This window comes from Acetobacterium fimetarium, from assembly GCF_014284475.1.
Taxonomy (GTDB): domain Bacteria; phylum Bacillota; class Clostridia; order Eubacteriales; family Eubacteriaceae; genus Acetobacterium; species Acetobacterium fimetarium.
The window spans coordinates 1-50,976 of the sequence record NZ_WJBC01000021.1 but is presented as its reverse complement, the minus strand read 5'-3'; the positions used below and the strand labels follow the sequence as shown (position 1 = coordinate 50,976).

The following is a 50,976-nucleotide window of genomic DNA, read 5'->3' as shown; positions in this document are numbered from 1 at the left end:
TTAATATTTTATCTGACCCATTAGCTCAGTTGGTAGAGCATCTGACTTTTAATCAGGGTGTCGGGCGTTCAAGTCGCCCATGGGTCACCATTTTACAAACATAACCGCAGAGATGCGGTTTTTTTTATTAAAAAAAACGCTAAAAAAGCCAGCTATATCTAAGAACTGGCTTTTTAGTGTTAAGTACGATAATAGAATCTATCGATAGTATTTATCAAGGACGAGCATGATCTCGTCAATTTTTGCTTCTCCATCGCCCTTTTCAAAAGCATCTTTGACGCAGGAATTCATATGTTTTTTTAGAATCTCCAGGTTTGTTTTCTTTAGAAGGGCCTGAACCGCGAGAATTTGCTTCGAAACATCAATACAGTACCGATCACTTTCCAGCATTTTAATGATGCCATCTATCTGTCCCCGGGCGGTTTTAAGTAAGTTAAGCTCAGTTGAACGATCTTTGGTTTCCATCGTTTACTCAGTAATTTCAGAGGCAGGGTAACCAGCTTCTGTAAGGGCAGCAGCAACCGCACTAATATCTACATCTTCGGTAGCTGTAAAACTGGCCTGACCTTTTTCCAGCGAAACGGACACGGCAGAGATTCCTTCAAAGCCATTTAAAATGCCATCAACCCGTTTTACACAGTGCTGGCAACTCATGTCGTCAACCTTCATTAATTTTTTCATGATTTTTCCTTCTTTCGTATTATTTTCTATGTTCAAGGGCAATTCTGCCTCAACAACAGGCGCAGTATTTTGATTTCGCGAAACATCAAACAATTTTGTTCTGAATGTTTTCAATGACAAAGCATTCATGACAACCGATACGGAGCTTAGGCTCATGGCGCCGGCGGCAAACATGGGATTCAATTTTAATCCAAACGGAATGTAGAGAATACCTGCAGCCAGGGGGATTCCGATGATATTGTAAATAAAAGCCCAGAAGAGATTCTGTTTGATGTTTCTGAGCGTCGCCTTACTTAATTGTACCGCGGAGACAATGTTCATTAAATCATTCTGCATCAGAATGACGTCGGCGGATTCAATTGCCACATCGGTGCCGTTTCCAATCGCAATGCCAACATCGCTTTGAGCCAGTGCCGGTGCATCATTGATGCCGTCGCCAACCATGACCACCTGATTGCCTTCGGCCTGAAGTTTTTTGATCATCTGCGATTTTTCATGGGGTAGTACGTTGGCAACAACATGATCGATGTTGACCATTTTTCCGATCGCCGCGGCGGTGCGTTCATTATCCCCGGTCAGCATATAGACCTTGATCCCCATTGCTTTTAGCTGTGATACAGCCTGATAACTGTTTTCTTTTATCGTATCCGCAACAGCGATAATTCCCTTTAGAGAGCCATTCCATCCGATCAGTAACGGCGTTTTTCCCATTTCGGACAAGCGCTGATAGTCACTTGCCATCGCTGCTGTGGAAATATCCTCCTGCTCCATCAGTTTTGTGTTTCCAGCCACCAGCTCGATGCCATCGATCTGCCCTTTGATGCCCAGACCTGGAAGCGAATCAAAAGATTCGGGATCAGTCAATTCAAGATTGCTGTCGCGTGCTTTTTTGACGATGGCATCGCTGAGAGGATGTTCGGATTTCTGCTCAATTGATGCGATTATTCGCAGTAATTCCGGTTGAGTGATATGTTCATCGTAGAGGATCACATCCGTCACGGATGGGGCGCCAACAGTCAGTGTGCCGGTTTTATCAAATACGATGGTGTTAGATTTGCCAAGGGTTTCCAGAGCAGGCCCGTTCTTGAACAGGATTCCTTTTTCGGCGCCTTTACCAGTTCCGACCATGATCGCCGTCGGTGTTGCCAGACCCAGAGCGCAGGGACAGGAGATCACCAGGACCGATATCCCGGCAGAAAGCGCAAATGACAGACCGTATCCGACAAGCATCCAGATCAGAAAGGTGAGCAGGGCAATGCCCATGACCGCTGGTACAAAGTAGCGGCTGATCTGATCGGCAATTCTTGCAATCGGGGCCTTAGACGACTGTGCTTCCTCGACTAGCTGAATGATTTTATTTAGGGTTGTATCCTGGCCGATTTTTGTGGCTTTGAATTTGAATGATCCGGTTTTATTGATGCTTCCGGAAATAACATAGTCGCCTTCTTTTTTCTCCACCGGGATGCTTTCACCGGTCAGCAGCGATTCGTCGATACTGGACCGTCCCGAGATTATTTCGCCGTCAACGGGAATGCGTTCGCCGGGACGAATGATCACGATGTCATTCACTTTGACCTCGTCGATGCTGATTTCAATCTCCTGGTCATCTCTTATCACGTTGGCATTTTCAGGCACCAGCGCAATCAGTTTTTCAATGGCTTCGGAAGTTTTTCCTTTGGCTCTTGTTTCAAAATACTTTCCGAGGGTAATCAATACTAAAATGACAGTTGTTGATTCAAAATACAATTCATGTGCGTAATGGTGGACTAATGTCATGTCATCATAAGAAAATCCGTAAGCCAGAATAAAAAGCACGACAACGCCATATAAAAATGAAGCACTGGTGCCGACGGCAACTAACGAGTCCATATTGGGTATCCGCTTTGCAAGCGCTCGGTAACCATTGATATAGAAATATCGGCATAAATAAACTACTGGCAGGGTTAAAAACATCTGGGTCAGGGCATTGAGTAAAAGATTCTCCATACCAGCCAGAAAACCGGGAATGGGCAGTCCAACCATGGGACCCATTGCCAGATAGAACAGTGGCAGTGTGAAAATTAAAGAGAAGACCAGCCGGTTTCTAACCTCATTAATCTGCTTTCGGTATTTTGATTCACTGTCTTTTTTAGGTGCGTTTTCTGACAAACCATCATCGACGAGTGTCGCTCCATAGCCAAGAGCATCAATCGTATCAATGATCAATTGCGGGGTCACGCGTTCTGCATCGTAGGTGACAAGCAGTTTTTCAGTCGAAAAATTGATAACAGCCGACTCAACTCCATCGATTTGTCCGACTTTGCGCTCAATCGTTCCGGCGCAGGCAACACAGGTCATACCAGTGATATTAAAAAATGACTTTTTCATTCGGTATCACATCCTTTCAATAACCGCCCCCATATGGGGAGGGGTATCATTTGCATCCATCATACGACGATAACATAGAAAAGTCAAGGATAAAAATATAATCATTATAAAGTAAACAGCTTAGTCAAAGGAAAGGAGATATTCATGTTACATAGCGAAGATGCTGATATTAACGAGGTGATCAGGGAAATAATCAGTCTTGATAAAAGAGCGATTGGAATAAAAAAAAGGGTTGCTTCGCGGGCTGAGCAAATGATGGAACAAACAAGGAATGATATAAAAGAAAGAGAAAAAGCTGAAATAGATAAAGCACAGAAGCAGGCAAAAAAAATCTATGAAATTGAAATAGAAAAAGCAAAAACCGAACGCCTTGCGATCATCAATTCAATGGATAAAGAGCTGCTGAAAGTGCGCTATCGGTACGATGAAAAAAAAGCGGAAAAAGCGATTGCAGTGCTGGAAAAATTATTCAACACTAAAACTGAAGGTAGTTAGAATTCTATTTTTAATTTATAAGAAAAGTGGGATAGTAAATGTCTGATAGTAAATATGCATGCATCAGTGTAAAAACACTTGCCATGAAGGCTCAAAAAATTAGTGTTCAGGACTATCGTGAGCTGATTAAGGCGAATAATTTGAAAGATGTATTCCTGTTTTTAAGAGAGCATACGTATTATGGCGAATTTTTAAAAAAACTGGATCAGGAGAATCTTCATCGTTCAGAGTTTGAGGTGCGTCTCAATGATTTGAAAGTGCAGGAGACTGAAAAACTCATGCATTATTTATATGGTACCGACAGAGCATTTTTCAAAATGCTCTTAGTTCGGTTGGAGGTGGAATCCTTACGTGTTTTAATCCGTGGCATTGCAAGAAATGGCGATTTGGAATCCTTACGGGGACTTACCGTATATTCTCAGAAATACACAAAAGTGCCTTTTGACCGTCTGTTTCGTGTCAAGGATTGGGAAGAATTCAAGAAGCTGTTGCTTGACACCGACTATTATCGGGTGCTGGAAATATACAAGGATGTCAGCTTGGAGCAGGACCTGGTGATGGTCGAGAAAAGTCTGGACCGCTATTATTATGACTTGCTCAAAAACCGCCTGCTTAAACTCGATCAGAAGGCAAATAAAGATCTGATCGAAGCTCAACAGCGGAATTTTGATCTGCTTAATCTCGTCTGGATTTATCGGGGGAAAAAGTTTTACAATCTTTCCCGTGAAGAGCTGATCGCCTATTCGCTGAGAGGGGGATTTGAAATTACCGACAAGCGCTTATCCAATCTCGTCAATGCCAAAAATGTGGAAGAAATGAAGGAACAATTGTTGAATTCGGACTATGCATTTCTGTTCAACCATACAAAAACCATCGATTTGTATATGGAAAGACGTCGCGAACGCTACCTTTACTATCTGTATTTGCGACTTTTCAAAGAGGGCAGTGCCAGTCTGGGGCGAGCGGTTGCCTATATTCACCTGCTCGATTTTGAAATTGCGGATATCACTTCAATTATCGCGAGCAAGCGTTATAAAATGGATGCGGAAGAGACTAAAAAATATTTAATCAGATCGGTTGATTAGAAGAAACTACCGTTTGCTTCGCTGCCGGTTTACGCGAATCACCAGAAGAAATCGCTGTGCGAATTTCTTCTAGGTCGCGGGCAGTCGCCAACTACAAGTAAGCTTGTGATTGGCTCATTGCCTTCGCGAAATGTGTACACTGTACGGCGGACAGTCTATCGACTGTTCGCCTACACGTTACCAAATTGATTGCGAAAACCGACATCAAAGCGATTTTCGTTTATATTTTGTAAATTTCATAATTATCAGGGCTGATTAGACGAGGAAAGGAGGAGACCATGGCGATTGAAAATGTGATCATGATGGATGTGGTTGGGAAAATTGAAGACGTGGATAAATTTACAAAAGATATGTTTCTTTTCAATGACATCCAAATCGTTGATGCGATGCATGAAATAGAAACCGGCCGGTTCATTCTCCCGATTCGGGAGGAAAACATCAACGAGCTGCTGGGGTTTTCACAGCTCGTATCCGGTGAAATGAAGATGGGCGAAAAGAACTATCTCAAGCTGGTCAACAAGCTGAATGAGCTTTACAAAGGATCCCTGAAGCTGGATATGAGAGCTTTGGCAAAAGGTGAAACGGATCTCGACGAGGCCCTGAAAAAAGTTGATGCTTTTGAAAACAATATCGTGATTGAATACGATGAAATGATGGAAATCAATGCTCAGATCGAAAAACTCAAACAAAGCCGAGTTGCCTATTCCTACATCGACGAAATGGAAGTGCAGATGGGTGAACTGGACAGTCTGGAAAATTATTCCTACAGCATCGGTTCGGTTACCAAGGACAATGCGGTACGCCTGAAAAGTATTTACAACAGTGTGACCTCGATTGTTTTTCATGTCGGGAATCAGGAGGATAATGAAGAAGTCTTTCTGATCATCTCACCGCGGGATTTTGAAATCGAATCGCGGCGCATCCTGAAAGCGCTTAATTACAAACTAATAGAAGACTTCAGTCCGGAATATACGGGATCACCAGGGGAGATTCTCAGACAGATCGACAGGAAGATCAGTGAATTGCAGGCAAGCAGCGGCGAATTGCTTAAGAAGGTGAATGCCCAATTAGAAGAAAGTCGAGCAGATGCATCCGATAGCTTCAATACCCTCAGCTTATATGAGAATCTCAATACGATCAAAAAATACATGGCTTTCAGTAACAAGAACTTTTATTTTTCCGGCTGGATTTCGAAAAAAGACCGGCAGAAAATGGAAGCTGTTTCAGAAAAATACCCGGATCTGATTATGATGTTCTCAGACAGCAGCAGCGGAAGTGCGAAGCCGCCGACGAAACTGAAAAACAACTGGCTTTTTAGCCCGTTTGAAAGCCTGGTGAAAATGTATGGCGTGCCGTCGTTTGATGAGTTGGATCCGACGCCGTTTTTGAGCATCACCTACATGTTCTGCTTTGGCTTCATGTTCGGAGATGTCGGGCAGGGCCTGATTCTCTCACTGATGGGCTTTATCCTTGGAAAAAAGGGCGTTGAACTGGGAAAAGTACTTTTTCGCTTAGGGCTGTGTTCGATATTTTTCGGATTCATGTACGGCAGCATTTTCGGATTTGAAGAGGTGATAAAGCCCGTCTGGATCAGGCCTTTTGATGAGATCAACACCATCCTGCTGACAGCCGTTATAATTGGCATGATGATGCTTTTTGTGGCCTATATTTACAGCATCATCAACAAGTTGAAGAAAAAAGAAATAAAAGAAGGGGTCTTTGGAAAAAACGGGATTTGTGGATTTATTTTATACACGACGCTTTTGGGGCTTTTGGGCGTTAATACCGGTATTCTTCCGCAGGCTGATCGGTTAAATGGCATACTGATTGTTTTAGCGGTTCTGATGGTATTGGTGGTTCTGATCCGGGAGCCGCTGGCAAATTATTTGCTGAAAAATAAACAGCTTTATCAGGAAGCAGCTTCAGAATATTATGTTGAAAGCGGATTCGAACTCTTTGAAATGCTGCTGGGCATGTTAAGCAATACGCTTTCCTTTATTCGAATTGGTGCCTTTGCGCTGACCCATGTCGGTTTGTTCATGGCTTTTCAGACGCTTGCCATGATGGCGCAGAATGGTGTGATCAGTGTGGGAATACTTATTCTGGCGAACTTTTTTATCATTGCCCTGGAAGGCCTGATCGTTTCGATCCAGGCATTGAGATTACAGTTCTATGAATTGTTCAGTAAATATTATAGCGGTGACGGGATTGAGTTTAAGCCGGTTGATCTGGAAATTAATTTATTTTAAGGAGGAAAATAATGAATATGCTTACTTTTATTACAATTGGCGCGACCTTACTTGTATTGGGAACCATTGCCATGGGGGTCTATTTTCTTTACAATGACTGCAGCAGGAACCGGTCAAAAATGAAACGTTTTCTACGGATTAACCTGACGACCTTTATTCCCGTGACTGCCGCGGCTTTAATCATCATGGCACCCAATATGGTTGCGGCGGCAACGACTGCTGCTTCAGGCGGATTTACGGATGCCGGCTTAGGTTATATTGCGGCCGCCCTCTCGACCGGTTTGGCCTGTGCCGGCGCTGGCTACGCGGTTGGTGTGGTCGGTTCGGCGGCCCTGGGGGCAGTTTCGGAAGATCCCAAAATACTTGGCAAAACGCTTATCTATGTCGGGCTTGCCGAAGGGGTTGCTATCTATGGACTGATTATTGCAATTATGATTATTGGCAGTCTGTAATCATGAAATCCTATGTAATCAGTGAGAATCGGGATTCCTATCTGGGAATGAAGCTGGTTGGCATTGACGGGGTTTATCTGCGCACCAAAGAAGAAATCGAAACGGCCTTTAAACAAGCGCTGAAAGATAAGGCGATCGGGATTATTTTTCTCAGCGAACAGGCAGCATTGATGATTGAAGCACTTGTTCTGGAAGCAAAAAAGAAGCACTTTGTGCCGTTGATAACCGTCATTCCGGACCGCTATGGATATCAAAGAGAAGAAGGGCTGATAACACGGTATATTAAAGAATCTGTGGGATTGTGAGGATGTGATCAAAATGATTTCAGTTGAAGAAAAACTCCGCGTTTTTTCCCAGTATCTTTTGAATAAGGAACGGTCATGGGGAAAAGGGATCATCGCTGAGGTAAAGAATAAACAGAAAGAACTGCTGGAGGCCTCAAGACAAAAAATTGCAACAGAAAAAACTGCCATTGAGGAACGCAATAAACAAACCATCTTCAGAGATCGGAATAAAATCATTGCAGAAGGCAAAAACAGGGCCAAAACGATGGAACTTGAAGAAAAAAACCGGATTCTGACAGATTTTAAGCAATTGATTTTGACGCAGGCCCAAGCGTTTCTGACAAAGCCAGTGTACAGCGATTATCTGAGCAGTTGTGTAAGCGCAATTCCAGACCTGTTCGCAGAAAAAAAAGAACTCATTATTTTTGTGAATGAACGGGATTTGCCGGAAGTCACGGGACTTGTTAATGATTTGCTGAAGGGCTATGCAATTGAATATCGAAGCAATACAACCGGTAGCATTGGCGGAATCATTGTTGAGGATGCTGAAAAGCGGATTTACTGTGATTTTTCAGTTGAAAATCTGATCAACACCAATTATAAATTCATCGGAATGACTTTGAATGAATTTATGGAAAAACAGGTGAACTAAATGGCTGAGCAGAACATTAATCGGGAAACGGGTATTATTTATGCGATCAATGGACCTGTTATTAAAGGAAAAAAGATGTCTTCCTTCAAAATGCGGGAGATGGTGACGGTTGGCGCAAAACAGCTCATTGGCGAAGTGATTGTACTGGAAGGTGATATTGGCACCATTCAGGTATATGAGGAAACCGAAGGCCTGAAAGCGGGTGAAGTCATTATATCGACCGGGCAGCCGCTGAGTCTGAAATTGGGACCGGGTCTGCTGAAAAACATGTTTGATGGCATTCAGCGGCCGCTGCAGAAAATACAGGAGCTATCCCCGATTTTTATTCCGGAAGGGATCGGCCTGCTGTCGATCGACGAAAAAAAGCGCTGGGATACGACGATCACGGTGAAACCAGGGGATATTTTATCGGCGGGAAGTATTTTCGGTCTGGTGCAGGAAACTGAAGTCATTGAAAACCGGCTTCTTGTGCCGCCGAATGTGTCGGGAACAATCGTTGAAATTGTCGAAAATGGTTGCTACACCATTGACGATGTGCTGGTGAAAATAAGGGATGAAAAAGACGCGATACACGAACTGAAAATGGCGCAGGTATGGCCGGTGCGAACGCCAAGACCGAATGCCTGGCGGGGTGAAACGCTGGTGCCGCTGGTAACCGGACAGCGGGTTATCGATATTTTTTTTCCCATTGCCAAAGGCGGAACGGCCGCAATTCCTGGCGGTTTTGGAACCGGAAAAACGATGACCCAGCATCAGCTGGCGAAGTGGTCGGATGCGGACATTATTGTCTATATCGGCTGTGGTGAGCGGGGCAATGAAATGACAGAGGTAATTGAGGATTTTCCAAAGCTGATTGATCCGCAGTCGGGAAAATCCATCATGGAGAGAACCGTCCTGATTGCCAATACCTCGAATATGCCGGTGGCAGCCCGTGAAGCGAGCATCTATACCGGGGTTACCATTGCCGAATACTATCGGGATATGGGCTATGCAGTGGCACTGATGGCCGATTCTACCTCCCGCTGGGCCGAAGCCCTGCGAGAAATATCGGGCCGTTTAGAAGAGATGCCGGCAGAAGAAGGATACCCGGCCTACCTGCCATCACGGATTGCCGAATTCTATGAGCGGGCTGGCAGCGTTGAAACGCTGGGCGGCGGCGAGGGGTCGATCACCATTATCGGTGCGGTTTCGCCAGCCGGAGGAGACTTTTCAGAACCGGTAACTGAAAATACGAAACGTTTTGTCAATGTGTTTCTGGCGTTGGACAAGAGCCTTGCCTACGCCAGGCATTATCCGGCGATCAACTGGCTTGAGAGCTACAGCGGGTATATTAAAATTCTTACCGACTGGTATGAGGACAACGTCGCTGAAGACTGTATTGACTTGCGAAATAAAATGCTTGAACTTCTGTTTCAGGAGAACAAGCTGCTGGAAATGGTCATGCTGGTCGGCGAGGATGTTCTTCCTGATGATCAGCGCTGGATTCTTGAAATTGCCAAAATAATCAAAGTCGGTTATTTGCAGCAGAATGCATATAACAAAGAAGACACCTATGTGCCACTGAAAAAGCAATACGCCATGCTGAAGGCGATTGAATATTTGTATGAAAAAGGCCGGGAAGGCTTGAAACTGGGAATACCAACATCCCAGCTCAAGAATGCCGATATTTTCAGCGAATTTATAAAAATGAAATATACCGTACCAAACGATGATCTCAGCGGCATTGACCGGTTGAAGGAAGAAATTGACAGCTTTTATGAGACGCTTTTTGAGCGATATACGAATTGAGGGCATGACAATGAAGAAGGAATATTTGAAAATCGATAAAGTTGTTGGACCGCTTATTCAGGTTTCAGAGGTTGATGATGTTTTTTATGGGGAATCGGTCGATATTTTGGATATCAGTTCAGGAAAGATAAAAAAAGGAAAAGTCATCAAAATAGAAGCTGAAAATGTGGTCATTCAGGTCTTTCAGAACACCACCGGTCTTGCCGCCGGTAACAGCATCATTAAATTTACCGGGGAATCCTTTAAGCTGCCGATGTCGTTGGATTTACAGGGCCGCATTTTCAACGGCATCGGCGAACCCATCGACAATGGCAGTGCTATTTTCAGTGCGATTGAAGCGAACATCAATGGCCGCCCCATTAATCCGATGTCACGCGAATACCCCCGGAATTATATCCAAACCGGCATTTCATCGATTGATACCCTGGCAACGCTGATCCGCGGTCAGAAGTTGCCGATTTTTTCTGGAAATGGTCTGCCGCATAACGAACTGGCGGCTCAGATTGTCAGACAGGCGCAGCTGGGCGACAATACCGGAGAAGAATTTGGAGTGGTTTTTGCGGCCATCGGCGTCAAACACGATGATGAAAAGTTCTTCAGAAAAAGTTTCAGTGAAGCCAATATCATGGATCACGTGGTGATGTTTGTCAACTACGCGGATGATCCCATCGCTGAACGCATCACAACGCCACGCTGCGCCTTAACGGCGGCTGAGTATCTGGCCTTTGAAAAAAACATGCATATCCTGGTCGTGATGACAGACATGACCAGCTACTGCGAAGCGCTCAGAGAAATCTCATCGGCCCGGGAAGAGGTGCCCAGCCGAAAGGGTTATCCCGGATATATGTATTCGGATCTGGCATCGCTTTATGAGCGCGCCGGAATGCTGAAGAACAGCAGCGGTTCCATCACCTTTCTGCCGATTTTAACGATGCCAAATGATGATATTACCCATCCGATTCCTGACCTGACGGGCTACATCACCGAGGGACAAATTGTGCTGGGCAGAGATCTGTTTCAGCAGAGTATTTACCCGCCGGTATCGATTCTGCCGTCGCTGTCGCGATTGATGAAAGATGGCATCGGGGAAGGCTTCACCCGGGAAGACCACGCTGAGGTTACCAATCAGCTCTTCGCCTCCTATTCCAAAGTTCAGGAAGTCCGGGATCTGTCACAGATTATCGGCGAAGAGGAACTGAGCCCGACGGATAAAAAATATATGGCTTTTGGCCGGGCTTTTGAAGCAACATTTTTAAACCAGGGCTTTGATGAAAGTCGAAGTATCATTGAAAGCCTTGATCTGGGATGGCGGCTTCTTGCGATACTGCCGTTAACGGAGCTTGATCGTTTAAGTCCCGAGAACATTGAAAAATATTTTTCGAAGGAATCGTAGGTGGTGTTATGGCCATTAAAATTACCCCCACGAAGGCAAACCTCATAAAAAACAAAGGCCGTCTGGATTTTTCACAAAAAGGCTATGAGCTCCTGGATAAAAAAAGAACCATCCTGATTCAGGAAATCATGCAGCTGGTTAAAGAAGCCGAGCAGATTGAAAAAAAAATTGGCCTGCTGTTTGCTGAGGCGTATGAGGCATTGCAGCAGGCCTGCATCAGCATGGGGCTCAATCATCTGGAGGAATTTGCATTATCGGTTACACCAGAGACACCTTTTGATGTGCGTGCCAGAGGGGTCATGGGCGTCGATATACCGGAAGTGATTTATACTAAGGAATCAGAGCAATTGCTGCCCTATGGTTTTTATGAGAACAATCCGGCGCTGGATGTCGCGCTGCAGAAATTCGCGGATGTCAAGTACTTGTCCTATCAATTAGCGCAGATTGAAACGACCGCTTTCAAGCTGTCGCTGGAAATCAAAAAGACTCAGAAAAGTGCCAATGCACTGGAGAAAATACAAATTCCCCGGTTAAAGGAGGAGATCAAATATATTCAGGATACCATCGAGGAAAAAGAAAGGGAAGAATTTTTCAGACTAAAAAGAGTGAAAAGCAAACGGTAGCACCGCTGCCGGAATCTAAAAAAGAAGCTGAATTCAGCTTCTTTATAAATTGCTTTTTCTGTTATTTCCCGGGCTTCCAGGAGCTTTTCAGCGAAACGATCTGGTTGAATACCGGGGCGCCGGGAGTCGAATGTTTCGGATCGACTGAGAAAAAACCATTTCGAATAAACTGAAATTTTTCATAGGATTTGGCTTTCATGACTTCCGGTTCGGCATAGGCCTTGATGACTTGCAGAGAATTGGGGTTGATGCGTTCCAGGAAGTTATCTTTCGTTAGGCCTTCGTCATTTTCGATGAGGTAGTCGTAGAGGCGGACTTCAATTTCTTCTGCATGGGCGGCTGATACCCAATGGATGGTGCCTTTTACTTTTCGTTCGGCAAAACCGCTTCCGGAACGCGTCGCCGGGTCATAAGTACATTTCAATTCGATGACATTACCGTCTTCGTCTTTGACAACTTCATTGCAGGTGACAAAATAAGCGCCTCTTAAACGCACTTCGTTGCCGGGGAAGAGACGGTAGTATTTTTTGGCAGGAATTTCCATAAAATCAGCTTTTTCCACATAGATTTCACGGCTGAATGGAGTCGAATAGTCTCCCATATCAGGATTCTCCTGGTTAAGTGGGACGTCCATCCATTCGACCTGATCTTCTGGATAGTTCGTGATTGTCACTTTTAATGGATCCAGGATGGTCATCAGACGGGGAGCCTTCAGCTTCAGGTCATCCCGGATAAAGTGTTCAAGCATGGCGATATCGACGGTGCTGTTGGTTTTGGCAACACCAATGGCTTCGCAGAAAGCCTGAATGGATTCCGGGGTATAGCCGCGACGGCGCAGACCGGAAATGGTTGCCAGACGCGGATCGTCCCAGCCGTCGACAATTTTTTCTTCCACGAGCTGTTTCAGGTAACGTTTCCCGACAATTGTTTTGGTCAGGTTGAGTTTGGCAAATTCGATCTGACGCGGAGGTTCTTTCTGAAAGTCGTCGAGATGCGATAAAACCCATTCATAGAAAGGGCGATGATCTTCAAATTCCAGGGTGCAGAGCGAGTGTGTGATGCCTTCGATGGCGTCCTCAATGGGGTGTGCGTAGTCGTACATCGGATAGATGAACCAGTCTTTGTCGCAGGAATGATGATGGGTGTGAAGAATCCGATAAATGGCCGGATCCCGCATGTTCATATTGGGACTGGTCATATCGATTTTAGCGCGCAGAAGATGAGATCCTTCAGGAAATTTACCGGCTTTCATCTGCTCGAAAAGTTCAAGGTTTTCTTCGATACTGCGCTTGCGGTAGGGGCTTTCCTTTCCCGGTTCGGTCAGTGTCCCCCGGTACTGTCGCATTTCCTCCGTCGTCAGATCGTCAACAAACGCCAGACCCTTTTGGATCAATTCGACAGCGTATGCAGCCATTCGATCAAAATAACTGGAAGCAAAAAAGAGACGGTCGTCCCATTTAATACCCAGCCAGGAAAGGTCTTCTTTAATGGAATCAACGTATTCCACATCTTCTTTGATCGGATTGGTGTCGTCAAAACGGAGATTGAATTTTCCCTGATAGAGCTGGGAAATACGATAATTGAGAAGTGAAGCTTTTGCATGACCTATATGTAAGTAACCGTTTGGTTCCGGTGGAAATCGGGTGTGAACACGATCGTTGGTGTAGACTTTGCTATCGATATCGTGATCAATTGCATTGGTAATAAAGTTTGTCTTTTTTTCTGTGGTCTCCATTAAAATCCTCCTATTTTTTCATATCAGCCAATAATATCATAAAGTCGGGGTCATTACAATAAAAAGGCATCAGAAAGAGAACCGGAATTCAGCCCAATTAGTCGTCTTTATAGAAGCATTGAAAGATCAATAATTGAACTGAAATGGTGCATCCGGGATTTTAAATGCATTTATTTTTTCAAAAAAACGCCGTTTTTATAACATAGTTCGCCATCTGCATAAATCTCGCCGTTGTCCTTCATATCGCACAGCATATCCCAATGCAGAAGGGAGTCATTGACAGGTCCACACTCAGGGTAGGAGCTGCCAAGGGCAAGATGGATGGTGCCACCGATTTTCTCATCAAATAGCATGTTTTTGGTAAATTCTTTAATGCCGTAATTGGTGCCGATGGCGAATTCGCCGGCATAATGCGAGCCTTCATCCGTATCGATGAGAGATAAAAGCAGTTCTTCACCGCGTTTGGCAGTCGCATCAACGACCCGGCCGTCTTTGAACGTCAATCTGATATCTTCAATTTCCTGGCCACTGTAGATGCCGGGAAAGGTAAACCGGATGGTACCATTGACGCTTTCTTTGACTGGCGCGGTGAAAACTTCACCACTCGGGAAATTGTGATGACCGTCTGAGTTGATCCAGACGCGGTTTTCGGTGCTTAAGGTTAAGTCGGTGTCGCTGGCAACGATATGAAAATGCTTTCGGGCATTTAAATAGCGGATCATTGACTGCTGTTCATCACGAACTTTTTCCCAGGCTGCAATCGGGTTTGGTGTATCGATGAGACAGGCTTTGAAAACGAAATTTTCGTAGTCTGCCAAAGACATGCTGGCTTCCTGCGCGCCGCTTTCGGTTGGATAAAGACATAACGTCCAGTCCATCTGGCCCTGAGCAATCCGGTCATGATAGATTTTGGTTAGCGGAGCACTTGAACGCCGCTGAAATGAAATTCGCTCACTTGGAATTCCGGTCAGATCTTTCAAATTATGGCCCCCCAGAATGGTGAGTATTTTGTCGGCTTTTGAATAAACCTCCATCATTACCGGTGCGTTGAACTGGAGCTGGTCGTCATTTCCTTCTTTCAGCATGATCTCGGAAATGCCATCCGGGATCAGCATGACAGTGGGGTGGGCACCTGCTTTCAGTACTTCCCGGTAGCATTCTTTAATGAGTGGCATCGCCAGGTCGGAGCCGCGAATAACGACCCATTCATCTTTCTTTACATAAAGGGAATAGTTGATGAGTGTATGTGCGTAGTTGATTAACCGAGTATCTCTCATAATTTGTCTCCTTGAAATTAAAATATATAGTATTAAATATAAACGAAAAAAGAATTTAACTCAATATAAAAATAAAAAAAGAGGTGACAAAATGCCCCGAATACGTTATAATAACACCAGTATAGAAATGATTAGAAGTTCATAAATGGTAAACACTAAAGACAAGTACGTCCATGATCCATTTAAAAAAGAATCAATCAGATCCTGTACATTAAATTAAGTGGAGGTAACTCATGGAAGACAAGACTTTAATTTGTCAAGATTGTGGCGAAGAATTCGTATTCACTGTAGGTGAACAAGAATTTTACCAGGAAAAAGGTTTTGATAATGAACCAAAAAGATGTCGCGAATGTCGTACAAAAAGAAAACAAACTAGAAGACCAAGAAACAGCAATTTCTAGGAACTGTTAATAACAGCAATCAAGATCCCTTTCGGGATCTTTTTTAGTTTATATATAACGTCGTTTTTATTGGTCATTATGAAAATGAAAGCGACAGAGAAAGAAAACAAATGATAGACAAAACTTATGTTTATATCGTAAAATGTAGAGACGAGTCACTGTATACTGGATGGACAAAAGATATCGATTCACGCATTAAGGTTCACAATTCCGGTAACGGGGCAAAATACACGCGTTCCCGTCGACCAGTCGAATTGGTCTACTGGGAGGAGCTGGATGGGAAATCGGAAGCGCTCGTCCGGGAAGCGGCAATAAAAAAAATGACAAAAAAACAGAAGTTGATTTTAATTGATAGTTTCAGATAAACAGAAAGGAGATTTCGATGAATCAGATAATGAATGGATTTCCGGTTCAAGATAACCTGGCCAATGGAAATGCAATTATTATTTTCTATGATTTATTTATATTTTTCCTTTTTCTTTTTGAGTTGTTTCTCTTTTATAATAAGGATCGCTACTTTCAGGAAATAAAACATCGCGAAAATAAAAAAATCAAACCGGTCAGGCGTTTTCTGGTTAAACTGACGATGAGTTATCAATATCAGGGAATTCTGACCGTCACCGGCATTTTGCTGATCATATCGCTTGTGGTGGTTTCGAGCAATCATAAGATATTGCCGCAGGAATTTGCCGGCATTTTACTCAGCTTTGCAGCTTTCATCATCGTTGTCTTTTTTGTGCAGCATCTTTTTCTGAAACTGGATCAGTTTCAGGACAACGTGGTATCCCGTTTTGTCAGTATTATTTATTATCTGATATTGGGGCATTGGTTTGTGCTGTTTGCTGATTTCATTTCACCGCCCGGTTTACCCGTTGGATTGATTGGTTTGGGCTTTGCCCTGATTCTATGTTTTTCTTTAATGATCCGTGCCATCGCCAATCCAAGTCTGCTGCGCAGTTCCGTATCAAAGCGAAGCAAGTATCAGGCTACTGCGAGCATCCTCAAGGGCATGCTGGCTTTGGTTATCAGTGAACTGGTAATTTTGTATCTGATGGTTTATAATTGTTTTAAAATAAATCCGGACTTTTATGCCGCCAGCTTCGGCAGAAACCTGGACGCATTTGACATGTTTTATTATCTCGTTATGACCTTTGCCACCGTGGGATATGGAGACATCAGTCCGGTTCGGGTAGACGGGATGATTTTCAGCGAGCTGGTAGCAATTATAATCGGGCTGGTCAGTATGTTCAGTACTGCCTGCTTTGTCGGCGCAGTCGTTGCCGGCGCAGCGCAAATGAGTTGGAACCAAACAGAAAACACCGATCAGGAAGAAAAGCCGGCCGAAGAAACATCACCCGGCAAGGCAAACATGCTGTCGGTCATCAGAGAAAAACTAAAAAACAAAGATATTTAAAAGAAAGGCTATTCATAATGAAATTTTATTTTGCACTTTGGCTGGCGAAGATAATCGGCGCCGCTATTAATCTTGTCAGCAGGGATCGAGGAACAAATCTTCCGGGAGAAAAAGCGCTGGTCGTTGATCCGAATTTTGTCAAGAATTTTAAAAACATCGACTATTCAAAAGTAGTATTCATAACCGGAACAAACGGGAAATCATCAACGACCAATCTGGTGGCACATATTCTCAAGGAAAACGGAAAAAAAATCATCTCGAATCTTGAAGGTGCCAATCTTTTGAGTGGGATCGCGACGATTCTGGCAAAGGAGTCAACCCTGACTGGAAAGCTCAAGGTGGATTATTATATTTTTGAGACGGATGAGCGGTATCTGCCGCTTGTGTATGAGCAGCTGCCGGCAGAAAATATGCTGATTACGAATCTGCAGAAAGACCAGGTTCAAAGAAACGGAGATCCTGATTTTATTTATCGCAAGTTAAAAGAGGTGATCAATCCTCAAATGACATTGATTTTAAACAACGAGGAACCGCGTTCACGCTCCTTTGAGGAAATAGCCGGTCGTTCTGTCTATTACGGAGTTCAACATCATGACGAGTCCTTCACCAAAGGATCGGACTATCCAACGCAGGCCTGCCCGAAGTGTCATCATGATTTGAGCTTTGATTATTACAATGTGGACAGCATCGGTCCGTTTTACTGCGCTCACTGCGGTTATGCCAGCGAGAAAACGCCGGAATACGTAGTGACCGATATCAATTTCACAGAAAAAACATTCAGGCTCAAAGGGGTCAAGTGCAATATGCCTTATGATCTGCCTTTCATGTTTTACAATTATGCTGGTGCGCTGGCAATCTGTCAGGAGATCTGTGACATTTCTCCGGAACAGGCCGCCCAGGCTTTCAACAATTTCAAAAATATAGGCGGACGATTTGAAGTGCTGAAGTATAAAGCCAAAACGATCAAATACATGCGGATCAAGCAGGAAAATCCGGATACGCTTCAAAGTGCGTTGAATATTATGGCATCAGATCAAGAAGAAAAAATGGTGGCGCTGGGCCTCTATACGCTGGTTGACTTTGTCCCGCACTATGCCAATACCTTCTACGCTTTCGACTGCGATTTCAAACCACTGATCGATTCGAAGGTGGAACGTTACCTTTGCTTTTCCGAGCACGTTTCATACGACACGGCCAACCGGCTTATTTATGAAGGGGTGGCAAAAGCGGATATAACCATAATGGACAGCGACAATATCAAAGAAATATTTGCAGAAATCGACAAGGCAAAAACCAACAACATTTATCTGATCACCTGGATTTCCACTTTCGAAAAAATGAAGAAATTTATCGAAGGAGGACAGAACTAATGGATAAGACATTAAAAATTGGCTGGCTGTTTCCCAATACATTCAGCCTTCATGGCGATCGGGGCAACATTCTGGCAATCAGAGCGGAGGGGGTGCGCCGGGGTTATCGGGTCGAAATCGACCAGATCAATCTGGATACAAAAGAATTCAATCCCCTGGATTATGATTTTATTTTCTGCCCGCCCGGCGAAATCGTGCATTTCGAAGCGGTGATCGCGTTTTTAAAACCGCACCGGGAAGCATTCATCACATTTATCGAGAATCATCCGATGCTAGTCACCGGGACTTCAATCGGTGTTTTTGGCAAAAAAATAAACCGTAACGACAAAACCATCATCAACGGTCTGGGACTCATCGGTCTTGAAGTCAATGAAAACCACGCTGTCTACGGGGATGATCTTTATTACATCTGCGAATACAATGGCAATAAAATGGAAATCATCGGAAACCAGATTCAAATGATGGATGCCGATATTAATGAAGAGTCGCCATTCGGATATCTGAAATACGGCTATGGAAATACCGGCAAGACAAAATTCGAAGGTGCCAAGAGCGGCAAGGCGATTTTCACCAACACGCTGGGTCCGCTGCTGGTCTGCAATCCCTGGCTGACTGAAGAAATCATGAATCTGATCGAAACCAACAAGGAACTGCCGGTTTGGGAAGAAAAACGGGACAACTCACTGGAAGTCAATTCTTTGAAAACAAAAGTGGCCTTGATCGAAAAAAAAGAATCCCGGCTGATCAGCGTCGATGAGCGTTAAGCAAAGAGAAGAACAAAGCGCCAATGATTAAAAAGAAAGTGATAATCGGATTAAGCGGTGGGATCGACAGTGCGGCCTCCGCTTATCAACTGATCAAAGAAGGTTACGAAGTGATTGGCGTAACCTTCGATTTTTTTAATTCGGAAACTACCTTGAAGGCGGCCGGAATGGTTGCTGAAACGCTGGGAATCGAGCACCATGTTGTTCACGCCCAGCATCGGTTCAGTGAAAAGGTCATCGCGCCTTTTATCGATGGTTACAAAAAAGGCCAGACGCCAAACCCCTGTATGCTGTGCAATCGGGAGATGAAGTTCAAACTGCTTGGGCAATTGGCGCAAAAAAATGACAATGCGTTGATCGCTACCGGCCATTATGCTGAAATTGCCAAAGTGGGGAATCAATTCAGACTTCTGGCAAGCCGGAATTCCCGTAAGGATCAGTCCTATTTTCTGTACCATCTGGATCAGGACGTATTAAGCCGGCTGCTTTTTCCGCTTGATCATTTTGAATCGAAAGACGAGGTCAGGCAAACCATCAAAAACTTATTGCCGGATCTGTCAGCTGGCGATGAAAGTCAGGGCATCTGCTTTATTCCCCAAAAGAACCATACCCTGTTTTTGAAAGAGGCCGTGTGGGGCTCGCAACCGACGCCATCCGGAAATTTTGTCGATGCGTCGGGTAAAATACTCGGCAAGCACAGGGGAATTCATGGCTTTACATTGGGTCAAACCCGGGGCCTGGAAATTAAGCAGACCAGCCGGCTGGTGGTGACCGAGATCCTTCCCGAGACCAATACGATCGTTCTTGCTGAGGAGTCGGTTCTATATAAGAAGGAAATAATCATCGGCGATCTGTTTCTGCAGGCCGGTGAAGATTTAACAGAAACCGACTTGTCGTTTAAAACATGCCGCTGGGGTAACGCCTATCTGGGAAGGGTTGAGAAGCTTTCGGAAGGTCAGGCAATCGTGCATTGTAAAGATCCGGTCAGAGCGCCAACACCAGGCCAGGCGCTGGTTTTTTATCGGGGGCGCCAGGTTCTGGGCGGCGGCATCATAAAAAAGAATTTGAATTAATCCGCAGATCGGTTATAATAAGGCCGTTGTTTAAGCTTGTTAACAGGTTAACAAGCTAAACTTGTGAAGAAAACCAAGCAAATTAGGAGATAACATAGATGGGAAAATTATTCGGAACGGACGGGGTTCGTGGTGTTTTTGAAGAAGAGCTGACTCTGGATTTGGCATATCAGCTGGGGCAGGCCGGCGCAACAGTGTTGGGCGCCGGGAGTCATCGGGCCAAAATCGTCATTGGGATGGATACACGTATTTCAGGCACAGCGTTAGAGACAGCCCTGACAAACGGGATTATGTCAGTCGGCGGAGAGGTTGTTCGCGTTGGCGTGCTGCCAACACCGGCAATCGCCGTGATCACAAGAGATTTAGAAGCGGATGCCGGCATTGTAATTTCAGCTTCACACAATCCTTATGAATTCAATGGGATTAAATTTTTTAATAGCCAGGGCTTTAAATTACCCGATGCCATCGAAAATGAAATTGAAAACATCATTCTGGAAAAAAAGGAAGTTCAGTTTAAAGACGGAGGAACCGAAAGGCGTTTAGAAAGCCCGGAGACCTATTACCTGAACCATATTAAAAAAGCCAGCAGCGGTGATCTGACCGGATTAAAGGTGGTCATTGACTGCGCCCATGGCGCTTCCTATGCCATTGCCCCGGAATTCTTCAGAAGCCTGGGCGCTGAAGTGGTGGTTATCGGAAACGAACCTAATGGCAAGAATATCAACAATGGCTGCGGATCGACCCACTTGGAGCCGTTGCAGCGCCGGGTGCTTGCGGAAAAAGCGAACATCGGGATTGCCTTTGATGGGGATGCGGACCGCTGCCTGGCAGTGGATAATGCCGGAAATATTATTGACGGCGATAAAATCATGAACCTGATCGGGCGGAAGCTGAAAAAGCAGAACGCACTCAAAAAGGATACCGTTGTTGTCACTGTGATGAGCAATATCGGACTGGATATGGCTCTGAACGAAGTGAATTGTAAAACCATCAAAACAGATGTGGGTGATCGGTATGTTCTGGAAGCCATGATCGAAGGTGATTATAATCTTGGTGGTGAACAGTCCGGGCATCTGATTCTGCTGGATTATAATACCACCGGAGACGGGATGCTGACAGCACTGGTGCTGCTGGAATTACTGCGTGATGAATCCCGTGATGCCAAAGATCTGGCGGATTTAATGGCCGTTTACCCGCAGATATTAGTCAATGCAAGGGTTGAGAATACCCGCAAAAAAGACTATCTGAATGATGAATTCATTCAAAAACGGATTCAGGAAGTTGAAACCCATTTTCAGGGGCAGGGCCGGGTGCTGATCCGTCCGTCCGGGACGGAACCTCTGGTTCGGGTGATGATCGAAGGAGAAAATCAGGAAGAACTGACACTCATTGCCAACGACCTGGCGACATTGATTGAAACGCGTCTGGATGCATAACCGTCAAAAAAATGAAATCTTAAGAAATGAGGGCTTTGGCTCTCATTTTTTTGTATTTAGCAGGAATTTATGTTAAAATAAATCAGCATGTTTTCATGGTTTAGTTTGGATTGGACCCTGACCACGAAGCATTCAAAAAGCGCCAGAACTCTAGTGCGGTCCACACATGGTTAGAGTTGACGAGGACGGGGAGTATCGAAAATTCGGCGGATGCCCTGAATCAAAGCTGTACAAATCTGAAGAGTGATTTTCAGGACAAAAAACAGCTTCATTTTAATGTGGAAAAGGTGATAAAAATGTGTGGAATTGTAGGTTATATCGGAACTAAGCAGGCGCAGGAAGTCCTGCTGGAAGGCCTTTCCCGATTGGAATACCGTGGCTATGATTCAGCCGGTATCGCAACGATTGAGAAAAACGTGATTCGGGTTGAAAAGAAAAAAGGCCGATTGCAAAATCTGGTGGATTTTCTGGAAAAGAAACCATTCCGTGGCAATGTCGGAATCGGCCATACGCGCTGGGCAACGCATGGCGTGCCTTCAGACGAGAATGCGCATCCGCATTTCAGTCTGAACAAAGAGATTGCGGTAGTCCATAATGGGATTATCGAAAACTACATGGCACTCAGGGATGAACTGACAGGTCTGGGGCATCGGTTTATTTCAGACACCGATACCGAGGTGGTGGCCCATCTTCTCAATGAGCTCTATACGGGCGATATTGTCGAAACGGTTCAAATTGCCTTGAAAAGAATCCGAGGTTCCTATGCCTTGGGAATCCTCTGTGCCAAAGAGCCGGATAAAATTGTTGCTGTGCGCAAAGACAGTCCGCTGATCGTTGGTCTGGGCAAAGGCGAGAATTTCATTGCTTCAGACATCCCGGCCATCCTGAAGTATACCAAGGAAGTCTATCTGCTTGATAACGGGGAGATGGCAGTCCTGACAAAAAATGAGGTCACAATATTGAATGCTGCCGGTGAAACGATCGATAAAGACGTTTTTGTGGTTGACTGGGACCCGGGAGATGCGGAAAAAGGCGGGTATGATCATTTCATGATGAAAGAAATGATGGAGCAGCCTAAAGCGATGAGAGATGCAATCACCGGACGCTGCGCCGAAGCAGGCGCGTTTTTCAGCGGTCTGCACCTGGATGAGGAAATGATGAAACACATCAATCGCATCCAGATTGTCGCCTGCGGAACCGCTTTTCATGCCGGTATGGTTGGCAAATACTATTTCGAAAAATTTGCCCGAATCAGCGTCGAGATGGAACCGGCATCGGAATACCGGTACAAGAATCCCATTGTGGATAAAAACACCTTGCTGATCGTCATCAGCCAGTCCGGCGAAACAGCCGATACTCTGGCCGCCATCCGCCTGGCCAAGGACAAGGGCGCCTGGGTGCTGGCGATCACAAATGTCGTCGGCAGCTCGATAGCGAGAGAATCCCATGATGTGATCTACACCAATGCCGGTCCCGAGATTGCCGTGGCTTCCACCAAAGCCTATGTAACGCAGGTCGGATGCATGCTGCTGCTGGCTTCCTATCTGGGACAGTTAAACGAAAAGCTGGGCAAAAAGGATGCTGTTCGGGTATGTAACGGGCTAGCTAAAACGCCGGAATTGATTGAGATGGTTCTGGATACGCAGGAGAAAATCAGGAAATTTGCGGATGCAAACCATGAAATCCATGATCTGTTTTATATGGGGCGTGGTCTTGATTATTACACCTGTCTGGAAGGTTCGCTGAAACTCAAGGAGATTTCCTATATACACTCCGAAGCATTCGCGGCCGGAGAGCTCAAGCATGGACCGATTGCGCTGATCGAAGACGGAACCATCGTTGTGGCCGTCTGCACCCAGGAGCATGTCTTTGAGAAAATGCTCAGCAACATCAAAGAAGTAAAAGCCAGAGGCGCCTATGTTCTGGCGATTGTCCAGGAGTCGCACGAGGAAATTGGATCGGAAGTGGACGAAGTTTGGGTGATTCCGAAGATGGATGATGATATCACCCCGATACCGACGGTTGTGTACCTGCAGCTGATGGCTTATTATTTAGCTGTTGCCAGAGAATGCGATGTCGACAAACCGAAGAATCTGGCCAAAAGCGTGACGGTTGAGTAAAAAAGGCAAATCGGCGCTGCTTTACAAAATCCTGAGCGTTTCAAATAAAGCTCGATTATAATCTGAAGCGCAGATTGAACAGACGATGCAAGTCCGTTCAATCGGCGCTTTTTGCGTTAAACAGGGTTAAATGAGATTGTCCGAATACATTTCATGAAAACGCGGGGTCCTATTTTCTGTAAAATATATAAATTGCATTTCAAGTCGATCGCTCGATGTAGAAGCGATGACTGATTGTCCAATTCGCAGATTCGTAAACGAGTACAAAGAGTTATAAAATAATTGATTTGAAGTTGATTCTGTGATAAAGTGATTAAATAGAATCAATTTTTACAGAAAGAGAAAAGGTAGAATGGAAAAAAACAAGAGTATGTCATCGAAGATACTTCTGTCTATGGGCTTGCCAATTGCATGCGTATTTATGGTAGCGGCAGGGATAGCGTTGTATGTAGTGAATCACAACTTTTCAAGTTTTGATCAATTTGCCACGGTACAGAACGATTTGCTGTTGGTCTTTGGTATTGGACTGATCGTGACGATCGTTATTGTCGCTTTATCGATCAAAGGGATTTCAAACCGGATCACAAAACTGGTTGCAGTCACAGATCGGCTGGCTGCAGGCGATACAGATGTTGAGGTGAATGCAGCGGCCAGGGATCAGTTAGATGATCTGGGTGTGGGGCTTGCCGCCATTGCAGAGTATATCCGATATCAGTCACTTGCGGCGAAGAAGATGGCGGCTGGTGATCTTTCGGGTGACATACAGCCATCTTCTGAAAACGATTTGCTGGCAAAGAGTCTGGCAAGTATCCGGGATTCCGTTAAGGGAATTGAGACTACTACGGCAAAAGCCGCCCAGGCGGCGCAGGAAGGCATTCTGGAGAAAAATGATGGGGCAAAACTTTCCGGTGATTACAGCAAGGTAATCGGTAACGTTGATCAAGGATTAGCGGCCTTTGCAAAACAGATGGATTTCTATCTGGCCATTCTCGATGCCCTCCCGTATCGTATCACAACCATTAATATGGACCGGGAAATTATCTTTGTCAACAAAACCCTGGGGGATCTGATGAAACTGACCGGGTCGGCTGAAAAGCGCGAAGATGCCTATGGACGTCAGTGCAGCAGCTGCAAGCTGGAAATGTGCAATACCGAAAACTGCGGAGTCAGAAGACTGCTGGAAAAAGGGCTGACCGAGTATCCTTTCTACTTCAGAGAACGCTACTATCGCATGGATACCGTTCATTTGAAGGATAAAAACGGCGAGTCGATCGGTTTTGTCGATATCTCACATGATACAACTTCAACGATGAGCATCAATGCTTATACCGGAAATGAAATAAAAAGATTGGCAAACAACTTGTTGAATCTGGCTGATGGCAATTTGGATTTTGACTTGAATATTCAGGAAGCCGGCGAATATACCGCGGAAATATGCGAAGAGTTTAAAGCGATTGAAAAGAGCTTGGGACAGGTTTCAAAATCAATCGGCAACTTGGTTGAAGACGCAGCTGTCCTTTCCACAGCAGCAATTGAAGGAAAGCTGGAGACAAGAGCGGATGAAACAAAATTCAATGGCGCCTGGAAAGAATTGATCAGCGGGATGAATCGGATTCTTGAAGAAATTGCCGGGCCGACCCGAGAAATCGCTGACGTTATGAATGAAATGTCGGCCGGAAATCTACACGTGCTGGTTAAAGGAGCGTACAAAGGCGAATTTCACGAACTGAAACAGTCGGTCAATACGACGGCTGAGACTTTGAAAATGGTGGTATCGAAAATATCGGAAATCACCGGACAAATTGCCGACGGAAATCTCAATATTGAAAGTGTCGAGGTCTGGCACAACGATTTTGCGGACGTGTCCGATGCGCTGAATAAGATCGTCGAGACCTTGAATTCATTGTTGGGAGATATTGACGATGCCGCCAGACAGGTGACGGCAGGCTCCAATCAGGTCTCCGATGCCAGTCAGGCATTGGCGCAGGGCTCTACCGAACAGGCAAGCTCAGTACAGGAATTATCAGCTGCCGTGGCTGAAATTTCGGATCAGACCAAGAACAACGCGGTCAATGCCAACCAAGCCAAAGACCTGTCGACGGATGTTCAGGATTATGCGGCTAAAGGCAATGCCCAAATGGCTGAAATGCAGAATTCAATGTCGGAAATCAACAAATCATCGAATGATATTTCCAAAATCATCAAAGTCATCGACGATATTGCTTTCCAAACCAATATCCTCGCTTTGAATGCGGCCGTTGAGGCGGCACGCGCCGGACAGCATGGCAAAGGCTTTGCCGTCGTAGCCGAAGAAGTGCGGACGCTGGCAGCGCGAAGTGCGGAGGCCGCTCAGGAAACGACCGGTCTGATCGAAGGGTCGATCGATACAGTGAAAGCCGGAACAAAAATTGCGGATGAAACGGCAGCAGCGCTTAACGAAATTGTTGAAGGTGTTGTCAAAGTAACCGATCTGGTCGGAAAGATTGCGGTCGATTCAAATGAACAGGCTTCCGGTATTGCTCAAGTCAATATGGGCATCGAACAGGTTGCCCAGGTTGTTCAAAACAATTCCGCAACAGCGGAACAGAGTGCGGCAGCGAGTGAAGAACTGTCCGGACAGGCAGAGATGTTAAAGGATATGATTGGACAATTCCAACTGAGAAAGTAAAAATTTAAACAAAAAATCAGTTTTATCGAGTATAATATATATTAGCTGTATCTTCTGAGTTTATCCAGTGGATACAGCTTTTTAAGTAGCAACAAAATGAGAACAGGAAAGAATGAGAAAAGAATGACAATAAACAATTTTAATAATTACCCACTCGGCGATGAGATCTTGAAAGCCATCGAAAAACTGAATTTTACAAGTCCGACAAAAGTTCAGAAAGCGGTTATTCCCGTTGCGCTGGAACAAAAGGATATCCTGTGCAAGGCGCAAACTGGCAGCGGAAAAACCGCCGCCTTCGGGATTCCCGTCTGCGAGCTGCTGGATTGGGATGAAAATAAGCCCCAGGTGCTGGTGCTGACGCCGACACGTGAACTGGCGCTGCAGGTACGGGAAGATATTTTTAATATCGGCCGGTTCAAACGGGTGAAAGTATCCGCCCTTTATGGAAAATCGCCGATCAAGCGTCAGGAAAAAGAACTGAAGCAGAAAACGCATGTCGTGGTCGGGACGCCGGGTCGTGTCATGGACCATATTGACAGAGGGAACCTGATCACCGATGAAATTAAATATTTAATTATCGATGAAGCCGATGAAATGCTCAATATGGGTTTTATTGACCAGGTTGAGGAAATCATTGACGAACTGCCGAAAAATCGCGTGACGATGCTGTTTTCAGCGACGCTGGAACCCGAAATTCAGCGTTTGTCAAAAAACTATATGAACAATCCCCAGTTGATTGAAATTGAAGCGGAAGCCAAGCGAACCGATGCCATCGAGCAATGCGTCTATAAAACTGAAAATGCGGACAAGCTGGATATTCTGAAAGCGGTTCTGGTAGTTGAAAACCCGGACAGCTGTATTATCTTCTGCAATACTCAGGAACGGGTGAACGCCATTTACAACAGTTTTGGAAAAAACAATCAAGCCTGCGAAAAAATTCACGGCGGCATGGAACAGGATGAACGGACGCTGGTGATGCAGCGGTTTAAAAAAGGCGCCTTTCGTTATCTTATTGCGACCGATGTAGCCGCCCGCGGCATCGATGTTCAGGAGATCTCGCACGTGATCAATTATGATGTGCCATGGGAAAGGGAAACCTATGTGCATCGGATTGGCCGAACTGGTCGCCAGGGAACAGCAGGAAAAGCCATTACGCTTGTATCGTACAAGGAAGGACGTCATTTTTCTGAGATTGAGGCGTATGTCGAAAAAGAAATCATCGAAAAAGAATGCCCGACACAGCCTGAAATCGACAGCCTGAGACCGGCTTTTATTGAAAAACTTCAGGAGAAACCGGAAGAGAAAATGGATAAGGCTCATGATTTAACCAGTGAGATTATGAAGCTTCATATCAATGCCGGGAAAAAAACAAAAATGCGCCCGGTCGATATCGTTGGAACCTTGTGCAACATCAACGGAATGACGGCAGCGGACATTGGGGTTATTACGATTCTGGACGTTTCAACTTTTGTGGAAATATTGAACAACAAGGGTGAACAGGTATTGAAAGAACTGCAGACCAAAAATATCAAAGGGCGACCGCGGAAGGTATCGGTCGCTGAAGATAAACCGGTCAGTGTTCAGCGAAAAAGACCGGTTCGCCGGTTCTGTTAGGCGTTTACAAGACAGCCGTAAGTATTGCTGCCGGTTTGTGCGAACCAATGTGTACACTGTACGGCGGACAGTCTTTGGACTGTTCGCCTACACGTTACCAAATTGGTTGCACAAACCGACGGCAATACTAATTATGTTCACGCCTTTTGAATGGGACAATGACCTGAAACAGAAATAAAGGAGACTCGGCATGCATTATCAAAAAGCAATCGCCAATTTCAAACCAGGTTCAGCGCTGGAAGCTGCTGATAAAGAAACGATCCAGTTGTTTATCAGCAAGAACCCCGGGAATGTGTTGCTGCGCGAAAATAAAATTGCCCATCTGACCAGCTCATCGATGATTTTCAACGAAACGATGGATAAAGTGCTGATGATTTATCATAATATCTATCAGTCCTGGTCATGGACCGGAGGCCATGCCGACGGCGATGAAGATTTGCTTGCGGTCGCCATCAAAGAAGCGCAGGAAGAGACGGGAATAAAGCAGATTAAAACGTGTTCGGATAGAATCGTTTCACTGGATATATTGCCTGTTTTCGGCCATATCAAGAATAATAAACCGGTTTCTACGCATCTGCATTTGTCAGTTGCCTATGTTCTCAAGGCTTCAGAAGAGGAACCAGTTCGATCAAAACCGGATGAAAACAGCGGGGTAATGTGGATTCCGATAAAAAACCTGACGGATTATGTGAGCGAACCGCATGTTCAAGTGATTTATGACAAAATATGTGATCGGGTCTTGAATCAATCATTTTAAAAAAGAAGGAGATTGCCATGTCGGTATTAAAAGCCATTGAATTTTCAGCCAATGCCCACTTGGGTTATTTCAGAAAGGGATCGAAAACGCCTTATATTACACATCCGTTTGAGGTCGCAAAGATTTTGGCGGCATCGGTTGATTCCGAAACCAACGAAGCGTTAATCTGTGCCGGTCTGCTTCATGATACCGTGGAAGATACGGAAACGACTTTAGAAATCATCCGAGCAGAATTTGGTGATGAAGTGGCAGCGTTGGTTGCCTCTGATTCGGAAGACAAAACGCTGCCGTGGGAAAAACGCAAACAGAATACCATCGATTTTCTCGGCAGCGAAGCCACCTACGAGATGCAGCTGCTGGCCTGTGCCGATAAATTATCGAACCTGCGAAGCATCAAGGCAGACTACGAAAAAATGGGCGATGAAGTTTGGGACATTTTTGTGCGTGGAAAAGATAAACAGGCCTGGTATTATAAAGGCGTGATGGAGTCATTAAAACCGCTGTCTGATTCGCCAATGTATCAGGAGTTCAATCAGCTGGTTCGGGAGATTTTTGATTAAAGAATGAATTAACGGGTAACAAAAAAAGCAGAGAGACAGTGTGTTGCAAGTCGGCTTTGCTTTTTTTTATGCGATGACAAGGAGAAATCAATGAAGAAAAGAATAACAACCATACTGATGATAGTCCTGATGACAGTAATGGCAATGAGTCTTGCGGGATGCGGTTCATCAGGCGCAGCAACGTCATCGGCGGATGCCGGCGAAATCAACGGCGGCGGGTCAACATCCGTGCAGAAGATTATCGATGCGGTGGGTTCGGAGTATACGGCATTGAATCCGGACGTTGAGTTTACCTACAGCGGCACCGGTTCTTCCGACGGGATTAAAGGGGCGACGGTCGGCACCTATTCCTTTGGGTGCTCATCACGGGATTTGAAAGCGGAAGAAAAAGTTAATTTAACGGAGCTTGTGTTTGCGTATGACGGCATTGCAATGATCGTTAATCCGGCCAATACCGTTACTGACCTGACCAAAAATCAGCTGGCCAAAATATATACTGGCGAGTATACCAACTGGAGTGAAGTCGGCGGAGTCGATGCACCGATTGTGGTTGTATCGCGGGAAGATGGTTCCGGGACCAGAACCGCTACCGAAGAACTGGTGGGATTCACAGAAAAACTCAAAGGCAGTGCCACCATCAAGGAAGGCAATGGCAATGTTCAGACAACCGTTGCCGGCAATCCCAATGCGATCGGATATGTGTCGCTGACTTTCGTCAACAAATCGGTCAAGACGATCCGGGTTGATGGTGTGGCAGCGACCGTTGAAAATGTCCGCAGCAAGACCTATGCCTTATCCAGGCCTTTCATTGTGGTCTATGACAAAAATAAGATTGACAATGCGACACTTTCTTTTCTTGATTTTCTGATGGGGCCAGATGGTCAGGATATTGTGACAGAAGAAGGGGGAATAACCGTATTGTAAAATTCTGGCTGCATTAACGGACCGCAAAGCAAGTTCTGTTCGAGCTTTAAAAGTTCATATTTGCCTATTGAATCTGCAGAATGAAAGCAGAATTCTTTGGAAGCGATCAAACGCAAGAAATTAAGAGAAAGAATTATTGAAAACTTTTTTCTGATTTGTGCCTGTGTAGCGGTAATCAGCCTGCTGGCGATCACATTTTTTGTGTTCTACAACGGATTAGCACCTTTTGTTTCTAACAGTTACTCGCTGTGGAGCTTTTTAACCGGGGTCGAATGGCGGCCGGGATCAAATCTGTATGGCATCTTCTATATGATTGTCGGATCGGTTTTGGCAACTTTCGGAGCCATTGTGATCGGAGTGCCGGTGGCCATTCTGACAGCGGTGTTTATTGCGGAGATGGCTGGTTCACAAGCCGGCAAAGTCATTCGTTTCGCCGTGGAGCTGCTGTATTCCACCGGAGTGGTGCTTTTTGTCTTCATCATGATCATCAATTTGATTGTGAACAGAATTGTCAAAGCAAAGGTAGGGCGTTAACATGGGCCGAAAAGTAAAAGATACGTTAGCTAAAGGCATTATCTATCTGGCAACTGGCATTACATTAAGCGTGCTGCTTTTTATTGTCGGTTTTATCTTCGTCAAAGGTATTGGTCTGGTGAATTGGAAATTCTTAACCCGCGACTACAATGAAACGGTGAGTTATGTCTTTGTCCAGGCGGCAGAGGTGCCAATGAGCATCGACGCTGACAACCTGAAAAAAGAGAACCCGTATGATGCACGATATGAATCGTTAATAGACGGGCCGATCTACATAAAAAGCATCGGAGCAGCAATTGCAAAAGTTCAGTACAGGAATAACTACACGGAAAAAGAGCAGTTTGTGATAGCCTATATCGAAAAAAATTCGCCCCTGCTCAATGCAAAAGACTCAACAGGGAAAAACGTGGATATTAAAACGGACGATATCATTAAGCGTATCAACGGGATCAATTTGAAAAATCTGACTTTACAGGAGGCGGCAGCTCAAATTGACAACGAATCCGGCGAGCTGAAAATTAAAGTGGTTCAGCCGGGCGGCGGGGTGAAATCCAATATCATCACAACGCTTTATATGGTGCTGCTGTCACTGGTGATCGCCATCCCGCTGGGGATTTTTGGTGCGATCTATCTGACCGAATACGCAAAACCGGGAAAATTTGTCAATACCATTCGTTTTGCCGCGGAGTGTCTGTCGGGGATTCCGTCCATCATCTTCGGACTGTTTGGCATGGCCTTCTTCGTAGTGGCGTTGAAATTCCAGATATCACTGCTGTCCGGGAGTTTGACGGTGGCGATCATCCTGTTGCCGGTTATCATCAGGAGTACGGAAGAGGCGCTGAAAACGGTGCCGACGTCCTTCCGGGAAGGCTCACTGGCCCTGGGGGCGACAAAGCTGCAGACGATCTTCAAAGTGGTGCTGCCCTGTGCCGTGCCCGGCATTGCCACAGCGGTGCTGTTGAGCATCGGCCGTGTGGTCGGTGAGTCAGCGGCACTGCTGCTGACGGCCGGAACCGTTGCCCAGATTCCGGGAACGTTTCTTTCTCCCGGCAGTACCCTGACGGTTCAGGCCTATTATGTGGCGAAAGAGGAAGGAAACATCGAACTGGCCTGTGCGATTGGAATTGTCATTATTGTGATTGTGATTGTGCTGAATGTACTGTCCCGGTTTGCCTCTGACAAGCTGGATGTTTTCAATAAAAAATGAGGAATGGCATGGATAAAAAAATAAAATTTGATGCAAAAAATCTTGACTTGTTTTACGGCGATTTTCAGGCACTCAAGTCAATTAATCTGAATATCTACGAAAAGGAAGTTACCGCCTTTATCGGACCATCGGGCTGCGGCAAGTCAACCTTTTTACGTTGCCTGAATCGGATGAATGATCTGATTGAATCGGTAAGGATTAATGGTGAGATTCTGTTTGACGGACAGGACATCAATGGCGATATCGATGTCATCAATCTGCGCACACGGGTGGGAATGGTTTTTCAGAAACCCAACCCGTTTCCGATGAGTATTTATGAAAACATCGCCTACGGACCAAAATGCCAGGGCTTGAAGGATAAAACAAAACTTGATACGATCGTTCAGGAAAGCCTAACGAAGGCGGCCCTGTGGGAAGAAGTAAAGAATCGACTGAATAAGTCGGCGCTGGGTCTTTCCGGGGGTCAGCAGCAGCGTCTTTGTATTGCCAGAACCATTGCCATGCAGCCGGAGGTCATTCTGATGGATGAACCCACCTCCGCATTGGATCCCATCGCCACGGCAAAAATCGAGGATCTGATGTTTAAACTGAAAAAAGACTATACGATCATCATCGTCACCCATTCGATGCAGCAGGCCGGCCGAATTTCAGATAAAACCGCTTTCTTTCTGATGGGAGAAGTGGTAGAATTTAACGAAACTCCACTCATATTTACAAACCCGGCAGATAAACGGACAGAGGACTACATTACCGGACGATTTGGTTGATAAAGGAGGCATGCTATGCGAATAGAATACAACAAAGAATTAAAAATGATTAAAGATGAAATTCTGCTGATGTCCACGGTGACTGAAAAAATGCTGTCAGATTCAGTATTGGCGCTCAATTCAAAAGATATTGAATTAGCCAAAACAGTGATTGAGCGGGATGATCTGGTTGATGCCAAGGAAATTGAGCTGCAACTCATCGTCAGTCAGGTGATCGCGACCCAAGGCCCCGTGGCCACGGATCTGAGACGATTGGCTTCGACTTATAAGATCATCACGAATCTGGAAAGGATTGCGGATTTGGCGGTGAATATCTGTCAGCGTGTCATCGAAATTTCAGAAGAGATTTATATGAAGCCCTTGATTGACATTCCTCTGGAATGTGAATTGACCGAGAAATTGCTCAAACTCTCAATTCAGGCCTTTATTGATGAGGATATCAGCCGATTAAGAGAGGTAGTGGAGCTGGAAGACCGAATTGATACGATCAACGAGACCATTCATCATGACTGCATGTCATACATGATGGAAGATCCGAAAAATATTCATCAGGGTACAGTGTTCTGTCTGATCGGAAGTGATCTTGAACGAATGGGGGATCATGCCACCAATATTTTTGAGACGGTCTTCTATATTGTAACCGGCAACTACATCGATTTTAACGATCTTGATGAAGCGATGATTAATCAAACGGTGGAGAAATTAAACGCCGAAAATTAGCTCCCCGTACCGACCAACAGTAATCGGTTGTGATCATTGTCGGTATGGTATTAGTACGTTATCTGCTGTTTCAGCCCGGGAAAATTCCCGGGCTTTTCTATTGGCTTTTTTTGGAAAGAGTTTGTGAAACTGAAGAAAAAGCGGGGAAGCTGATCCTTATTTAACATTGTCTTAACATACTCTTTACCTCGCCAAAACCTTCTACAGATTCTTTTTTGGTACGATAATCATGCAGAAAATGAAAATTAAGAATTCTAAAGGAGAATGAAATGTCAAAAAGTTTTAAAAAAGTTTTAGTGTCGTTGTTGGTTGGTGCATCAGTGCTGGCTTTCGCAGGTTGCAGCTCTTCTGACAAGACGGCTTTAAAAGCGGCGGTGTCTGGAGAAATTAATGGTGGCGGTTCAACATCGGTTCAGAAGATCATCGATGCGGCGGGTTCAGAGTTTACGGCGTTAAATCCGGATGCTAAATTTACCTACAGCGGTACCGGTTCTTCCGACGGGATCAAGGGGGCGGCAGCGGACACCTATTCCTTTGGCTGTTCATCACGAGATTTAAAAACAGAAGAACAACCGGGACTAAAAGTAGCGACCTTTGCATATGATGGGATTGCATTAATCGTAAACCCTGCCAATACCGTGACAAATCTTACAAAAGAGCAGTTGACAAAGATTTTCACCGGAGAAATTACCAACTGGAGTGAAGTTGGCGGAGCAGATGCACCGATTGTCGTTGTATCCCGTGAAGATGGTTCCGGTACCAGAAGCGCAACCGAAGAACTGCTGGGATTTGCTGAGAAATTAAAAGCAGATGCAACCATTAAAGAAGGTAATGGCAATGTTCAGACAACGGTTGCCGGCAACGCCAATGCGATCGGATATGTATCCCTGACATTTGTTGATAAAACCGTTACAGCAGTTAATGTTAATGGTGTTAAAGCGACGGTTGATAATGTGCTCAATAAGACCTATACCTTATCCAGACCATTTTTAATCTTCTATGATGAAAAGAAAACAGACCCGGCAACACAAGCGTTCATTGATTTCCTGATGAGTGAAGATGGTCAGAAAATTGTCACCAAAGAAGGCGGAATAACCGTATCAAAATAGTTATAAGAAAATCAAGCGCAGCCTCCCTTTAAGGGAGGCTGAGTTTTGAGAAATATGCCACGCGGTTTGCAATAGAACCAGGGGCATGGAAAAGGAGCTTTTTTTGGAAGCGATCAAACGTAAGAAATTAAGAGAAAGAATAATTGAAAACATCTTCCTGCTGTGTGCCTGTGTAGCGGTGATCAGCCTGCTGGCGATCACATTTTTTGTGTTCTACAACGGATTAGCACCTTTTGTTTCCAACAGTTACTCGCTGTGGAGCTTTTTAACCGGGGTGGAATGGCGGCCGGGTTCAAATATGTATGGCATCTTCTATATGATTGTCGGATCGGTTTTGGCAACCTTCGGAGCCATTCTAATCGGTGTGCCGGTGGCCATTCTGACAGCGGTGTTTATTGCGGAGATGGCTGGTTCACGGGCTGGCAAAGTCATTCGTTTTGCCGTTGAGCTGCTGGCTGGCATTCCCTCGGTATTGTATGGCGTGTTTGGACTGGGCATCATCGTTCCTTATGTCCTTAAAATTTCACCGATGGCTCAGGGCGAATCGCTGCTGGCAACGGTATTTGTGCTGGCGATCATGATTTTGCCGACAGTAGTCAGTATTTCCGAAACGTCGCTGAGTGCCGTGCCCAAAGAATACCGTGAGGGATCCTATGCGCTGGGGGCATCAAAAATTCAGACGATCTTCAGAGTTGTACTGCCGGCGGCTAAATCGGGAATCATGACCGGGGTGATTTTAGGAATCGGCCGCGCGATCGGCGAAACCATGGCGGTGATGCTGGTCTGCGGAAATCCGATTGCCGGAATTCCGACCAGTCTTTTCAGCCAGATCCGACCGCTGACGACCAATATCGCGCTTGAAATGGGCTATGCTTCCGGGGTTCATCAGGAGCTGCTGTATTCCACCGGAGTGGTGCTTTTTGTCTTCATCATGATCATCAATTTCGCCGTGAACAGAATTGTCAAAACAAAGGTAGGTAATTAACATGGGACGAAAAGTAAAAGACAATTTTGCCAAAGGCATCATCTATCTGGCAACCGGCATTACATTAAGCGTGCTGATATTTATTGTCGGTTTTATCTTTGTCAAGGGCATTGGCCTGGTCAATTTTGACTTTCTGACACGTGATTTCAACGAGAAAGTATTTTATGCTTTTGTTCAGAATGAAGATGTCTCAATGAGCATCGATGAAGAGGCTCTGAAACAAAAAACCCCCTTTGATGACCGCTACGAGTCCTTAATTGAGGGCCCAATCTACGTTGACAACATCGGTGCGGCAATTGCTAAAGTGACTTATAAAAATAATGCCACAGAACATGAGCAGCTTGTCATTTCATACATTGAAAAAAATTCGCCGCTGACAAATGCCGCGGATTCCACTGGTAAGGAAATGCGGATTGGAACTGATTATGTAATACAAAGTATCAATGGAACAGATTTTGAAGGATTGTCACTGGATGAAGCTGCCGCGCTGATTAAGAATCAGTCTGACGAGCTGAAAATCAAAGTGGTTCAGCCGGGCGGCGGGGTGAAATCCAATATCATCACAACGCTTTATATGGTGCTGCTGTCACTGGTGATCGCCATCCCGCTGGGAATTTTTGGTGCGATCTATCTGACCGAATACGCAAAACCGGGAAGATTTGTCAATACCATTCGTTTTGCCGCGGAGTGTCTGTCGGGGATTCCGTCGATCATCTTCGGACTGTTTGGCATGGCATTCTTCGTAGTGGCTCTGAAACTTCAGATATCACTGCTGTCCGGGAGTTTGACGGTGGCGATCATCCTGTTGCCGGTTATCATCAGGAGTACCGAAGAGGCACTGAAAACAGTGCCGACGTCCTTCCGCGAAGGCTCGCTGGCCCTTGGGGCGACAAAGCTGCAGACGATCTTCAAAGTGGTGCTGCCCTGCGCCGTGCCCGGCATTGCCACGGCGGTGCTGTTGAGCATCGGCCGTGTGGTCGGTGAGTCGGCGGCACTGCTTTTGACGGCCGGAACCGTTGCCCAGATTCCGGGAACGCTTCTTTCTCCCGGCAGTACCCTGACAGTTCAGGCCTATTATGTGGCGAAAGAGGAAGGAAACATCGAACTGGCCTGTGCGATTGGAATTGTCATTATTGTGATTGTGATTGTACTGAATATCTTGTCTCGGATCATGTCAGACAAGCTGGATGTCTTCAATAAAAAATGAGGAGTAGCATGGACAAAAAAATTAAGTTTAACACAAAAAATCTTGACTTGTTTTATGGCGATTTTCAGGCGCTCAAGTCAATTAATCTGGAAATCTGCGAAAAGGAAGTCACCGCCTTCATCGGACCATCGGGCTGCGGCAAGTCAACCTTTTTACGTTGCCTGAATCGGATGAATGATCTGATTGAATCGGTCAGGATCGAGGGCGAGATTCTGTTTGACGGACAGGACATCAATGGCGATATCGATGTCATCAATCTGCGCACACGGGTGGGAATGGTTTTTCAGAAACCCAACCCGTTTCCGATGAGTATTTATGAAAACATCGCCTACGGACCAAAATGCCAGGGCTTAAAAGACAAAACACAACTGGATAAACTTGTCAAAGAAAGTCTGATCAAGGCGGCTCTGTGGGAAGAAGTAAAGGATCGACTGAATAAGTCGGCTTTGGGTCTTTCCGGGGGTCAGCAGCAGCGTCTTTGCATTGCCCGAACCATTGCCATGCAGCCGGAGGTCATTCTGATGGATGAACCCACCTCCGCACTGGACCCCATCGCCACGGCAAAAATTGAAGACCTGATGTCTAAACTCAAAAAAGACTATACGATCATCATTGTCACTCATTCGATGCAGCAGGCCGGTCGAATATCAGATAAAACCGCTTTCTTTCTGATGGGGGAAGTGGTGGAGTATGGCGAAACGCCAGTGATTTTTACAAACCCGGCGGATAAACGAACAGAAGACTATATTACCGGACGATTTGGTTGATAAAGGAGGCACGCTATGCGAACAGAATACAATAAAGAATTGAAAATGATAAAAGATGAAATTTTGTTAATGTCCACGATGACTGAAAAAATGTTGTCGGATTCCGTCTTTGCCCTGAACACGAAGGATGTGGAATTAGCCAAAACAGTGATTGACCGGGATGATCTGGTTGATGCCAAGGAAATCGAACTGCAGCTGGTGGTCAGCAAGGTGATTGCCACCCAAGGCCCCGTGGCCACGGATCTGAGACGACTGGCTTCAACTTATAAGATCATCACAAATCTGGAACGGATTGCGGATTTGGCGGTCAATATTTCCAAACGCGTGATTGAGCTTGCAGACGAAATTTATATGAAGCCCTTGATTGACATTCCCCTGGAATGTGAGTTGGCCAAGAAATTGCTCAAACTTTCAATTCAGGCTTTCATCAATGAAGACATCAGCCGCTTGCGGGATGTTGTGGATCTGGAAAACCAGATTGATGACATCAACGAAGCGATCAATCATGAATGCATGAATTATATGATGGAAGATGCAAACAATATTCACCAGGGCACCGTTTTCTGTCTTATTGGCGGCTACCTTGAACGGATCGGCGATCACGCCACCAATATTTTTGAGACCGTCTTCTATATCGTCACCGGAAACTACATCGACTTCAATGACCTCGATGACGAGACGATCAATCAGACTTTAGGATTAGAATAAAACCGGAAATAAAAAGGAGCCAGGAAAATTTTCCTGGCTCCTTCTATTTTTTTGCATATTTGGGTAATTGAGAAATGTATAAAGTACAAACGGAGTACCGACAATTGTTACATCGTGTTGTTTGCATCAAGGCGGACATCTCGGAGAGTGTCCGATCTTGCGCGCATGCAATGAGCCAATCACAAGTGAGCTTGTAGTTGGCGACTGCCCGCGACCAATGCGAAAGGAGCAAAGCGGATTTCGCATGGTGCAGCAGACAACTGATTAACAATTGGTCGGTACGGGTTTGCGGCAATTTTAAAGATCAAAAGCTTTTGATGTTTCGGTCACTGCAATGTCGCGGTCTTTTGACTTGATGATGCAGCTGATCCGGATTTCTGAGGTGGTAATCATCAGCATCTGGATATCATTGTCAGCGAGGAGTTGAAAAAATTTAGCGGCAACGCCAGACTGACTCCGCATACCCACGCCAACGACCGACAGTTTCGAGATGTTTTCGTTGATTAAAATAGCGATGCCGGGATGCTTCTGTTCAAAAGCGGACAGCGCTTCTCTGGCTTCCGCCAGATCAGAAACCGGCGCGGTAAATGAGATGTTGATCAAACCGTCGATGGGAGCACTTTGACTGATCATGTCAATGTTGATACTCTTTTTCGCGAGGTTGCTGAAGAATTGAGAGGTAATATTCAGGTCAAAAGGAATATTACGAATTGTGATCATTATTTCGTCATTGTCGATTGCCAGGCCAGTGATGGATTGTCCTTCCATGTTATGTTCTCCTTTTTTAATGATTGTTCCAGGAACGTCCAGCATGCTGGACGCGACCACGATTTTAGTATTGTATTTGCTGCCGAGTTCGATGGCCCGGGGATGCATGACGCCGGCACCCAGACTGGCCATTTCCAGCATTTCTTCGTAATTGACGGTATCGAGCTTTTTGGCAGGCGGGTAAAGCCGGGGATCGACGCCGTAGATGCCCTCAACATCAGTATAGATTTCACAGGGCGCGTCCAGAACACAGGCGAGAGCGACGGCGCTGGTGTCCGAACCGCCGCGTCCTAGCGTCGTGATATCGTCGTTTTCGTTGACACCCTGAAAACCGGCCACGATCACAATCTTGTTGTCATTGAGCGCATCGAGAATTTTGGTCGTATCGATGCCTTCGATTCTCGATTTGGTGTGACGGCCGCTGGTGCGAATGCCGACCTGGGGGCCGGTGAAGGAAATCGCATCATGGCCCATCGACTGCAGGGCCATCGATAACAGCGAGATGGAAACTTGTTCGCCGGTTGACAGGAGTCGATCCATTTCACGCTTTGATGGATTGGGATTGATATCATAGGCCAGTTTCACTAAATCATCCGTCGATTTTCCCATGGCAGAGACAACGACGACAATTTGACAACCGCCTTTTTTCTTTTCAATAATTCGTTTTGCAACGTTCTTAATACGTTCAACGGAACCGACTGAGGTTCCGCCGTATTTCTGAACAACAATATTCATAGGAATTCCTTTCTTAATCTAATTGGTCAGGCAATTGCGAAATACAAACTGAAATTGCTTTGATTGCGCAAACCGGCAGCGAAGCTCACCAGCGTTTTGCAAATACCTAAATGGTGTGGTTAATCGCTGACAACCATGGACATGTCGTAAAGTCCCGGTTTCTTGTCAACAAGGTATAAAGCGGCTTTGACGGCGCCTTCAGCAAAGACCTTTTTTGAAAGTGCGGTATGCTTGACTTCAATGATTTCATCATTGCCGGCAAAAATAACGGTGTGTTCACCGGCGATGGTGCCGCCGCGAATGGCGTGGATGCCCATTTCATTTTCAGTGCGTTTGCAGTCTCGGCCATGTCGTCCGAATGTATAGTCTTTTTTCTGTGCCAGTCCGTCATTGACGGCATCGGCCAGGAGCAAAGCGGTACCGCTGGGGGCATCGATTTTTTTGTTATGGTGTTTTTCAATAATTTCAATGTCGAAGCCACTTTCCAGTTTCCCGGCCATTTCCATCAGGGCTTTGGCAAGCAGGTTGATACCCAGTGACATGTTGGCGGTCTTGAAAATCGGAATTTCTTTTGAACCTGCATCAATGGCGCTTAAATCCTCCTGAGACAGACCGGTGGTGGCGATGACGATGGGCAGCTTATTGGCCTTGGCGTAAGCAAAGATTCCAGGAAAAGCTTTGAAGTGGGAAAAGTCAATGATCACATCCACTTTTTCTTGGCAGTTTGCCAGATCAGTATAAACGGGAAAGGCCAGAGCATCGTTTTCCTTTTGGTCAAAGCCAGCCACGACTTCACAATCGGGGATTGCCGCAATAACCTGTTGCAGCATGCAGCCCATGGCGCCGGAAACGCCGGTGAGTAAAATTTTTGTCATCTCAGCACCTCCTAGAGCAGTCCGTAGGCTTTTAAATCGGTAATCAGTTTTTCTTTATTGGCTTCTTCCATTTCAACAAGCGGCAGACGCATTTCGCCGCTGTCGAGTCCCATCAGGCCCATGGCCGTTTTGACCGGGATTGGGTTGGTTTCATAGAACATCGCCAAATTGACCAAGTTTGTTTTAAACTGAAGTTCGCGGGCTTTTTTGAGATCGCCGGCAAAGAAGGCCGCGCATAAATCGTGCATATCCCGTGGAATAATGTTGGCAGAAACGGAAATAATGCCTTTGCCGCCAACAGCCATGATCGGCAGTGTCTGATCGTCATTACCGCTGTAAATATCAAGATCATCGCCGCAGACGCGGGCAATTTCGGTGATCTGGCTGATATCGCCGCTGGCTTCTTTAACCGCCGCCACATTTGGAATTTTGCTGAGTTCCTTGATGGTATTGACGGTAATGTTCATGCCGGTACGGCTGGGCACATTATAGATGATGACCGGAATGGTAATGGCCTTGGCAATCGCCGAAATATGGGCAATAATACCTCTTTGGGTAGATTTATTGTAGTAAGGATTGATGATCAGGCAGGCGTCTGCGCCAGCTTTTTCGGCTTCCTTGGAAAGCCAGACGGAATAGGCGGTATCATTGCTGCCGGTACCGGCAATGTAGGGCACCCGGCCATTGATGTATTTTCCGGCATCGCGCAGCAGTTCCAGATGTTCATCATCCGTCAAGGTCGAAGTCTCACCGGTGGTGCCGGCAATCAACAAGGCATCGGTTTTGTTTTCAATCTGCCAGTCAATCAGTTGATGAAAGCGGTCAAAATCAATTTTGTTATCTTTGAATGGTGTTGCCAGGGCAACACAACTTCCAGTAAAAACACTCATTTGTTTCTCCTTTGTTTGTGGTTTAATGTGAGATATCGTACCGACCAATTGTTAATCTGTTGTTCGCTACGGAATCGGACAGGCGATGCCGTGTCCGCTCTGATGCGGACAACATGATGTAACAATTGTCGGTACTGGGTTAGTGTTATAAATAATTGTTATTTTGAGAGTAGAACATATATTGCTTTGATGCCGGTATTCAGAAACAGTTTCGTAACGTGTAGGCGAACAGGCGGTAGCCTGTCCGCCGTACAGTGTAGAAACTGTTTGCTGTATAGCGGTAGCAAAGCCAACGGCACTTGATTTACGAGTCTAGATCAAGCCGCGTTTAACCAGCTCAAAAGCGATCTGAACCGCATTGGTGGCAGCACCTTTACGGATATTATCAGCAACGACCCACAGGTTCAGGCCATTTTCCAGGCTGAAATCCCGGCGAATGCGTCCGACAAAAACTTCATTTCTGTTTTCGGCGATTCTTGCCAGCGGATAAACATTGTTTTCCGGATCGTCCATCACAACAAGACCTGGAAAATGCTCAAACAAATCTCTTACTTTGGCCAGCTCAAACGGTTTTTTAAGTTCAACATTGATGCTTTCGCTGTGGCTGTAGAAAACAGGTACGCGCACCGTGGTGGCAGTGATGCGGATCGTATCGTCATGAAGAATTTTTCGGGATTCATTAACCATCTTCATTTCTTCTTTGGTATACCCATTTTCCAGAAAAGAATCAATATGCGGCAAACAATTGCCGGCAATCTGGTGCGGGTAGAATTCATTTTCGGCGCCTTTCAGACCGTTTTCAAGATCCGCGTAACCTTTGACGCCGGAGCCGGAAACAGCCTGATAGGTGGAATAGACGATTCGTTCGATTCCGAAAGCGTCCAGCAGCGGTTTTAACGGCACCATCGCCTGAATGGTTGAACAATTCGGGTTGGCGATAATGTTCTTGTGCCAGTCCAGATCTTCCGGATTGACTTCGGGAACAACTAAAGGAACCGTGGGATCCATTCGGAAAGCGCTGCTGTTATCAATAACAATGACACCTTTTGAAGCCGCGACCGGTGAAAAACGTTCGCTGGTACCGCCGCCAGCCGAGAAAAGCGCGATATCGATATCCTGGTCAAAAGCTTCATCGGTAAGCTCCTGAACCGGATAGGGTTTTCCGTTAAAGATGATTTCTTTTCCTGCGGAACGTTTTGAAGCCATCGGGTAAAGATTTTTAATCGGGAATTTCAATTCTGCCAGAACTTCAAGCATTTTTCGGCCAACCATACCAGTGGCGCCAACAACAGCAACATTATAAGATTTCATAATTCCTCCATAGTTTTGAAATTAAAAAAAGCCAGTATAAGGATACCAGCTAAAATTCAAAGAAAAAGTCTCAGACGAGATTTAATTGTTTTTTAGATAGCACTCCATCAGTTGAATGATGACAGTCTCACTGTTCTTAACAGTAAGCCCAGGAATTTGGTGGCGAATCAAAATCCTTCGGCGAGCTTTCCTTTCATCACGTTTCATCCCATTGGCCATGGTTGACGTGAGTAATCATAAAGATCGCGCCTCTATCGTTAATATTAAGTTTTGACCATTGTAACAATTAAATGTAATAATTACAAGTGTAAATTTAAAAAAAGACAGCGTGATTATTTTATCAATAAACACGCTGCTTTAAAATGTCGTTCAATCAATTGTGAATAATATCATCGGATGCAGCAAGTTTGAACATACGGAATAAATATTATTCTAATCCTAGTTTTCTTTGGTCAGGTCAATCGCGTCAATCGCATCGTTAATTGATTTAATTAAAGTGTCGGGATCGATACCATGTGCAATCGCACCTGCTTCAATATTTTCAAACCGTGCCGCCATGCAACCAAAGCAGTGCATACCATAAGCCTGAAATACGTTTACTGAATCCGGATATGCATTAACAGCATCTAGAATGCCCATATCTTTTGTTACTTTCATTTTTCTTCACCTCCGAAAAGTGTCTTTTTCAACATACTTATGATACATTATAAAACTTAAAAAAAGATTTTACAAGAAAAAAGAAATAAAAGTCAGCCTACTTGCTAATTTTGATTAGTCGCGTTATAATATTAGCATAGGGGAATTTTATAGTAAAGGGGTGGATTATTGTGATAGTTGATAAAGTAATTGTTGCGAATAAGGCAGGACTCCATGCAAAACCGGCCTCTCTATTTGTTCAAAGAGCCAATGATTTTAAAAGTGAAATCTATATCAAGAAAGAGTCAACACGTGTAAATGCCAAGAGTATTATGGGCGTTATGATTCTGGCGGTACAAAAAGGCGATGAGATACAAATCGAGGCAACTGGTGATGATGAGAAAAGAGCCGTTGAGCAATTAAAACTATTGATTGAAAATAAATTTGATTTTGTCGATGAAGTTTAATAAATAAAAATCGAAAATGAGAATAATTTCGGAAATAAAGTATGAATGAAAGTTCATGCTTTTATTTTTGTGTTTGTGATAAAAATAAACAAAGATCAGGGTGGTGACAAACCACCGGTACCGACTAATTATTAATCGGTAGTCGGTACTTGCTGGCAATTTCTCTGCAGACTGACTAAATTTCATCAATTGGAGACTAAAATGCGAAAAATTTTAATAGCTATTTCATTTTTTACCCGAATCCCAATTAAACTAAAAGACGTAACCAACGAAGAATTCTACGACTGCATGATATTACTCCCTGTTGTCGGACTGTTTATTGGTTTAATATTATATGGCGTTTCAATTTTGTTTTCTCTTATCCATTTTGTTCAACTGCAGGCGCTGTTGATGATCATTGCCTATATCTGGTTAACCGGAGGACTTCACCTGGATGGATTTGCCGATACGACCGATGCCTTGTTCAGTGCCAGAGATCACGATAAAATGATGGAAATTATGAAGGACAGCCGTTTAGGCTCCTTCGGAGCAATCGGTTTAATTTTACTGCTCTTAACAAACTGGATGTGTTACACCATCATTTTACCGGAATACAGCGCAGCGCTTCTGATCATTCCCGTCTTCGGCCGGGTGGCTTCCACCATGTCGACCTGTTTTTCAACCTATGCTCCAGGCGGCGGCGGATTGGGAAAAAGCATCGTTGAGATGACCAAGCCGCATCATTTTGTTATTTATCTGATCGCTTTGCTGGTGCTGGCGACGCTGGCATTAGGACTTCCCGGGCTGGTGGCATCCATCGTCACCTTTATACCCGCGTTCGTGCTGATGAAAAACCTGCAGCACCGAATCGGCGGCATGACCGGCGATACAATCGGAATGACGATCGAGTTGAATCAGACATTTTTCATGATTATCTACAGTATCATGATCATCAATTTTCCACTGTATTTTTCTCTTTTCGGAGGTCTTTTTTAAGGGAAGACAAAGTGAATAATCGAAATTTTTTAGAAAGGAATTGAATGAAAAACAAAACAGTTCCATTAAGTGAACAAAAACATGACACGAGCAGGGATTTTCTGCCAATGTCAAAAGCCGAAATGAAGGCACAGGGTATTGCGCAATGTGATTTCATTCTTGTCAGCGGCGATGCCTACGTGGATCATCCCTCTTTTGGCGCCGCCATTATTGGGCGGATGCTTCAGTCCAATGGATTTAAAGTGGGAATTATTGCCCAGCCAGACTGGCGCGGCGATCAGGACTTCAAGAAACTGGGAGCACCACGGCTCGGATTTCTGGTGACTGGCGGAAACCTTGATTCCATGGTCAACCACTTTACGGTGAATAAAAAAAGACGTCGGGAAGATGCCTATTCACCAGGAGGAGCGGCAGGTCTGCGACCGGATCGGGCAACCATCGTCTATTGTGGTAAAATCAGAGAGATTTTTGGCGATGTGCCTTTGATTATCGGTGGAATTGAAGCCAGTCTCAGACGGTTTGCTCATTATGATTATTGGCAGGACAAGGTAAGACGCCCGATCCTGTTTGATTCCAGAGCCGATCTACTGGTTTATGGGATGGGCGAAAAGGCCATTGTTGAAATTGCCGAAGGCTTGGCCGCCGGCATTCCGGTGGCGGAACTGACCTATATCAAAGGAACCGCAGCGATTCTCAAAGAACCGGATCGGGAAGAGGCTGTGATGCTGCCGTCAGTTGAAGAAGTGAGCGCCGATAAGCTTTTATATGCAAAAGCGTCCGCCCTTATCTACCACTGCAATAACGCCTATGACGAAAAAAGATATCTGCAGAAAAGCGGCAACCGGTATCTTTGCCAGAACCCGGCTCAAATGCCGCTGAGCCAGACGGAGTTTGATGATCTGTATGATCTGCCCTTTACCTATACCTGGCATCCTGCCTATGATGAAAAAGGCGGTGTACCAGGTTTGGAAGAAGTGAAATTCAGCATTACGGCCAATCGCGGTTGTTATGGCAATTGCCGTTTTTGTGCGCTGGCTATCCATCAGGGAAAATACGTGCAGATGCGCAGCAGAGAATCCATTGTCAGAGAAGCTAAGCGGATGATTAAGGATCCGGATTTTAAAGGCTACATTCATGATATTGGCGGACCGACAGCCAATTTCAGTCATAAAGCCTGCAAAAAACAGGAAACGCACGGGTATTGCAAAAACAGAGAATGCCTGTTTCCGGAACCCTGTAAAAAGATCGACAGTAGTCATCGGCCCTATCTGGAAACATTGCGGGCGGTCAGAAAACTGCCGGGCATCAAAAAGGTGTTTATCCGATCAGGAATACGCTACGACTATTTGGCTTTGGATAAAGACAAGGCGTTTTTACAGGAGCTGGTGGAACATCATGTCAGCGGACAGCTGCGGGTAGCGCCGGAACACGTCTCGGAAAAAGTGCTGGATTATATGGGAAAACCGTCGTTTAAAGTCTACGAATCCTTTGTCAAGGATTTCAAAAAATACAACGATCGCGCCGGGAAACAGCAATATGTGCTGCCTTATTTTATTACCGGACATCCCGGGTGCACCTTAAATGATGCGATCAAATTGGCTGAGTATATCCGGGATATGGGCTTTGTTCCGGAACAGGTTCAGGATTTTTATCCAACCCCCGGCAGCATTGCAACGACGATGTATTACACCGGAATGAATCCACTGACGATGGATGAAGTTTATATTCCCAAAGGCCGGGAAAAGCACATGCAAAGAGCGCTGGTGCAGTATAACAAGCGGGAAAATTATCTGCTTGTTCATGAGGCGTTAACAAAAGCGCATCGGGAAGACTTGATCGGAGCCGGCAAAAAGACCCTGATTCCGGAAAAAACGGTTGGTCAGGCAAAACAAACCAAACCGAAAGACACGCAATCCAAAACAAAAAAATTCAAAAGTCCCCAAAACGGCGAAAAAAACAGAGGTAAATATGGAAAAAAAACTAACCGAATCCATTGAGGATTATATTGAAGCCATCTACCTGGAAGATAAAAAGAATGGCAAAGGGGTGCGCATCACAGATGTTGCGGCAAAACTGAACGTGAGCAAAGCCAGTGCAAATGATGCCGTGCGCAAGCTAAAAACGTTAGGGCATGTTGAACAGGAACGTTACGGACAGATTTTTCTTACAGCATCTGGTGAAAAACTGGCGATTGAGGTTTACGAAAAACATCGGCTCATTGCGGATTTTCTGGTACGAACCTTGGATGTATCGATCGAAAATGCTCAAAAGGATGCCTGCGGTATCGAGCATATCATCAGTGATGAAACCTTTGAAAAAATAAAACTGTTTTTAAAAAACGCAAATCCAAATGGACAGTAAAGAAGAAACAAAAGAGGCTGTTGCAAAACTCTGATTGAATTTCAATTTTTTGCAACAGCTCCTTTTTTGAACCTGAGTATGATTGCGTATTTCGGGTAAATAAGTTCTAAAAAAATAAAAAAAAAAGGATGTAAAAATGAACGAAAATAACAAACCGATAAAAGTTGGAGAAAAATATACTGTGGAGATCATCGATATTACCCACAGTGGTGAAGGCGTCGGACGACTGGAAAACATGATCGTCTTTGTGGAAGGAACCCTTCCCGGCGATGTGGCGGAAGTCGAAATTAAAACCGTCAAGAAGACCTATGCGCAAGGCCGGCTTTTAACCATTAACGAGAGTTCGCCTGAGCGAGTAGAACCCGAATGCCAGTACTTTGGCAAGTGCGGTGGCTGTCAGCTGTTGCATATGAGCTATGAAGGACAGTTGTGGGCAAAATCAAAAATGGTGAAAGATGCCCTGGAGCGCATCGGCGGACTGAAAGACCTCGCCGTTGAACCGATCATCGGCATGGAGGAACCGTGTCGTTATCGAAACAAGGCGCAATTCAAAGTTGATCAGAAGGGGATGGGCTTCTATGCCAAAAATACACATAACCTCGTTCATATTGATGACTGTCTGAATCAGCCGGAAAGTGCGGCCGATGTCATTAAAACAATGAACAGCATTATTAAAGACTTGAATCTCAGCATTTATGACGAAAAAACGCAAAAAGGATATGTGCGCGGCGTTCTGCAGCGGACGAATCTTGAGGGCGAAAACATGATCACGATCGTCGTCAATGGCAAAGATCTGAGCCAGCGAGATGCCATTGTCGAAGCGCTTCGCAAGGGTGTTCCCAATGTGAAAAGTATTTATGTCAACATCAATCGGGAAAAGAGCAATGTCATTCTGGGCAAGAAGAGCATTTGCGTTTATGGCGCAGCGCGAATCGTTGAAAAAATCGGCGACCGGATTTTTTCCATCTCACCGAACTCTTTCTTCCAGGTGAACTCCAAACAGACGGTGAAACTCTATGACCAAATTAAGGAAATGGCCGCGTTAAAAGGAACAGAAACGGTTTTCGATCTCTACTGCGGAACCGGAACCATCGGTCTCTATTTAGCCAAGGAAGCAAAAGCGGTCATCGGGATTGAAAGCGTCAACGATGCCGTGCTGGATGCCAGAGAAAATGCTGGATTGAATCAGCTTGATAATGCGACTTTTTATCAGGGCAGAGCCGAAGAGGAAATGGTGCGCATTACCAAAGAAGAGAAGATCAAACCGGATCTGATCATTCTTGACCCGCCGCGAAAAGGCTGTGAAGAAACACTGCTTAATGCCATCAGTGAGTTGAAAACAGCAACCGTCATTTATGTATCCTGCAATCCGTCAACTTTAGCCAGAGACCTGAAAATAATGAAAGAATTGGGCTATGCGGTTAAAAAAGTGCAGCCAGTGGATCTTTTTCCGGGAACTGGCCACGTTGAGACGGTAGTATTGATGTCACGAGTTGAGAAGTAAACCGCTGTAAAGCCTGAAACACAGGTAATTACGGAGTTTAAAGATTTTTGGATATAACCAATCTGCCAGAATCCCTTTAAATATAGATAATTGAGAAAATATCAATTACCAGGTTGAGTTGACGGGATTATTTTTAGATAGGTTGTGTAGACAGCATTGATTTTACAAATAAGAAGATAGATTTTGATACAATAACGGCCACCTTGTGATGAGGTGGCTTTTTGTGTTTGGTGTTTATTTTTAAAATAATCTTCTCTCATATGAAAACCTAACAATAATGTAAGTTTTTCTGCCTGTTTCGTTTAGCGCTATGTTATACTATTCATAACGATATTTTGCATCCTTGGAAAGGAAGAAATTCATGGGGAAAAGACAATTGTCAGAAGAAGATATCAAAGCCCGATACATAACACCAGCGATTACTAACGCTGGATGGGATATTAAAAAGCAAGTGCGGCTAGAGTATGCCTTTACCGCCGGTAGGATTATCCTGCGTGGCAATATCACGGCCAGGGGCAAACAGAAACGGGCGGATTATGTTCTATTTTACAAGAACAATTTTCCATTAGCCATTGTCGAAGCCAAGGACAATAATCATGCCGTCGGTGCTGGACTGCAGCAGGCGATTGACTATGCCAAAGCCTTAGATATTGATTATGTCTATGCATCCAACGGCGATGGTTTTGTGGAACAGAATTTAATCACGGGTGAAGTCAGCCAGCTTGCCTTAGCAGCGTTTCCGTCACCGGAGGACTTATACAAGCGTTATCGAATCGATAAAGGCATCAGCATGGCAGAAGAAAAAGTCATGCTGGAGCCCTATTACTATATCCCGAATTACAAAACCCCCAGATACTACCAGCGGGTCGCGATCAACCGAACCGTCGATGCCGTGGCCAAGGGGCGAGATCGGATACTGGTGGTCAGTGCCACCGGAACTGGGAAGACCTATATGACTTTTCAGATTATTTACCGTTTATGGAAGTCTGGTCTTAAGAAAAAAATTCTTTTCCTGGCAGATCGGAATGTCCTGATTGACCAGACCATTTCTGGGGATTTCAAACCCTTTGGTGGAAAAATGACCAAGGTGCAAAATAGAAACCTGGACAGCTCCTATGAAATCTATCTGGCCCTTTATCAGCAGCTGGCCGGCGATGACGGCGAAGAGGCTTTTTTGCAGTTCAAGCCGAACTTCTTTGACCTGATCGTGATTGATGAGTGCCATCGCGGCAGCGCCAAAGAAGAATCCGCGTGGCGCAAGATACTGGACTACTTTTCATCAGCTACCCATGTCGGCTGTACTGCCACACCCATTGAAACAAAAGAAGCATCGAGCTCCACTTATTTTGGCGAGCCGATTTATGAATACTCCCTCAAACAAGGCATTGATGATGGTTTCCTGGCCCCTTATAAAGTGATCCGCATTGGTCTGGATCGTGACCTTGAAGGCTATCGGCCAGAAGCCGGCAAAGTGGATAAGCATGGCTATGAGATTGAAGACCGGGAATACAATGCCAAAGATTTTGACCGGAAATTAGTTATTGATGACCGTACCCGTGTGGTGGCATCGAAAATCACAGAATTTCTCAAAAAAACAGACCGCTTCAGCAAGACGATCGTATTTTGTGTGGACATTGAACACGCCGAACGAATGCGCCAGGCACTAATCAATGAAAATAAAGATTTATACGCCCAAAATGACCGCTATATTATGCGCATTACCGGGGACAATGATATCGGCAAGGCCCAGCTGGAGAATTTCATCGATGAAGAAAGTACCTATCCGGTCATCGCCATCACCAGCAAACTGATGACCACCGGTGTCGATGCTAAAATGTGTAAACTGATCGTGCTGGAAAACAACATCAACAGCATGACCGAATTTAAGCAGATCATCGGTAGGGGCACACGCCTTTTAGAAGACTATGGCAAGACCTACTTTAGCATCATGGACTTCCGTAATGCCAGCCGACTATTTGCGGATCCGGCCTTTGATGGCGAACCGGAAGTGGTCATTGACCTCGGTCCGGATGATCCCGTCGATGATCCGGGAACTGAAGATGAAACTGAATATGATTCTGGACAAGATGCCGGCAACGATGGGTTCAAAGAAGATCCGGCCGGCTACAGCACCGGCGATACGCCGCCCTTTAATGATGACGGTGACGACAAGCCGCGAAAATATTATGTCGGCGATGTTGTTGTTAAGGTTCTTTCAGAACGGATTCAGTATGTCGATAAAGACGGGAAACTGATTACCGAAAGCCT

The 50,976-nt window shown here is 45.2% G+C and carries 46 protein-coding genes, 1 tRNA gene, 1 pseudogene and 1 riboswitch; of the genes and pseudogenes, 39 read left to right on the top strand and 9 right to left on the bottom strand.

What is annotated here, in order from left to right; all coding sequences use genetic code 11:
- Nucleotides 1-14 precede the first annotated feature (14 nt).
- A tRNA-Lys gene (locus GH808_RS12340) sits at nucleotides 15-90 on the top strand.
- Between the two features lie 108 nt (nucleotides 91-198).
- Here GH808_RS12340 and GH808_RS12335 read toward each other — a convergent pair.
- Nucleotides 199-465 carry a metal-sensing transcriptional repressor gene (locus GH808_RS12335; RefSeq protein ID WP_186843093.1) on the bottom strand — a complete coding sequence of 89 codons (267 nt, stop codon included), beginning with the start codon at nucleotides 463-465 and terminating at the stop codon, nucleotides 199-201.
- A 3-nt stretch (nucleotides 466-468) separates the two neighbouring features.
- Nucleotides 469-3,048 (bottom strand): heavy metal translocating P-type ATPase, encoded by a 2,580-nt coding sequence (locus tag GH808_RS12330; protein WP_186843092.1) that lies wholly within the window; start codon nucleotides 3,046-3,048, stop codon nucleotides 469-471.
- A gap of 144 nt (nucleotides 3,049-3,192) precedes the next feature.
- Between GH808_RS12330 and GH808_RS12325 the strand changes: the two genes are divergently transcribed.
- The 9 genes from GH808_RS12325 (at nucleotide 3,193) to GH808_RS12285 (ending at nucleotide 12,069) form a co-directional block, all read left to right on the top strand.
- Nucleotides 3,193-3,543, top strand: a complete 351-nt coding sequence (locus GH808_RS12325; protein ID WP_186843091.1) for a hypothetical protein — start codon at nucleotides 3,193-3,195, stop codon at nucleotides 3,541-3,543.
- A 38-nt stretch (nucleotides 3,544-3,581) separates the two neighbouring features.
- The gene (locus tag GH808_RS12320; RefSeq protein ID WP_243166207.1) at nucleotides 3,582-4,628 is read left to right on the top strand and encodes a V-type ATPase subunit; all 1,047 of its coding nucleotides are present in this window, start codon (nucleotides 3,582-3,584) and stop codon (nucleotides 4,626-4,628) included.
- A gap of 278 nt (nucleotides 4,629-4,906) precedes the next feature.
- Nucleotides 4,907-6,877 carry a V-type ATP synthase subunit I gene (locus tag GH808_RS12315; RefSeq protein ID WP_186843090.1) on the top strand — a complete coding sequence of 657 codons (1,971 nt, stop codon included), beginning with the start codon at nucleotides 4,907-4,909 and terminating at the stop codon, nucleotides 6,875-6,877.
- 11 nt (nucleotides 6,878-6,888) lie between these two features.
- Complete coding sequence (locus GH808_RS12310) at nucleotides 6,889-7,329, top strand: ATP synthase subunit C (RefSeq protein ID WP_186843089.1); 441 nt, start codon at nucleotides 6,889-6,891, stop codon at nucleotides 7,327-7,329.
- 2 nt (nucleotides 7,330-7,331) lie between these two features.
- Nucleotides 7,332-7,634 carry a V-type ATP synthase subunit F gene (locus GH808_RS12305; RefSeq protein ID WP_186843088.1) on the top strand — a complete coding sequence of 101 codons (303 nt, stop codon included), beginning with the start codon at nucleotides 7,332-7,334 and terminating at the stop codon, nucleotides 7,632-7,634.
- A gap of 13 nt (nucleotides 7,635-7,647) precedes the next feature.
- On the top strand, nucleotides 7,648-8,265 hold the full coding sequence (locus tag GH808_RS12300; RefSeq protein WP_186843087.1) for a V-type ATP synthase subunit E: 618 nt from the start codon (nucleotides 7,648-7,650) through the stop codon (nucleotides 8,263-8,265).
- Nucleotides 8,266-10,053, top strand: a complete 1,788-nt coding sequence (locus GH808_RS12295; protein ID WP_186843086.1) for a V-type ATP synthase subunit A — start codon at nucleotides 8,266-8,268, stop codon at nucleotides 10,051-10,053. It abuts the gene before it with no gap.
- A gap of 10 nt (nucleotides 10,054-10,063) precedes the next feature.
- A complete protein-coding gene (locus tag GH808_RS12290) occupies nucleotides 10,064-11,446 on the top strand; it encodes a V-type ATP synthase subunit B (protein ID WP_186843095.1) in 1,383 nt (460 codons plus the stop codon).
- Nucleotides 11,447-11,454: 8 nt separating this feature from the next.
- Entirely contained in the window at nucleotides 11,455-12,069 is a 615-nt protein-coding gene (locus tag GH808_RS12285) for a V-type ATP synthase subunit D (protein WP_186843085.1), read from the top strand.
- A gap of 61 nt (nucleotides 12,070-12,130) precedes the next feature.
- Here GH808_RS12285 and GH808_RS12280 read toward each other — a convergent pair whose 3' ends face one another.
- Together GH808_RS12280 and GH808_RS12275 are read right to left on the bottom strand one after the other, a co-directional pair.
- Complete coding sequence (locus GH808_RS12280) at nucleotides 12,131-13,804, bottom strand: glutamine--tRNA ligase/YqeY domain fusion protein (protein WP_186843084.1); 1,674 nt, start codon at nucleotides 13,802-13,804, stop codon at nucleotides 12,131-12,133.
- A 170-nt stretch (nucleotides 13,805-13,974) separates the two neighbouring features.
- Entirely contained in the window at nucleotides 13,975-15,081 is a 1,107-nt protein-coding gene (locus GH808_RS12275) for an aminopeptidase (RefSeq protein WP_186843083.1), read from the bottom strand.
- Nucleotides 15,082-15,314: 233 nt separating this feature from the next.
- On the opposite strand from GH808_RS12275, the gene GH808_RS12270 reads away from it, so the two are divergent.
- The 23 genes and pseudogenes from GH808_RS12270 (at nucleotide 15,315) to phoU (GH808_RS12165) (ending at nucleotide 38,186) form a co-directional block, all read left to right on the top strand.
- Nucleotides 15,315-15,482, top strand: coding sequence for a zinc-ribbon domain-containing protein (locus GH808_RS12270; RefSeq protein ID WP_186843082.1), 168 nt, complete (start codon nucleotides 15,315-15,317; stop codon nucleotides 15,480-15,482).
- Nucleotides 15,483-15,592: 110 nt separating this feature from the next.
- Nucleotides 15,593-15,847, top strand: coding sequence for a GIY-YIG nuclease family protein (locus GH808_RS12265; protein WP_186843081.1), 255 nt, complete (start codon nucleotides 15,593-15,595; stop codon nucleotides 15,845-15,847).
- A 17-nt stretch (nucleotides 15,848-15,864) separates the two neighbouring features.
- Entirely contained in the window at nucleotides 15,865-16,896 is a 1,032-nt protein-coding gene (locus tag GH808_RS12260) for a potassium channel family protein (protein ID WP_186843080.1), read from the top strand.
- Between the two features lie 17 nt (nucleotides 16,897-16,913).
- On the top strand, nucleotides 16,914-18,266 hold the full coding sequence (locus GH808_RS12255) for a MurT ligase domain-containing protein (protein ID WP_186843079.1): 1,353 nt from the start codon (nucleotides 16,914-16,916) through the stop codon (nucleotides 18,264-18,266).
- Nucleotides 18,266-19,030: a cobalamin biosynthesis protein CobQ gene (locus tag GH808_RS12250; RefSeq protein ID WP_186843078.1), complete on the top strand. Its 765-nt coding sequence runs from the start codon at nucleotides 18,266-18,268 to the stop codon at nucleotides 19,028-19,030. The genes GH808_RS12255 and GH808_RS12250 overlap by 1 nt, the downstream gene beginning before the upstream one ends.
- 23 nt (nucleotides 19,031-19,053) lie before the next feature.
- The gene (mnmA, locus tag GH808_RS12245; protein WP_186843077.1) at nucleotides 19,054-20,103 is read left to right on the top strand and encodes a tRNA 2-thiouridine(34) synthase MnmA; all 1,050 of its coding nucleotides are present in this window, start codon (nucleotides 19,054-19,056) and stop codon (nucleotides 20,101-20,103) included.
- A 98-nt stretch (nucleotides 20,104-20,201) separates the two neighbouring features.
- Nucleotides 20,202-21,539, top strand: coding sequence for a phosphoglucosamine mutase (glmM, locus tag GH808_RS12240; protein WP_186843076.1), 1,338 nt, complete (start codon nucleotides 20,202-20,204; stop codon nucleotides 21,537-21,539).
- Nucleotides 21,540-21,835: 296 nt separating this feature from the next.
- Nucleotides 21,836-23,659 carry a glutamine--fructose-6-phosphate transaminase (isomerizing) gene (gene glmS / locus GH808_RS12235; RefSeq protein WP_186843075.1) on the top strand — a complete coding sequence of 608 codons (1,824 nt, stop codon included), beginning with the start codon at nucleotides 21,836-21,838 and terminating at the stop codon, nucleotides 23,657-23,659.
- A gap of 352 nt (nucleotides 23,660-24,011) precedes the next feature.
- Nucleotides 24,012-24,341 (top strand): annotated as a pseudogene (locus GH808_RS15810) (hypothetical protein); the annotation flags it as partial.
- A gap of 51 nt (nucleotides 24,342-24,392) precedes the next feature.
- Nucleotides 24,393-26,327 (top strand): methyl-accepting chemotaxis protein, encoded by a 1,935-nt coding sequence (locus GH808_RS12230; protein ID WP_476559227.1) that lies wholly within the window; start codon nucleotides 24,393-24,395, stop codon nucleotides 26,325-26,327.
- Between the two features lie 123 nt (nucleotides 26,328-26,450).
- Nucleotides 26,451-27,941: a DEAD/DEAH box helicase gene (locus GH808_RS12225; RefSeq protein WP_186843073.1), complete on the top strand. Its 1,491-nt coding sequence runs from the start codon at nucleotides 26,451-26,453 to the stop codon at nucleotides 27,939-27,941.
- 190 nt (nucleotides 27,942-28,131) lie between these two features.
- Complete coding sequence (locus tag GH808_RS12220; protein WP_186843072.1) at nucleotides 28,132-28,698, top strand: NUDIX hydrolase; 567 nt, start codon at nucleotides 28,132-28,134, stop codon at nucleotides 28,696-28,698.
- 17 nt (nucleotides 28,699-28,715) lie between these two features.
- Complete coding sequence (locus GH808_RS12215; protein WP_186843071.1) at nucleotides 28,716-29,258, top strand: HD domain-containing protein; 543 nt, start codon at nucleotides 28,716-28,718, stop codon at nucleotides 29,256-29,258.
- A 90-nt stretch (nucleotides 29,259-29,348) separates the two neighbouring features.
- On the top strand, nucleotides 29,349-30,182 hold the full coding sequence (locus tag GH808_RS12210; RefSeq protein WP_186843070.1) for a phosphate ABC transporter substrate-binding protein: 834 nt from the start codon (nucleotides 29,349-29,351) through the stop codon (nucleotides 30,180-30,182).
- 96 nt (nucleotides 30,183-30,278) lie between these two features.
- The gene (locus GH808_RS12205; RefSeq protein WP_186843069.1) at nucleotides 30,279-30,716 is read left to right on the top strand and encodes an ABC transporter permease; all 438 of its coding nucleotides are present in this window, start codon (nucleotides 30,279-30,281) and stop codon (nucleotides 30,714-30,716) included.
- 1 nt (nucleotide 30,717) lies between these two features.
- Nucleotides 30,718-31,923 (top strand): phosphate ABC transporter permease PstA, encoded by a 1,206-nt coding sequence (pstA, locus tag GH808_RS15700; protein WP_186843068.1) that lies wholly within the window; start codon nucleotides 30,718-30,720, stop codon nucleotides 31,921-31,923.
- An 8-nt stretch (nucleotides 31,924-31,931) separates the two neighbouring features.
- A complete protein-coding gene (pstB, locus tag GH808_RS12195; RefSeq protein WP_186843067.1) occupies nucleotides 31,932-32,690 on the top strand; it encodes a phosphate ABC transporter ATP-binding protein PstB in 759 nt (252 codons plus the stop codon).
- 15 nt (nucleotides 32,691-32,705) lie between these two features.
- Nucleotides 32,706-33,410 carry a phosphate signaling complex protein PhoU gene (gene phoU, locus GH808_RS12190; protein WP_186843066.1) on the top strand — a complete coding sequence of 235 codons (705 nt, stop codon included), beginning with the start codon at nucleotides 32,706-32,708 and terminating at the stop codon, nucleotides 33,408-33,410.
- A 269-nt stretch (nucleotides 33,411-33,679) separates the two neighbouring features.
- Nucleotides 33,680-34,519: a phosphate ABC transporter substrate-binding protein gene (locus GH808_RS12185; protein ID WP_186843065.1), complete on the top strand. Its 840-nt coding sequence runs from the start codon at nucleotides 33,680-33,682 to the stop codon at nucleotides 34,517-34,519.
- Between the two features lie 85 nt (nucleotides 34,520-34,604).
- Nucleotides 34,605-35,504 carry a phosphate ABC transporter permease subunit PstC gene (gene pstC / locus GH808_RS12180; protein ID WP_186843064.1) on the top strand — a complete coding sequence of 300 codons (900 nt, stop codon included), beginning with the start codon at nucleotides 34,605-34,607 and terminating at the stop codon, nucleotides 35,502-35,504.
- 1 nt (nucleotide 35,505) lies between these two features.
- The gene (gene pstA, locus GH808_RS15695; RefSeq protein WP_338000875.1) at nucleotides 35,506-36,711 is read left to right on the top strand and encodes a phosphate ABC transporter permease PstA; all 1,206 of its coding nucleotides are present in this window, start codon (nucleotides 35,506-35,508) and stop codon (nucleotides 36,709-36,711) included.
- A gap of 8 nt (nucleotides 36,712-36,719) precedes the next feature.
- Nucleotides 36,720-37,478, top strand: coding sequence for a phosphate ABC transporter ATP-binding protein PstB (gene pstB, locus GH808_RS12170; RefSeq protein WP_186843063.1), 759 nt, complete (start codon nucleotides 36,720-36,722; stop codon nucleotides 37,476-37,478).
- Between the two features lie 15 nt (nucleotides 37,479-37,493).
- On the top strand, nucleotides 37,494-38,186 hold the full coding sequence (gene phoU, locus GH808_RS12165) for a phosphate signaling complex protein PhoU (protein ID WP_186843062.1): 693 nt from the start codon (nucleotides 37,494-37,496) through the stop codon (nucleotides 38,184-38,186).
- 297 nt (nucleotides 38,187-38,483) lie between these two features.
- Here phoU (GH808_RS12165) and GH808_RS12160 read toward each other — a convergent pair whose 3' ends face one another.
- The 5 genes from GH808_RS12160 to GH808_RS12140 form a co-directional block, all read right to left on the bottom strand.
- Nucleotides 38,484-39,689, bottom strand: a complete 1,206-nt coding sequence (locus tag GH808_RS12160) for an aspartate kinase (protein WP_186843061.1) — start codon at nucleotides 39,687-39,689, stop codon at nucleotides 38,484-38,486.
- 119 nt (nucleotides 39,690-39,808) lie between these two features.
- Nucleotides 39,809-40,564, bottom strand: coding sequence for a 4-hydroxy-tetrahydrodipicolinate reductase (dapB, locus tag GH808_RS12155; RefSeq protein ID WP_186843060.1), 756 nt, complete (start codon nucleotides 40,562-40,564; stop codon nucleotides 39,809-39,811).
- Between the two features lie 11 nt (nucleotides 40,565-40,575).
- Nucleotides 40,576-41,454, bottom strand: coding sequence for a 4-hydroxy-tetrahydrodipicolinate synthase (dapA, locus tag GH808_RS12150; RefSeq protein ID WP_186843059.1), 879 nt, complete (start codon nucleotides 41,452-41,454; stop codon nucleotides 40,576-40,578).
- Nucleotides 41,455-41,766: 312 nt separating this feature from the next.
- Entirely contained in the window at nucleotides 41,767-42,765 is a 999-nt protein-coding gene (locus GH808_RS12145; RefSeq protein ID WP_186843058.1) for an aspartate-semialdehyde dehydrogenase, read from the bottom strand.
- Nucleotides 42,766-42,854: 89 nt separating this feature from the next.
- A riboswitch (Lysine riboswitch) is annotated at nucleotides 42,855-43,027 on the bottom strand.
- A gap of 176 nt (nucleotides 43,028-43,203) precedes the next feature.
- A complete protein-coding gene (locus GH808_RS12140) occupies nucleotides 43,204-43,422 on the bottom strand; it encodes a DUF1858 domain-containing protein (RefSeq protein WP_186843057.1) in 219 nt (72 codons plus the stop codon).
- Nucleotides 43,423-43,592: 170 nt separating this feature from the next.
- On the opposite strand from GH808_RS12140, the gene GH808_RS12135 reads away from it, so the two are divergent.
- The 6 genes from GH808_RS12135 to hsdR all read left to right on the top strand — a co-directional run.
- Complete coding sequence (locus tag GH808_RS12135; RefSeq protein ID WP_186843056.1) at nucleotides 43,593-43,868, top strand: HPr family phosphocarrier protein; 276 nt, start codon at nucleotides 43,593-43,595, stop codon at nucleotides 43,866-43,868.
- Nucleotides 43,869-44,069: 201 nt separating this feature from the next.
- On the top strand, nucleotides 44,070-44,843 hold the full coding sequence (gene cobS / locus GH808_RS12130; protein ID WP_186843055.1) for an adenosylcobinamide-GDP ribazoletransferase: 774 nt from the start codon (nucleotides 44,070-44,072) through the stop codon (nucleotides 44,841-44,843).
- A 44-nt stretch (nucleotides 44,844-44,887) separates the two neighbouring features.
- Complete coding sequence (locus GH808_RS12125; protein WP_186843054.1) at nucleotides 44,888-46,840, top strand: YgiQ family radical SAM protein; 1,953 nt, start codon at nucleotides 44,888-44,890, stop codon at nucleotides 46,838-46,840.
- Nucleotides 46,812-47,204, top strand: a complete 393-nt coding sequence (locus GH808_RS12120) for a metal-dependent transcriptional regulator (protein ID WP_186843053.1) — start codon at nucleotides 46,812-46,814, stop codon at nucleotides 47,202-47,204. The genes GH808_RS12125 and GH808_RS12120 overlap by 29 nt, the downstream gene beginning before the upstream one ends.
- A 136-nt stretch (nucleotides 47,205-47,340) precedes the next feature.
- Entirely contained in the window at nucleotides 47,341-48,708 is a 1,368-nt protein-coding gene (rlmD, locus tag GH808_RS12115; protein ID WP_186843052.1) for a 23S rRNA (uracil(1939)-C(5))-methyltransferase RlmD, read from the top strand.
- A gap of 361 nt (nucleotides 48,709-49,069) precedes the next feature.
- The coding region (hsdR, locus tag GH808_RS12110; RefSeq protein WP_186843051.1) for an EcoAI/FtnUII family type I restriction enzme subunit R at nucleotides 49,070-50,976 on the top strand (1,907 nt) is incomplete at its 3' end.

What these genes read in the sequence shown, in the direction of transcription:
- GH808_RS12335 (WP_186843093.1), bottom strand. Translation starts at nt 465, where the DNA reads ATGGAAACCAAAGATCGTTCAACTGAGCTTAACTTACTTAAAACCGCC.
- GH808_RS12330 (WP_186843092.1), bottom strand. Translation starts at nt 3,048, where the DNA reads ATGAAAAAGTCATTTTTTAATATCACTGGTATGACCTGTGTTGCCTGC.
- GH808_RS12325 (WP_186843091.1), top strand. Translation starts at nt 3,193, where the DNA reads ATGTTACATAGCGAAGATGCTGATATTAACGAGGTGATCAGGGAAATA.
- GH808_RS12320 (WP_243166207.1), top strand. Translation starts at nt 3,582, where the DNA reads ATGTCTGATAGTAAATATGCATGCATCAGTGTAAAAACACTTGCCATG.
- GH808_RS12315 (WP_186843090.1), top strand. Translation starts at nt 4,907, where the DNA reads ATGGCGATTGAAAATGTGATCATGATGGATGTGGTTGGGAAAATTGAA.
- GH808_RS12310 (WP_186843089.1), top strand. Translation starts at nt 6,889, where the DNA reads ATGAATATGCTTACTTTTATTACAATTGGCGCGACCTTACTTGTATTG.
- GH808_RS12305 (WP_186843088.1), top strand. Translation starts at nt 7,332, where the DNA reads ATGAAATCCTATGTAATCAGTGAGAATCGGGATTCCTATCTGGGAATG.
- GH808_RS12300 (WP_186843087.1), top strand. Translation starts at nt 7,648, where the DNA reads ATGATTTCAGTTGAAGAAAAACTCCGCGTTTTTTCCCAGTATCTTTTG.
- GH808_RS12295 (WP_186843086.1), top strand. Translation starts at nt 8,266, where the DNA reads ATGGCTGAGCAGAACATTAATCGGGAAACGGGTATTATTTATGCGATC.
- GH808_RS12290 (WP_186843095.1), top strand. Translation starts at nt 10,064, where the DNA reads ATGAAGAAGGAATATTTGAAAATCGATAAAGTTGTTGGACCGCTTATT.
- GH808_RS12285 (WP_186843085.1), top strand. Translation starts at nt 11,455, where the DNA reads ATGGCCATTAAAATTACCCCCACGAAGGCAAACCTCATAAAAAACAAA.
- GH808_RS12280 (WP_186843084.1), bottom strand. Translation starts at nt 13,804, where the DNA reads ATGGAGACCACAGAAAAAAAGACAAACTTTATTACCAATGCAATTGAT.
- GH808_RS12275 (WP_186843083.1), bottom strand. Translation starts at nt 15,081, where the DNA reads ATGAGAGATACTCGGTTAATCAACTACGCACATACACTCATCAACTAT.
- GH808_RS12270 (WP_186843082.1), top strand. Translation starts at nt 15,315, where the DNA reads ATGGAAGACAAGACTTTAATTTGTCAAGATTGTGGCGAAGAATTCGTA.
- GH808_RS12265 (WP_186843081.1), top strand. Translation starts at nt 15,593, where the DNA reads ATGATAGACAAAACTTATGTTTATATCGTAAAATGTAGAGACGAGTCA.
- GH808_RS12260 (WP_186843080.1), top strand. Translation starts at nt 15,865, where the DNA reads ATGAATCAGATAATGAATGGATTTCCGGTTCAAGATAACCTGGCCAAT.
- GH808_RS12255 (WP_186843079.1), top strand. Translation starts at nt 16,914, where the DNA reads ATGAAATTTTATTTTGCACTTTGGCTGGCGAAGATAATCGGCGCCGCT.
- GH808_RS12250 (WP_186843078.1), top strand. Translation starts at nt 18,266, where the DNA reads ATGGATAAGACATTAAAAATTGGCTGGCTGTTTCCCAATACATTCAGC.
- mnmA (WP_186843077.1), top strand. Translation starts at nt 19,054, where the DNA reads ATGATTAAAAAGAAAGTGATAATCGGATTAAGCGGTGGGATCGACAGT.
- glmM (WP_186843076.1), top strand. Translation starts at nt 20,202, where the DNA reads ATGGGAAAATTATTCGGAACGGACGGGGTTCGTGGTGTTTTTGAAGAA.
- glmS (WP_186843075.1), top strand. Translation starts at nt 21,836, where the DNA reads ATGTGTGGAATTGTAGGTTATATCGGAACTAAGCAGGCGCAGGAAGTC.
- GH808_RS12230 (WP_476559227.1), top strand. Translation starts at nt 24,393, where the DNA reads ATGGCGGCTGGTGATCTTTCGGGTGACATACAGCCATCTTCTGAAAAC.
- GH808_RS12225 (WP_186843073.1), top strand. Translation starts at nt 26,451, where the DNA reads ATGACAATAAACAATTTTAATAATTACCCACTCGGCGATGAGATCTTG.
- GH808_RS12220 (WP_186843072.1), top strand. Translation starts at nt 28,132, where the DNA reads ATGCATTATCAAAAAGCAATCGCCAATTTCAAACCAGGTTCAGCGCTG.
- GH808_RS12215 (WP_186843071.1), top strand. Translation starts at nt 28,716, where the DNA reads ATGTCGGTATTAAAAGCCATTGAATTTTCAGCCAATGCCCACTTGGGT.
- GH808_RS12210 (WP_186843070.1), top strand. Translation starts at nt 29,349, where the DNA reads ATGAAGAAAAGAATAACAACCATACTGATGATAGTCCTGATGACAGTA.
- pstA (WP_186843068.1), top strand. Translation starts at nt 30,718, where the DNA reads ATGGGCCGAAAAGTAAAAGATACGTTAGCTAAAGGCATTATCTATCTG.
- pstB (WP_186843067.1), top strand. Translation starts at nt 31,932, where the DNA reads ATGGATAAAAAAATAAAATTTGATGCAAAAAATCTTGACTTGTTTTAC.
- phoU (WP_186843066.1), top strand. Translation starts at nt 32,706, where the DNA reads ATGCGAATAGAATACAACAAAGAATTAAAAATGATTAAAGATGAAATT.
- GH808_RS12185 (WP_186843065.1), top strand. Translation starts at nt 33,680, where the DNA reads ATGTCAAAAAGTTTTAAAAAAGTTTTAGTGTCGTTGTTGGTTGGTGCA.
- pstC (WP_186843064.1), top strand. Translation starts at nt 34,605, where the DNA reads ATGGAAAAGGAGCTTTTTTTGGAAGCGATCAAACGTAAGAAATTAAGA.
- pstA (WP_338000875.1), top strand. Translation starts at nt 35,506, where the DNA reads ATGGGACGAAAAGTAAAAGACAATTTTGCCAAAGGCATCATCTATCTG.
- pstB (WP_186843063.1), top strand. Translation starts at nt 36,720, where the DNA reads ATGGACAAAAAAATTAAGTTTAACACAAAAAATCTTGACTTGTTTTAT.
- phoU (WP_186843062.1), top strand. Translation starts at nt 37,494, where the DNA reads ATGCGAACAGAATACAATAAAGAATTGAAAATGATAAAAGATGAAATT.
- GH808_RS12160 (WP_186843061.1), bottom strand. Translation starts at nt 39,689, where the DNA reads ATGAATATTGTTGTTCAGAAATACGGCGGAACCTCAGTCGGTTCCGTT.
- dapB (WP_186843060.1), bottom strand. Translation starts at nt 40,564, where the DNA reads ATGACAAAAATTTTACTCACCGGCGTTTCCGGCGCCATGGGCTGCATG.
- dapA (WP_186843059.1), bottom strand. Translation starts at nt 41,454, where the DNA reads ATGAGTGTTTTTACTGGAAGTTGTGTTGCCCTGGCAACACCATTCAAA.
- GH808_RS12145 (WP_186843058.1), bottom strand. Translation starts at nt 42,765, where the DNA reads ATGAAATCTTATAATGTTGCTGTTGTTGGCGCCACTGGTATGGTTGGC.
- GH808_RS12140 (WP_186843057.1), bottom strand. Translation starts at nt 43,422, where the DNA reads ATGAAAGTAACAAAAGATATGGGCATTCTAGATGCTGTTAATGCATAT.
- cobS (WP_186843055.1), top strand. Translation starts at nt 44,070, where the DNA reads ATGCGAAAAATTTTAATAGCTATTTCATTTTTTACCCGAATCCCAATT.
- GH808_RS12125 (WP_186843054.1), top strand. Translation starts at nt 44,888, where the DNA reads ATGAAAAACAAAACAGTTCCATTAAGTGAACAAAAACATGACACGAGC.
- GH808_RS12120 (WP_186843053.1), top strand. Translation starts at nt 46,812, where the DNA reads ATGGAAAAAAAACTAACCGAATCCATTGAGGATTATATTGAAGCCATC.
- rlmD (WP_186843052.1), top strand. Translation starts at nt 47,341, where the DNA reads ATGAACGAAAATAACAAACCGATAAAAGTTGGAGAAAAATATACTGTG.